The organism is Comamonas odontotermitis, assembly GCF_020080045.1.
Classification (GTDB): Bacteria; Pseudomonadota; Gammaproteobacteria; order Burkholderiales; family Burkholderiaceae_C; genus Comamonas; species Comamonas odontotermitis.
The window spans coordinates 4,093,113-4,149,456 of record NZ_CP083451.1; the positions used below are offsets into that span (position 1 = coordinate 4,093,113).

Genomic DNA, 56,344 nt, shown 5'->3' on the forward strand with positions numbered 1-56,344 from the left:
AGCATGCCGGCCAGAACCATGCCTGCGGGCAGGCCCAGTGCCTGCCACTGTGTGCCCGCCAGGCTGCCCAGCAGCCAGGTAAGCAAGGCATTGGCCAGGTCGCGCTGGCCTGCGGTGAGGGTGACCAGGCTGGTCAGTCCGGTGAGCATGTAGCCCACGGCCACGCCACTCAGGATGAGCCGCGCCGAAGGAATGCGTCCGCCTTGCTGCGCAAGCAGATAGACCAACACGGTGGCCACCAGTGCGCCGATGAATGCACCCGCCGTCACCGCGTAGAGCCCCGCCGCCGCAAACACGCCCCAGGCCAGCACTGACACCGCCCCCACTGAAGCACCGGACGACACGCCCAGCATGTACGGGTCGGCGAGCGGGTTGCGTACCATCGCCTGCATCACCACGCCCACGATGGACAGCCCAGCCCCTACCAGCGCCGCCATCAGCACACGCGGCAGGCGGATCATCCAGACAATCTGGTACTGCTGCAGGCTCCAGCCGGGTTCCGCCGTCTGCATGCCCAGCGCCTGCGCCACCTGGTGCTGCACGATGGACCAGACCTGCCCCATGTCCAGCTGCGCCGAGCCCCAGGTGACGCCCGCCAGCACCGCCAGGGTCAGCAGCACAGGCAGCACCAGCATCCAGGGCAAGGCCGAGGTCTTCATGGCTGAAAGCGCACCGGTGTCACGGTGATTTCCCGCTGTGGGTGCAATGCGGCGGCCAGGCGCTGGGCGGTCTCCACATTGCGCGGGCCTGGGGTGGCTTCGGCATAGGTCATCACGAAAAAGCGCTTGTTGCGGATCGCGTTCACCGTCTGCAGCTCTTTTTTCTGCAGCAGAAAATCCATCTTGCCCTGGGCGCTGGGCTGGCCATAGTCGATGATGACGATCCACTCGGGATCGCGCAGCACCACGTCTTCCCAGTTGCCCTTGGGCCAGTTGCTGGCGATATCGTCGAAGATGTTGCGCGCTCCCGCCGCCTCCAGCATGGCCTGCGGCATGCCATAACGGCCTACAGTGGTGGGGATCTTCTCGCCGCTGTCGAAAACAAAAACCCTGGGCTGCGACGCATTGCCGCGCATCTGCTGGCGCAGCAGCGCCAGATCGTCGCGCAACTGCTGAATGCGTGGCGCGACCTGCCGCTGCACACCAAAAATGCGCGCCACGTTGTCCATATCGACAAAGGTATCTTCCAAGGCCACGTCCGCGCGCTTTTGCACACGGATGCAGGATTCGGTCAACACATAGGATGCAATGCCGTAGCGCGCCAGCAACTGTGGCGTGACGCCGCCCTGCTGAAAACCATAGCTCCAGCCACCAAAGACGAAATCGGCCTGCGCGGCGACGATGTTCTCCAAGTTCATGCCCTGGGGCGACAGATTGGGAACCCTCGCCAATATGGGCACGATCTGCGGGCTGGCATCTTTGCCTGCATACATGCCGGAATATCCCACCAGCCGGTCGGCCAACCCCAGAAACAGAAACATCTCGGTAATGTTCACGTCATGCGTCACGGCACGGCGAGGCACAGAGGCATAGGTCTGGGGCTGGCCGCAGACATTGACAGTTACCGGGGAACGCTTTGCGTCTTGCGCCCATGCAGGCGTGGCACACAGCGCGATCAGTAGCAGCAGGAAGGTTCGTTGCATGGTTCAGAAGCGCATCTGCGCCATCAGCTCCACGCTGCGGCTGGCGCCCACGAGCCATTGGCTGTTGTAGGCGGCTGTGGCGTAGACGCGGTTTGTCAGGTTGCGACCGATCAGGCTGAAGGTGGTCTGAGGGGTCGCATTCCAGCTCACCACGGCGTCCAGCACGGTGTAGCCCGGCAGGCGTTTTCCAGCACTGTTGGCGTTGTCGCCAAAGCGGCTGCCTACGTAGCGCAGGCCGAGCGATGTGCGCCAGCCGCCTTCGCGGTAGTGCCCCCACAGGTTGGCCGTTACCTTGGGCACATTGGCCGGGCGATTGCCGCTGCGGTCGACGCCGCCTGCTTCAATCAGCTCGTCAAACCGTGCCTTGGTATAAGCGGCGTTGGCCTCCAGGCGAAACGCCGGGCTTGCCTGCAATGCGCCAGTCAGCTCCAGCCCGCGCGATGACTGCTTGCCGCCCTGGATCGACAGAGCCGAATTGGCCGGATCACGGGTGATGATGTCGCCCTTGGCGATATGGAACAGCGCTGCCGTCCATTCGCCACGGCCATCAGCCAGTTGCTGCTTGAAGCCGACTTCCTGCTGGCGGCCCTTGCTGAGCGAAAAGCCGGTCTGCGAGGCCGCCAGCGACAGCAGGCTGATGACCGGATCGTGCCCGGTAGTCATCTGTGCATAGACGCTCGACTGCGCGGTCAGCTTGCGCGTGAGCCCCAGGCGCCACGAGGTGCCATTCAGGTCCTTGTCAAAGCCCGTCTTGGCCACGAAGTCCTGCCGCGAGAATTCGTACCAGTCGCGGCGGATGCCGCCCATCAGCAACCACTGCTCGTTGATCTTCCAGGCATCCTCAATGTACAGCGCGTTCTGTCGCAAGGTCGAACCCATGCGCGGCAGGTACGGATCGGGGCTGATCCATGTGCCCGGCACCGGATCGAATGCAGAGACGACGGAGCTACCCGTATATGGAGAATTGCTGGTGTTGCGGAAGTTGGCCTGGGACACATCCCAGCCCACGGCCACCTGGTGTGCACTGCTCTTCCAGTCCAGCGCCAGGCGGTTGCCGTTTTGCTGCAGTGCATGGCCAATCTCGAGGTAATCCGAGCGTGCCACCGTGCCCGCGACCGGGTTGTAGTCATAGGCCTCTATGTTCTTCCAGTGGCGGTCGGCGCCAAAGTGGTAGAGCTCGTTGCGTACAGCCAGCGCGTCGTTGACCTGCCAGGTCGCCTTGGCCTTGAAGCGTTTGTCGCGGTAATGGATGTCACTGTCTTCGGTGTTGTAGCCCGTGCCGATCAGCTCGCGCGCCACACGGCCATTGATGGTCGGCGTGCCGTAGTAGCGCGATGGCGCCTGGCTGCTGATGTCGGCCGTCAGATCAAGCGTGAAATCGCCACGCGGCTGCCAGCGCAGCGCGCTCATCAGCTTGCCGCCCTTGCTGTTGTCGAAGGCTCGGTCGCCGTCGCTGCGCGCGCCGTAGGCGTCCACACGGTAGGACAGCGTATCGCTCAGGGCTCCGGTGCTGCCCAGGCCCATGCGCGCAGTGCCATGGCTGCCGCCCGAGAGCAAGAGTTCGGTGGAGCGTTCTCGGCTGGGCTGCTTGCGGATGGCATTGACTGTGGCGCCCATGGTGCCACTGCCGTACATCAGTGACGCGGGGCCGCGCAATACTTCAAAGCGTTCATAACCCCAGGTGTCCGACGGGTAGCTGATGGTTCCCGAGCCCACGCCCAGCGTGATGCCGTCTTCGGCCACACCTACCGAATTGACGCCATAGAAGCCCCGGCTCGCAAACGCCAGCCCGCCATTGCCCGGCGTGCCAGCAGCCGACAGGCCCACGGTCCGCGTCACCGCTTCAGCGGCACCTCGGTCAGCGTGCTCATCGATCTGCTCGGCCGACACGCCGCTCACGCTGGCGGGCAGATCCAGCGTGGGCACATCAACGTGTGACGCCGTTGCAGAGCGGCGTGCGGTGTCCAGTGTAGGCGCCTCATTGCGGCTGCCAGTGACGACCACCTCGGTCAGGGTCTGCTGCGCCAGAACGGCCGCCGGAGACAGCAGCAGGCCACAGGCCGTGCGCCGCAGGAGAGGGAAAGAAAAATAAAGGCCGTGCATCGCGCCGCACCCAGAACATCCGCTGTCTGAAGCGATGGCCGAACCCACGAACCGAAACTGGTACCGAGAACGCCATCCGCACCCCGCAGACAGTAGAAAGCCAGCGCATGCACCCAAAAGCATGCGCTGTGAACATCGGCGGGCCGGTCTCCGGGCTCGCAGGCGATCCATCTCGGACCCAAACCCCACCTTCCCGGTAGCGTGCAGCGCTCCATGTTGGAGCGCACACGCCGATCCAGTGGCTGCAAGCGCACAGAGCGCTTGCCTGGGGTGTTTTCCTGCATACCGTTGCGGGGGCAGCCAAGGCCTGGGTCGATCGACCGCACCTTGTTCCCGTTTCACTCGCCAAGGCGAGCACCTTCCGAAACGAAACGCCCTGGAGAAATGATTCTCAGGGCGATGCGCAATTCTATCACCGGGCTGAAATGGGCCTTTCGCCTCTACGGCACCCCAAGTGCAGGCCACAGCGATTAGCCCTATACCGTGAAGGCGGTACCCACAGTCAGGTTCTCCCCGGCGGCCTCGCGTCACTGGGCGACAATCAGGCCATGAGCACGACCTTTGCCCCCCTGCACAACGACACCTTTTTGCGCGCCTGCCGCCGCCAGGCCACCGACTACACGCCCCTGTGGCTGATGCGCCAAGCTGGCCGCTATCTGCCCGAGTACAAGGCCACGCGCGCCAAGGCGGGCAGTTTCATGGGCCTGGCCACGAATGTGGACTATGCAACCGAAGTCACCCTGCAGCCGCTGGAGCGTTTTCCGCTCGACGCGGCCATCCTGTTCTCCGACATCCTGACCGTTCCCGATGCCATGGGCCTGGGCCTGTCGTTTGCCGAAGGCGAAGGCCCACGCTTTGCGAGAAATGTGCGCGACGAGGCGGCAGTTGCAGAACTGGCCGTGCCCGACATGGACAAGCTGCGCTATGTATTCGATGCCGTCACCAGCATCCGCCGCGCGCTTGATGGCCGTGTGCCGTTGATCGGTTTTTCCGGCAGCCCCTGGACGCTGGCCTGCTACATGGTCGAGGGCAAGGGCAGCGACGACTACCGCCAGGTCAAATCGCTGATGTATGCGCGCCCCGACCTGATGCACCGCATCCTCGAAATCAACGCCGACAGCGTGGCGGCGTATCTGAATGCGCAGATCGACGCGGGCGCGCAGGCCGTGATGATTTTTGACAGCTGGGGCGGCGTGCTGGCCGACGGCATGTTCCAGCAGTTCAGCCTGGCCTATACCAAACGTGTACTCAGCCAGTTGAAGCGCCACGGCGCCGATGGCCAGGACGTGCCCCGCATCGTCTTCACCAAGGGCGGCGGCATCTGGCTACAGGACATGAACGCACTCGATTGCGAAGTGCTGGGCCTCGACTGGACGGCAAACCTGGGCCATGCGCGCGCTGTCGTTGGTGGCACAGTGGGTGGCCCGGGCAAGGCGTTGCAAGGCAATATCGACCCGAACGTGCTGTTCGCCCCGCCCGAGCGCATTGCGGAGCAGGTGCAGTCCGTGCTCCGCAGCTTTGGCAAGCCGCACACCGACAGCACCACCACCGGCCCCACGCACATCTTCAATCTGGGCCATGGCATCAGCCAGTTCACGCCACCCGAGCATGTGGCGGCACTCGTCGAAGCAGTGCACAGCCAGTCGCGCGCCATGCGCAAGTAAAGCAGCACCTGCTTCAAAGACAAGCCCCGCCATGCGGGGCTTGTCTTTGGCCTTTGATACAGCAGCCGGTTTATGCGGCAGCCAGCTGCGACGGGGATTTGGGCGGTTGCCAGTGCAGCAGAACCTCGGTGCACTGCGCCAGAGTGGCGTGCTGCGCGGCCTGAGCCGATGGGCATTGCGGGTGTGCTGTGGCCGCATCGGCCGGCGCAATCCAGTGCAGGCAGGCGCCCAGGCTGGCAGCCGCCTGCAACAGCTCGGTGCTGCGCGCCACGACGGCAACCTTGCCGGCCTCGGTATTGAACCGCTCCGTGATCTGGCGCAGCAAGGTGGCCTGTGGTGCCCAGCAGTCGCAATGGTCCTCTGGGGCGTGCGGGCAGAAGAAGACGGCATCGACCTTGGCGCCCACCATGGCCAAGTCCTTGTACATCTGGCGGTGGTAGTCGTTGAGTGCAGCGCAATCGTACAGGCCGCGCTCCAAGCCGGGCTGGTTGGCCACCAGCACTACATGCCAGCCCGACAGGTTGAGCCGTGCAATGCCGCTGGCGGCATCGGGCAGTACATGCCAGTCGTGGTGACCAGTGAGCTGGCCCGTGACCGGCTGGCCGACGATGCCGTCGCGCTCGATGATGGCGAGTTTCATAACCGTCCCCTTGTTGTACCGACCTCCGCAAATCCGGATCCGGCAACAGACGGCGCCCATGGCTCGGCCCGTTGCGCATCCTGGCTGGCGTCAGCCCTCATCGTTGTTGCCTGCCGCCGCACGGGCGGCAGCAGGCTTCTGACCCGCTGGGAACCAGTGTACCCAGAGAATCAGGCGGCGACCAGACGGGACAGATCGGCCACGCGGTTCATCGCATCGTGCAGGGTTGCCAGCAAGCCCAGGCGGTTTGCCTTGAGCGCCGGGTCTTCCGCGTTCACCATCACGTGCTCGAAGAAGGCATCGACCGGGGTGCGCAAGGCGGCCAGAGTCTGCAGGCTGGCGGTGTAGTCGCCCGCAGCAAACTGGGCATGGGCCTTGGGGGCCACGGTCTGCAAGGCGGCGTACAGGTCTTTTTCGGCCTGCTCCTGCAGCACGGCTTCGCTGACATTGGGGCTGACGGGGGCGTCCGCCTTTTTCAGGATGTTGCCCACGCGCTTGTTGGCCGCAGCAAGGGCTGGCGCCTCGGGCAAGGCGGCAAAGGCACGCACGGCTTCCAGGCGCTTTTGCACATCGGCCAGGCGCTGCGGACGGTGGGCGAGCACAGCGTCCACTTCCTGCGCACTGAAGCCTTGCTCACGCAGGCTGCCAGCCAGGCGGTCGTAAATGAAGTCGGAGAGCGCTGGCGTTGCGTCTTCGATCTTGTCGCCAAACGCAGGCAGCGTGCTGACCAGCAGGGTGTCCAGGTCCAGCGGCAAGTCCTTCTCCACCAGCATGCGGATCACGCCCAGCGCATGGCGGCGCAGTGCAAATGGGTCGCGGTCGCCGGTGGGCAGGTTGCCGATGCCGAACATGCCAACCAGGGTTTCCAGCTTGTCGGCCAGCGCAACGATCACGCCTACCTCGCCGCGCGGCAGCTCGTCGCCGGCAAAACGGGGCTTGTAGTGGTCTTCGATGGCATCGGCTACGGCCACGTCAAGCTTGTCGTTGAGCGCGTAGTAGCGGCCCATCGTGCCTTGCAGTTCCGGGAACTCGCCCACCATGTCGGTCACCAGATCGGTCTTGGCCAGCAATGCAGCCTGGTCCACCTGCTTGCCCAGTGCCGTGGCGCCCAGTTGCTGGGCAATGCTCTTGGCGATGGCGCGCACGCGCTGCACGCGCTCACCCTGCGTGCCCAGCTTGTTGTGGTACACCACCTTGGCCAGCAGCGGCGCGCGCGATTCCAGCGTTTTCTTGCGATCCTGGTCAAAGAAGAACTTGGCATCGGCCAGGCGCGGGCGCACCACGCGCTCGTTGCCGCCGATCACCGCCGACGCGTCTGCGGGGCTGATGTTGCTGACAACCAGGAACTGGTGGGTCAGCTTGCCAGCAGCGTCCAGCAGCGGGAAGTACTTCTGGTTGGCCTTCATGGTCAGAATCAGGCATTCCTGGGGGACGTCCAGAAATTCCTTCTCGAACTGGCAAACCAGTACGTTGGGGCGCTCGACCAGGGCGGTCACTTCGTCCAGCAATGCTTCGTCTTCAATGGCGCGAACGCCTCCGCCCACACGCTCGGCAGCCTCCTTGAGCTGGCGGGCGATGGTGGCCTTGCGTTCATCGAAACTGGCAATCACGGCACCCTGCTCGGCCAGGGTCTGTGCATAGCTGTCGGCGTTGGCGATCAGCACCGGGTCGGCCAGTGCCTCAAAGCGGTGGCCGTGCGTGGTGTTGCCCGCCTTCAGGCCCAGGGCTTCGATGGATTCCAGCACCTGCGAGCCGTGCAGCGCCACCAGGCCGTGCGCGGGGCGCACGAACTGCACGCTGCTCCAGCCGGGCAGATCGCAGTTGCTTTCAAGCTGGTAGGTCATGACCTTGGGGATGGGCAGCTTGGCAATCGCTTCGGTCAGCGCCTTCTGCAGGCCTTCGGCCAAGGTGGCGCCAGCCACGGTGCTGTCGTAGAACAGTGCCTCGGCCTTGCCGTCCGGCGCGCGCTTGAGTTGAGGCACGGCGGCGGCATCGGCACCCAGTGCGGCCAGTTTCTTGAGCAGCGCGGGCGTGGCCTGGCCGTCGGCTGTCAAGCCCACGGTCACGGGCATCAGTTTTTGCGAAACCTGCTTGTCGGCGGCGCGGGGCAGCACATCGGTGATGTGGGCAGCCAGGCGGCGTGGCGAGGCGTAGGCCGTCAGTTGCGAGGCGTCGCCCGCCAGACCCTGCGCACGCAGTTGCGCGAGCAGCACCTGGGCAAATGCTTCACCCAGCTTTTTGAGCGCCTTGGGGGGCAGCTCTTCAACAAACAGTTCGACCAGAAGATTGGGAGAGGAAGTCATCAGGATTTCCGGGTATGACGCAACGCAAAGATAGACAGGCCGATGGTCAGCAGTGGGAACCATACGCTGTAGAGTTCACTGACCATCACCTGCATGCCGCGCTGCGAGAAAAAGCGGTCCGCCAGGATGGGCGACACGGCAATCGGCCGCCACGGACTGAAAAAACGTTCACTGGTAAAAGGCCACCACAGCGCAATGCCACTGCCGCCGCTGGTCATCATGTCCAGCAGGGGGTGCGACACGGTGCAGGCAAACAGCCACGCAAAGCCAGCAATGCGCGGCACCTTCCACCACCTGGCCAGCAGCAGACCGATGAGGCCCATCAGCGCAGCAAACAGGGCGGTATGGGTGAAGCCGCGGTGGCCCCACATGCCCAGCCCCTGCCAGCCAAACTGGTGGGGGATGCCATCAAAATCCGGCACGATGGCGGCCAGGCACCCTACCAGCAGCATGCTGGGCGGCACACGGCGGCTGCCCAGTGCCAGCGCTGCGGCAACCGGGACGGCAACATGCGTGAAGATGGTGGGCATGGACGCGGCTTACAGATACGGAATCAGGCAGCAGCCTTGGCAGGCATCTGTGCAACCCATTCGCGCGGCGCCATCGGAAAGCCCAGGCGCTCGCGACTGTCGTAGTAACTTTGCGCCACTGCGCGTGCCAGGTTGCGGATGCGGCCAATGTAGGCAGCGCGCTCGGTCACGCTGATCGCGCCACGGGCATCCAGCAGGTTGAAGGTGTGGGCGGCCTTGAGCACCTGCTCATAGGCGGGCAATGCCAGCTGTGCCTCCATCAGGTGCTTGGCCTGCTTTTCGTGCGCGGCAAAGGCGGTGAACAGGAAATCGGCATCGGAGTGTTCGAAGTTGTACGCGGATTGCTCCACCTCGTTCTGGTGGAACACATCGCCATAGCTGAGCTTGCGGCCATCGGCATCCACCGTCCAGACCAGGTCGTACATGTTCTCGACGCCCTGCAGGTACATCGCCAGACGCTCCAGGCCGTAGGTGATTTCGCCGGTTGCGGGCTTGCAGTCGATGCCGCCCACCTGCTGGAAGTAGGTGAACTGCGTCACTTCCATGCCGTTGAGCCAGACTTCCCAGCCCAGGCCCCAGGCGCCCAGGGTGGGATTTTCCCAGTCGTCCTCGACAAAGCGGATGTCGTTCTTCTTCAGGTCAAAGCCCAGGGCTTCGAGCGATCCCAGGTACAGATCCAGAATGTTGGCTGGCGCAGGCTTGAGCACCACCTGGAACTGGTAGTAATGCTGGCCCCGGTTGGGGTTTTCGCCATAGCGGCCGTCCTTGGGGCGGCGGCTGGGCTGCACATACGCAGCCTTCCAGGGCTCGGGGCCAATGGCGCGCAGGAAGGTAGCCGTGTGCGAGGTGCCTGCGCCCACTTCCATGTCGTAGGGTTGCAAGAGCGCGCAGCCCTGGTCGGCCCAGTACTGCTGCAGCTTCAGGATGATTTGTTGGAAGGTCAACATGAGAATCTGGTGGTGATACAGTTCGCCGCCCCACGCCTATGCTCCACGGCACATGGCGGCATGGCCCAGCTGCATGCAAGCACTGCGGCCTTAGAACTCATCCCGATTGCACTCCAACGCGGCTGCGTAGAGATCGTAAACACGTTCTTAGCCCGCAAAGCGGTCAAAACCCTTGATTTTAGTGCTTTCAGGTGGCGCCCGGGTGGCGATAGCCGAGTGGGGGCGTGCCGCGCCGGGCAAGATGTGCAAATTTGGATGATCAATCAGCCGCGCGCGCAATATCTGCGGCATTCATCACTTTGTTTTTGATAGCAAAAGACGATAGGAACAGCGGCGCTCAGGAATCCATGTCCTTGCGCTGCCTGGGCGGCTCCATGGCGTTCTTTCGGCTGTTGCCCGCGCGGCCTGCCTTGCTCCAGTCGTAGGTTTGGCCATCGGGCGTCTGGCCGCCTTCGACTGCAGCCACACCAATCTTGCCCACCATGTCGCGCAGCTCCGACGAGATGACCACATGCGCATTGCGCGCATCGCTGCGCAATGCCTGGCACTGCGCCAGGGCCTCGCTCATCTGCTGATCGGTGTAGGCAATGCAGCGGGGCTGCCAGTTGGCTTCGCCCGCTGTGTCGGGGTTGGTGTTGTGCAGGTAGAAGACGGCGATGCTCATGGTGCGGCGACGATGCAAGGGGTGAGAACAGCAGGAACGCGTTCAAGTGCCTGTTGTACCGCATTACGGCCTGCATTGCAGGTTGGTGCCCAAACGGCCGCCAGTGCCCGCTCAGTATGCGCTGGCACATTGTTTTTGATGGCAATCCGCTTCATCCTTGCCGCCAGGCGCCGCGCGCATCGCCGGCCTGCACCGCCGCCAGCACCGCTTCGGTATGCGCGCCTGCCGCGCACATGGCGTTGGTGGCGTAGGCGGCGCCATCAAAGCGCGGCGCAGGCGCGGCCTGCAGAACGCCCCCTTGCTCGCCATACACACTGCGCGATTGCATGTGGGGGTGTTGCGACGCTTCCAGCGGGCTCAGTACCGCGCCAAAACATACATCGGTGCCTTCGAACACCTGCTGCCAGTGGCTGCGCGGCTGGGTGATGAAGATGGTCTGCAGGCGCGCGCGGCGCCGGGGCCAGGCGGCCTGGTCCCATTGAGGAGTCGCAAAATCAGCATCATCCGCCAGGCCCAAGGTGTGCAGCAGCAAGGTGTAGAACTGCGGCTCGATGCTGCCAATGGTGATGTGGGCGCCGTCAGCGCAGACATAGGTTTCATAAAAAGGCGCGCTGTCGTGGATGCTGGTGCCGCGCGTGTCGGTGACCACGCCCTTTTGCCGGGCACTCAGCGCCAGGTTCAGCATGTGGGCGGCACCATCCACAATCGCGGCGTCCACCACCGTGCCCTGGCCGGTCTGGCGCGCGTTGATGACGCCCGCCAGCAAGCCCGTCATCAGGTAGAGTGCACCGCCGCCGATATCGCCCACCATGGCGAACGACGACACAGGGCGCGCATCTGCCGGGCTGCAGCCCCACAGAGCGCCAGACAGCGCCGCATAGTTGTTGTCGTGCCCGGCCCGGGGGCTGAGCGGGCCGCTCTGGCCCCAGCCCGTCATGCGGCCATACACCAGCCGGCGGTTGATTGCCATGCATTCGGCCGGGCCCAGGCCCAGGCGCTCCATCACGCCCGGGCGCATGCCTTCGATCAGCACGTCAGCGTCTTGCACCAGGGCCAGCACCAGAGCCTTGCCTTCAGGCGTCTTCAGGTCGGCAAATACCGAGCGCTTGCCGCGGTTGAGCAGATTGCCCGTGGGGGCGGCATGTTTTTCCTCGCGCACGACGGAGATCACATCGGCCCCCAGGTCGGCCAGGTGCATGGCGCAGAACGGGCCGGGGCCGAGGCCGCCGATCTCCAGAACCTTGATGCTGTCCAGTACTTTCATGCTGTCTCCATATTCTTATGAAAATGCCTTGTAGCGCTTTTCTGGCGGGCACAATCAATATCAAATCAATAGCACTGCGCCGTCACACCCCTGTACCGCCCAATACTGCTTCGACCGAGCGCACCAGCGTGATGAGGCGTGGGCCAATGTCGGTTTCCATGTGGCCGCTCTTGGGGTTGTACGAAGGCACCGATGCGGCAAATACCCAGTACTCGCCGTCCTGCGGCTTGGAGAGCGGCACGGCAATCGACTGGATCTCTCGGTGCAGATCGCCGTGGCTGCGGCAAAAGCCATGTTCGGCCAAATCGCGCCGGGCATCGTCGAGGCGCGCACGCAATTGCGTGGCGCGCTCTGCATCGCGTGCCGCCAGGTCAGCCAGATAACTTTCGCGCTGCGCCTGCGGCAAGGCCAGCAGATAGGCGCGGCCCGTGGCGGTGCGCGAGAGCGAAATGCCCACGCCGATCTCCGGGGCGAACAGCTTGTCTTCAATGCCCTTGGCCAGCTCCACCAGCACCAGTTCGCGGCCGCTGCCCACGTTCAGCTGGATCTGGCCACCCATGTAGTTGGCCAGTTCCTCCATCTGCGTGCGGGCAAACTGCCGCATCGTCATCCGCGCCAGCACGGGTGAGGCGAGGTTGAGCAGCGCCACACCCGGCACGTATTTGGACAGGCGCTCGGAATAGCGCAACAGGCCCAACTCGCACAGTGTCTCCGTCAGGCGGAACAGGGTAGGTTTGGGCAATCCCGTCAAATCCATCAGCTCTTTGCCGCTGAGTTCCTGGCGCTTGTTGTTGAAGCATTGCAAAATGCTGATACCGCGCACCAGGGCGCTGACCAGCTTTCCATCCGCGTCAGAGTTCATAAATCCGTCAAAAAATTATCAATTACGAGACTTTTGTCTCACAAAATTCTAATCGGAATTTGCGTCCTTCATTCCCATGGCTTGCCCTAGGGAGCCCCTGCAAAATTTCCTGCCCATGAGCCTGAACAACCACGGCCTTCCATCGCGCGTCCCCGTCATCGCAGAGCTGGGGCGCCTGTTTGCCGACCCCGCCGTCCCCGATGCCGACAAGCAGCAGGCACTGGATCTGCTGGTGCAGGACCATGCCGACCTGGACGACGTGGAAGCACAATCGGCGCTGTGGGCCATCAGCCAACTCGGCCGCAGCGAGATGGGATGCCACGCGCTGCTGGCCTGTGCTCCGGCGTGGCTCGCCCTCGCCGACACAGCGCAGCCCTTTCTGGACGCCTACCTGCAGACCTGCGGCTCGCAGGTGACGGTGGCAGCCAGGACCGCTTTTGCACAATTGCATACGCTGGCCCGGCGCGACGCCGATCTGGCCGCGCGCCTTCCAGAATTTGCCGGCCCATGCAACTCCTGACCACCACCGCCCTGTTCGTTCTGACCGCGATTGCCGAAATCGTGGGCTGCTATCTGCCCTACCTGTGGATCAAGGAAAAGGCGCCTGTGTGGGTGTTGCTGCCTACGGCGTTGTCGCTGTGCGCCTTCGTCTGGTTGCTGACCTTGCACCCCACGGCGTCCGGCCGCGTGTATGCAGCCTATGGCGGCGTGTATGTCACCGTGGCCATTGCCTGGTTGTGGCTGGTGGATGGCGTGCGCCCCAGCGCCTGGGATGCCGCAGGCGTGGCGCTGTGCCTGGCGGGCATGGCCGTCATCATGGTGGGCGCTGCCCAGCGCTAACCGCAACAGCAGCGACAGAAGCGATACCAGAGAGAAGAGAAGACGGCATTGTCTTCTCCCTCAGCGCCACAACCCGTCTACATTCAGATCTTCCGGCGTGCGCGCACCGCCTGCGCCAGCTGCTGCAGCACGGGAATCGTCTGTTCCATGCTGATGCAGGCGTCGGTGAGCGACACGCCGTACTGCAGCTCCTGCCCGTCCACAATGTCCTGCCGGCCTTCGTGGATGTGGCTTTCGATCATCACCCCAGTGATACGCTGATCGCCACCAGCCACTTGCTGCGCCACATCAGCGGCCACGTCGATCTGGCGGCGGTGCTGCTTGCTGCTGTTGGCGTGCGACAGGTCGATCATCACCTGCGGGCGCAGGCCCGATTTTTCGAGCAGCTCGCAAGCCGCCTGCACATTAGCTGCGTCGTAGTTGGGCGCCTTGCCACCACGCAGGATGATGTGGCAATCCTGGTTGCCGCGCGTCTCGAAGATGGCGCTCTGGCCCATCTTGGTCATGCCCATGAAGGCGTGCGAGGACTGTGCTGCCAGAATGGCATCGCTTGCCACCTTCACGCCGCCATCGGTGCCGTTCTTGAAGCCCACGGGACACGAGAGGCCACTGGCCAGCTGGCGGTGGCTCTGGCTCTCGGTGGTGCGCGCACCGATGGCGCCCCAGCTGACCAGGTCGCTGATGAACTGCGGCGAGAGCAGATCGAGAAACTCCGTTCCCGCAGGCAGGCCCAGCGCCAGCACATCGAGCAACAGGCGGCGCGCCAGCTCCAGTCCCTCGTTGACGGCAAAGCTGCCATCGCGGTAGGGATCGTTGATGTAGCCCTTCCAGCCCACCGTAGTGCGAGGCTTCTCGAAATACACACGCATGACGATCAGCAGATCGTCCTTCAACGCATCGGCCTGCAGCTTGAGCTGGCGGGCGTAATCCATGGCCAGATCGTGGTCGTGGATGGAGCAAGGCCCCACCACCACGATCAGCCGGTCATCCTGCCCATGCAGAACGCGCGAGATAGCGGCGCGGCTCGATTCCACCAGATGGGATGCCTCATCCGGGATCGGCAGCCACTCCTCCAGCAGCGCAGGCGTGAGCAACGGGCGCACGATCTTGATGCGCGTGTCGTCAATGCGGGTTTTGTCCAAGGTGGTCAGCCGCGACGCATGCTTGCGTTGCGCTGCCATTGCAGAAATAGAGGCGTCGGTCATCCCGCCATTGTCGCAGCCTGCACAATTGCACCAGGTCTGCGTCTGGTTTGCACCTGATGCGCCGCAGAGCCGCGATGCGCCTCACCCATTGGAAATGCTATACAAAAGAGAGCTACAGGCGCTTTATGGGAAAGCGCCCTCTGCCGTTTCAGCTGGAAGATATCTTCATCAGCACCAATCCCGCCACGATCAGCACCGCCGCCGTCATGCGCATGGCCGACAGGGCCTCACCCAGCACCAGCACGCCCACAATGAACGAGCCGACCGCGCCGATGCCCGTCCAGATGGTGTAGGCCGTGCCCAGCGGCAGGCTGCGCATGGCATAGGCGAGAAGCCCGAAGCTGGCAGCCATCGCCACCAGGGTGACGGCGCTGTATTTGAGGTTGGAGAAACCGTGCGACTGCTTCATGGTGTAAGCCCACAGCACTTCCAGAACGCCCGCCACCAGCAAAGCAAACCAAGCCATATTGCACTCCTGTCGTGTGAAATGGCCAGGCCGTCCTGGCGGTAGTGCGCATCGCGACGATGCTGTTACAGGGCCGTCCCTGTGCACGAAAGTGTGTCTATGCTAGCGCCACTTCCGCATTCACACCCTCTGCCGCCCCAAAACCGGCTATGGCCTGGGTGGTTGCAGCGCAACAGCGGCATGCTGCAAAAATTTATGCACGCCAGAGAAGTCAGAGCGGATGTGTATGCCGCACCGCCTGCCATGCTGCGCAATGCAATGGTCACGCCGGGGCGGGCACTGGCTCCAGTTGCACGATATTGCCCACCGTCGCTCCGTAATAGGTCGCCACCCGCTTGCGCTGCTTGAGCACGGCCTTGTCCTTGCTGACGAGAAGTGCCTGGTGCTGGCTGGCCAGATCCAGAAAGTGCTGGTCGTCCGGGTCGGTGCAGGTAAAGCGGATCTTGGGCGCTTCTGCCACGTATTGCACCGCAGCATCGAAGGCTGCCATCACGCCTTCGGGGGTCTTGCCATAGAAGCTGACGCGCGGCGCGATCTGGCTGTAATGCAGCACGCGCTCCAGCTCGGTGCGCTGGGCCTGGTCGGCAATCCAACGCAGATGCCCCTGGGCCACGAGTTCACGGATGGGCGGAATATGCGGGTCGTCAAAGATCAGCATGTCCAGCACCACGTTGGTGTCTAGCACCACGGGGCGTGGCAGCGGGCCTGCATAGCCATCGTTGCAGGCGGGCCACTTGAGCACGATTTTCATGCGCCAGAGCCTTCCGGGGCGCCTTGATCACTCTCATTCTTGCGCGGTTTGACGGTACCCTTGACCATGTCGAAGCGGAACAGACGGCACTCGATGGGGCCGTTCCACATCGGCGTGCGGCGCGATTCCTTGAGCCGCATCTTGCCGGGCAGCTTGAGGTCGGGCGTGAGCATCCAGGCGCTCCAGCCGCTGTAGTTCTTCTTCCAGTGGCTGGCCAACTGGCTGAAAAACTCCCCGCCGTCCTCGGTCTGCGCGGTTTCTCGGCCCACCTGCGCCACCTGACCCATGCGCTCCTGCGCATTGCGGCCAGCGCTGCCGGCGGCAGCAATGCGCTCGCCATAGGGAGGGTTCAGCAGCATCATGCCGGGCTGATCGCTCGGGGGCATGCGCTGCAGTGCATCGCCGCCGCGCAGTTGGATGGAGCCAGCCACACCTGCACGCTCGGCATTACGCTGGGCAAAGTCGACCATGCGGAAAGCAATGTCCGATCCGTAGATGCCTACCGGACTTTCGGGCAGGATGGCTGCCTCCGCTTCATCCAGCATGGCTTCCCAGACATGGCGCTGAAACGGCACGAGCTTCTCAAATGCAAAGCGGCGCAGAATGCCGGCGGGAATGCGCCGTGCGATCTGTGCGGCCTCGATCACCACGGTACCGCTGCCGCAGCAGGGGTCGTACAGCGGCTGGGGATCATCGCCGTGCGGGTCCCAGCCGCTGGCGGCAATCATGGCTGCAGCCAGCGTTTCCTTGAGCGGCGCGTCGCCCTTGTCTTCGCGCCAGCCGCGCTTGAACAGCGCCTCGCCCGAGGTGTCGATGTAGATGGTGGCGCCATCCGTGGTCAGGTGCAGGTGCACGCGCACATCGGGGTGGTGCGTTTCCACGCTGGGGCGCACGCCATTGCGTTTGGTGCGGAAGCGGTCAGCGATCGCGTCTTTCACGCGCAGCGCAGCGAAGTTCAGGCTGGTCAGCGGGCTGTGCTGGGCCGTCACTTCGATCTTGAACGTCTCCTTGGGGGAGAACCAGATCTCCCAGGCCACTTCGCTGGCGGCGCGGTACAGGTCATTCTCGTTGCGGTACATGCTGTGCGACAGCTCGACCAGCACACGCTGCGCGAGGCGGCTGTGCAGATTGAGCAGCATGGCATCGCGCCACATGCCGCGCAGCATCACGCCGCCCCGGCTTACCAGCAGGTCTTGCCCCGTAGCGCCGGTGATGGCGTGGACTTCGTCGGCCAAAAAGCCCTCGACGCCGGCGGCGCAGGGCAAAAACAAGTGCAATTGGTTCATAGAGAACCGCCAAGGATACGCGGTTGCTCCGCAATCCGTGCGGTCTGACGGGAATGGCGGACTGCGCGGGCCGTGCTTTGACAGCCTGAATGCGCCGGAAAATTCACCAGAAACATCGAAATTGATAGCAATCTTCGATAGATGGCATTGCGCAAAAGCGCTATTTCTCAGCAATCCCGTTGATCACACCCCGGATTACAGCCACGGCCAGCCAGTCGGCAGACAATGGCTGCCATGCACACCCACCATTTTGATGATGACACCCAACCTGCCGCCCTGGACACGGCTGCGGCCACCGGCGCTGGCCAGGCGCTCCATGCCTACGCTGCACTCACGCCCGATGTGGTGCTGGATGCGCTGGCAGATGTGGGCCTGATGGGCGACGGCCGGATGAACCCGCTGGCCTCGTATGAAAACCGCGTCTACCAGGTGTGGCTGGACGATGGCCGCAAGGTGGTCGCCAAGTTCTACCGCCCCGGCCGCTGGAGCGACGACCAGATTGCCGAGGAGCATGCCTTCTCGCAGCAACTGGTCGATGCCGAAGTACCGGTGGTAGCGCCCCTCGTCCTGAACGGGACCAGCCTGCACCATCACGCAGGCTTCAGCTTTTCGGTATCGCCCTGGCGCGGCGGGCGTCAACCCGATCTGGATGACTGGGACGTGCTGGAGTGGACAGGCCGGTTCCTGGCCCGCATCCATACCGTGGGCGCAGCCCAGCCCTTTGTTTCGCGCCCGGCCATCAATGTGCACGATTTCGGTCTGGAACCCCACGACTGGCTGATGCGCCACCAGGCCATTGCCCCTTCACAGCGCAACGCATGGAGCGATGCCTGCCTGCGCGCCATCGGAAAGATCCGCCACATCATGGACCCCGGCAATGCCACCGGCCACTTTGCCGCAGGTCCTTGCCAGACCCTGCGCCTGCACGGTGATTGCCACCCTGGCAACGTGCTGTGGGTGCCCCCCGATGAGGCGGGCGGCGGCCCGCATTTTGTGGATCTGGACGACGCACGCACCGGACCGGCGGTGCAGGACATGTGGATGCTGCTGTCAGGCAACCGGGCTCAGCAGGCAGCCCAGCTCTCCACCCTGGTTGAAGGTTACGAGCAGTTCCGGCCCTTTGACCGGCGCGAGCTGGTGTTGATCGAGCCGCTGCGCACCCTGCGCCTCATCCACTACAGCGCGTGGCTCGCCCGCCGCTTTGATGACCCGATCTTTCCCATCCACTTTCCCTGGTTCGGCAGCGATGCCTACTGGCAGGAACAAACCCAGTTGCTGCATGCGCAGGTGGAGGCAATGGACGAAGCGCCACTGTACGTGTGATACCGCTGGATGGCTTCAATGCACTTGGGTATATTGGGATATAAATGACAGTTGGCGCCCGTACATCAAGCGCCAACCGCTATCAATAACAAAGCAAATGTGCTTCAGACCCTGCGGCCGCTGCGCAGTTGGCGGCGGGCCAGCAGCGCCCCCAATCCGCCGAGCCCTGCAGAAGCCAGCAACAAAGCGCCCCATCCGAGCGTCGGCACGGGCGCTGGCGCCACCGGGACGGGTTCAGGCGGCACCGCCGCAGCAGCGATCGGCCCCAGCGCAGGCGAGCATGCTTGCCCTCCCGTCAAAGTGCCTTGGGTTGCCACTGGCGTGACACAGTACGACAGGTACTGGTGCTCATCGGCAGCCACCAGGGTGTATGCCAAGGAAGCGCCCGCTGTCGCGCCCGATTGCACCACGGTACCCTGCGACGAAGCCGTCAGCCCTGGCGTGGCGCTGCGCACCCATACGTATTGCGTGCCTGTGGCAGAGACGTTCTCTGGGTCCGATTCGGTATCGGCATAGCTGTAGCTGCCCGTCAGCACCTGGCCCACCGTTGCCGTCCCGCTCAGTGCAGCGACTGCGCTGGGGGCATTGTTGGGCGGCGCAGGCACTGCGGTGATGCTGATGCTGCCGTTTTCGCCAGAGGGGTTGGCTACGCCCTTGACATTGGCGGCAATGGAAGGATTGCCCAGCGAAGTGCTGGCCCCGGTGATCTTGTAGCTGCCAGCATCCAGAACGCAGGAATCGCCGCTGCCGCCCGGCGCGCCATTCACATCAACGCTACCATCCACCCCATGCACGCCGCCTGCGCCAGCATGGCCGGTATAACTGCCACCGCCACCGCTGCCACCAGCGCCGTCCACATTCCCGCCGTTCTCGCCATTGCCGCCCACGGCTGCTGTGGCGCATTGCGCATCCTGCGCATTCAATACCAGATTGTTGACCGCAGGCGAGCCGGGCACATTCCAGTTGCCGCTGGTGCCGCGAATACGTGAATTGGAGCCGCCAGCACCACCGCCGCCCGCTGTAATGGCCGCGCCAGCCACCACCAGTTGCGAAGCACCGCCACCGCCGGCCCCGCCCGGACTGATATTGAGCGTGCCCTGGTTTCCACCACGGCCCCCTGCCCCCGGCAAGGCAGAAGTGACAGAACCTGCATCCTGGCGCGTGCCGTCGCCCCCACCGGCTGCACCAACCCCATAGGATGCCTTTGGCGTTCCCAGCGCTCCTTCGCCCCCCTCACCAACGAGCAGGCTCACCGTTTCACCACCCTGCACGGCAATGGTGGCGGTGACCACTGTGCCGCCCACGCCATTGCCGCCCATCGCGTCATCCCATCCGCCAGCGCCGCCCGCTGCCCCCTTGACGATGACCTGCAGACTGCCGGTACCCGCAGGCACGGCATAGGTATGCACACCCGGCGTGGCAAATACTTGCGGCGCTGGCGTCTGCGCCCCTGCGGACAAGGCAGAGGCCGCCAGCATTCCTGCCATGGAAAGACGGAGACGGCGGTGCCGTGACAGGCGAGAGAAAACGTATAGATTCATAAATTTCTCCTATTTATGAATCATTTTAAATATCAATATGTAATTATTGTTTTTAAAAACCTGTTAAAAATTATCTCCTGCACGATCGCGATTCGAGACAAGTATCAGCATCGGCGGTAGCCGCCTTCTGTCAGCACACACTGCGGAATTTGCAGTCCGGCACCGTCTGGCCATCGGCACCACGCCATTGCAGCGCACCACCCTCAGCGCCCACTGGCGCAGCCTGCGAGGGTTGGGCACCAGGTACCACCCGCCCCGCCTCCGGCACAGAAGGCTCGGGCGAACGCCCCCCATCCGGCGAAGATGCAGCCGGATCGTAGAGCACTGTGCCAGTACCCACACCCACGCCGACATTCGCGCCGCCCACCGAAGTGCCCACCCCCACACCCGCATTGCCGGTGACCTGGCCACTCTGGTTGACACCCACGCCGACTCCGACAGGACCCACGCCCGTGCCCACGCCAGCGCTGACACCGCCACTGCCCACGCCGACACCCACCGAAAACGGGCCGACAGGAATGCCAACGCCGACGTAAGGAGAGCAGGCGGAGAGAGACAACGCAGCCACCGCGCCCATGGCTGCAACTCGCCACACGGAAATCTGTTTTTGCATAGAAAGGTATTGTTCCACCACTCCAGCCATCACCCGGTCAACGGGATATCGGCTGCCGAGGTGCCGGAAACCGTCGGGCCGTGCTGCCGGGGGCACAATCAAAATCAATAGCTGCCAGCGCCTTCCAGCCTGCGCTGAATGCCCGTTTCACTGCTCATTGCGCGGAGGCAATGTGATGCTGATGCTGTGCGAGATCTCGGCCCCCGTTTCGGCAGGGCGGATCACCTGCTCCGGTGGAGGGGGAGGCGGCGCTTTCACGACCATGGGCTTGGGAGCGATCCGGGGCTGGATATTCTTCTTCCAGGCCTCTACCAGAACATCGTTGACGAACTGGCGGTCCATCCACAGCCACAGCAAAAATGGCACCAGGGTTGGAAGCACAAGGCTGCCTAACTGGTAGCCATAGGCCAAGCCTTCGAGCTGGCCCTGCGATATCTTCAACAGGCGCAGATCAAGATTGGTGGCGAGCACCACCTGCATCAGCAGGCTGGTGCAGATGCTGAATGCCTGAAATGGCAGCAGCACGATATAGCCAACAATGGCACGCCAGACCCGCCCTTTGCGCCAGGCCGCCAGCAACAGTGCCAGAAAGATGGGAAAACCATAGGCATAGCGGCCCGGGTCCGCGTCCACCGAAATCTCCACCCACCGCCCGCCCGTCTGCGCGTTCGCAATGCCGACGTTGGTGTCCACCTCCATCTTGCCTGGGGAAATCTGCACCTGCTTGACCCAGCCTGCAGCCAAGTCCTCAAGCCCTTCCTTGGAGATGACGGCCACCGGATAGCTGATCCATGGCGACAGCTTGGTCCACACCGTGGTCAGCACGATGATGCCGACAAAAGCCAGCACGGCAAATCGCTGAATCGGGTTTAAGCGCTTCATCCCTCTTCTCTCCGGTTCCTGCTACATGCGCAGGAGTGTCATTGTTCGGGTCCAACAAGGCCAGTAGTACGATGCTGCTGGCTCACATCACATTCAGGCCGCCACCGGCTCATTCTGCCCGGCGATGCTGCCCGAAGGTGGCGGGCTGTCCGAACCATCCTCGGCCCGCTTGGCCCGCTGGCCCGCACGCACCCACACCAGCCACACCACCAGCACGTCCAGCATGATGAGCGCCTGCCACAGGTATTCATGGGCAAAGTTGAAGGCCGTCATGTTCCACTGGCCCAGGTAGAACAGGCTGATCACCCGCACGATATTGATGGCCTGCACCGCTACAAAGCCCAGCACCATGCCGATGAGCTTGTGGCGCCATGTGGAAGGAAACGCAAGAATGGCGGCAAACAGAACAATGCAGGCTTCGATGCCATTGCATCCTGCCTCGATCGACACGCCAAAATTGGAGGCATGGTTCCACAGCACCTTGCCTTCGGCAACGGCGGACTTGTCGAACCAGGTCACCAGGAAAGCACAGATCTTGGCCAGCAGTGCCGTCCACGGCTCCACCAGATGCTTTTGCACCCAGTTGAGCATGTTCAGACCAAACAGGGTGAGCTGGATGCCCAGAAAAACAAAAAAGAATCGAACCATGGTGATCGCTTGCCTTCACTCGAACGGTGGACGTCTTCCATCCATTGCCGCATCGCGTTTATCGTTGTGCCCCGGCGAGATCGTGGTGCCAGGAAAGTGCCTAGTCACTGCGGCGGTCTCCGCGCCGTTCACCTGCGCTTTTCAGCCAGACAGTTCAGGCCCGCACCTGCCATTTGCGCCGCCTGGAGCATTCATGGAGGTAAATATAGCCCCGAAAGGGGCCAATCGCGCCAATACACCTGTTAACAACTCATGCTAAGGCGCCGCGCCGCAACACATCCGGCGTCGCAACACCTGCAGCGCGCAGCGTTGCTGCGCCGCTTTTGCAGAAGGCTGTCAAAAAGCAAAGAAAGAAGACAAAAAAGAAAGCCCTGGCCCTTGATGGAGCCGGGGCTGTTTCTCTGACGGATTCAGCGCGGAAAATCAGGCCAGCAGCGCGTTCACCCGCTTGACGTAGGCAGCCGGGTCTTCCGGCAGACCGCCTTCGGCCAGCACCGCCTGGTCGAACACGATTTGAGCCAGATCATGGAAATGGACACTACCGTCCAGCTTCTTGATCAGCGGATGCTCGGGGTTGACCTCCAACACCGGCTTGGACTCCGGTGCGGCCTGGCCGGCTTGCTTGAGCATGCGGGCCAGTTGCAGGCTCATGCCACCGTCCTGCACCACCAGGCACGCTGGCGAATCGACCAGGCGGCTGGTGGCGCGCACGTCCTCTGCCTTGTCCTTGAGCGCATCCTTCAGCTTGGCAAGCACAGGCTTGAAGGCCTCTGCCGCTTCCTCGGCTGCCTTCTTTTCGGCTTCGTCCTGCAACTTGCCCAGATCGACCGCGCCCTTGGCGACGGACTGCAGCGGCGTGCCGTCGAACTCGTGCACAAAATTCAGTGCCCATTCGTCCACGCGGTCGGTCATCAGCAGCACCTCGATGCCTTTTTTCTTGAAGACTTCGAGCTGCGGGCTGTTCTTGGCTGCGGCCAGGGTATCGGCGGTGATGTAGTAGATCGCGTCCTGGCCTTCCTTCATGCGGGTCTTGTAATCGGCAAACGAGGTCACGACACCGTCCTGGGTGGTCGAGGCAAAACGCAGCAGCTTGGCGATGCGGTCGCGGTTGGCCATGTCTTCGCCCAGGCCTTCCTTCAGCACAGCGCCAAATTCGGCGTAGAACTGGCTGTATTTGCCCTCCTTGGCCTTGTCTTCCTCGCTCACCACGTCGGTCACTTCGGCATCCGTGCCTGCTTCGTGCCTGTCGTGCTTGGCCAGGTCTTCCAGCATGGAGAGTACGCGCTTGACCGAACCATCACGGATCAGCTTCACATCGCGGCTTTCTTGCAGCAACTCGCGGCTCACATTGAGCGGCAGGTCTGCCGAATCGATCACACCCTTCACAAACCGCAGGTACTGGGGCATCAGCGCCTCAGCATCGTCCATGATGAAAACGCGCTTGACGTACAGCTTGATGCCGGCGTGCTTGTCACGCTGGTACAGGTCGAACGGCGCCTTGGCGGGGATGTACAGCAGCTGTGTGTACTCGGTGTTGCCTTCAACGCGGTTGTGGCTCCAGGTCAGCGGATCTTCAAAATCATGGCTGATGGCCTTGTAGAAGTCCTTGTACTGCTCGTCGCTGATGTCCTTCTTGGCGCGGGTCCACAAGGCGCTCGCCTTGTTGACGGTCTCCCACTCGCCGGTCTTGACCATTTCACCGGGCTGGTCGTTCTCGCCGTCCTTCCACTCCTCCTTCTCCATCAGGATCGGCAGGCTGATGTGGTCCGAGTACTTGGCGATGATCTGCTTGAGCTTGTAGCCATTGAGAAACTCATGAGCCTCGGGCCGCAGATGCAGGGTGATGCTGGTGCCGCGCTCTTCGCGGGTGATCTGCTCCACCTCGAAATCACCCGAGCCGCCGCTCACCCAGCGCACGCCGTCGGATGCAGGCACTCCGGCGCGGCGTGATTCCACCGAAATCCGGTCGGCGACGATGAACCCGGAATAGAAGCCCACACCGAACTGGCCGATCAACTGCGAATCGGCCTTCTGGTCGCCGCTGAGCTTTTCCATGAAGGCCTTGGTACCACTCTTGGCAATCGTGCCCAGGTTGTCGATGGCCTCCTGCTCCGTCATGCCGATACCGGTGTCGGTGATCGTCAGGGTCTTGGCGGCCTGGTCGAAGGACACACGCACTTCCAGCTTGGGCTGATCACCGTAGAGGCTGGCATCGCCCAGTGCTTCAAAGCGCAATTTGTCGCATGCGTCTGACGCATTGGAGATCAGTTCCCGGAGAAAAATCTCCTGGTTTGAGTACAGCGAGTGGGTGACGAGATGCAGAAGCTGCGCTACTTCCGCCTGAAAGGAGTGGGTTTGTTTTGTCATGAGGATGGCTCGTGTCAACAGAAATCAATCCGTCATATGGGCGCCATGGTGGGCGATTCAAGAGCCGAATATTCATCGGCATGGTTCATACGAAAAATCTATTTCAAAGAACTTTTTTGTAACTATTATTTAGATTTTAAATGACTTGATTGCAATAACAAGCTTTAATCTTCTTTACACAATCACACATATCCATCAGTCATCCTTTCTGACAAACTAATCGTTACGTATTGAATTGGACTGATCGATTGAAAAATTGGAATGTAAATGGTTTCAAGCGTAATCACTGAATATTACAAATGAAAGCATTTCATTTACAAATTGCTATCGCCTGCCCCAAGCCCCTTCCATACAGGGTCCAGGCGGTCTATTTACTGACATTCATTGCCAGCGTCTCTACTGCCATGGCCCAGCCCGCCACATCCTCCAGCGCCACTGCAGGCAATGCGCCCGGCATTGAGGCCATGACGCCCGCAGAAGCCGAACAGGCGCGGCTGCGCAAGCTGATCGACGCAGCCCCTCCCGCCTATGAGGACAGGTTCATGAGCGCCGACGAGGTCAGCTCCCTGCGCTTCGGCGAGGCCGCCAGCGCAGAAGAGGCCCTGTCTCAACCAGAGGGCCTGCGCAGCTGGTCCGTGGAAGGTCGCATCGGCGCCGCCCAATCCAACAGCTCCGGCGCAGGAAAGCGCCAGGCCACCGAATTCGGCCAGCGCATCGAGTACCGCCAGCAAACTCTGAACTATGGTGAATGGGTTCTGCAAGCCGATGGACGCTCGCAGCACGGCGACCAGGATGCCGGCAACGGCATTGGCGCCCTGGGTTATGCCCGCGAGGCCAGCAGCCAGCGCATCACCCTGCGCAATCTCGGCATGCCCCTCACGCCGGGCGTGCTGGCCGACACCACCTTGGGCGATGCCTACAGCGAACTGACCACCGGCCTCAGCCGCAACTACCGCCTCACGCTGGGCACCAGCACCGTGCGTGGGCTCTCGACCCGCATCTACGGCAGCGATTTCGATCTGCGCGCAGGCATGGGCGAGCGTGGCGACTTGCTGGGCGGCCCGTATCCAGGCTTCGAGAAAAGCCAGGGTAGCATCGCTTGGCTAGGCGCCACCCGCCGCCTCGGCGATTCCTGGTATGCCGCCGGACAGATCGAGCAGGCGCGCAGCATTCCGGCCAGCTACTACAACTTCCTCACCGGTAACGGCTCGGGCAGCAAAAGCGTATCAAGCTGGGCCGCAGCGGTGGGCTATGGGGGAGAGCTGCGGCAGGACGGCGACCTACGCGCCCGCCTGACAGTCCTGGGCAGCAGCACTTCCAGCACCACGCCGGGCACGACAACGGGGGGCGCCCAGGGCCTGTACCTGGAGGCGGGAGCAAAGCTGGGGCGCTTTCGCCATGAATTCGGTGCCTATGTCTCCCGGCCCAATCTGTATTTTGGCGATTACCTGCTGCCTTCGGGCACACAAGGCGCGTACTGGCGGATGGACCACAGCGCCAGCCGCCTGAGCTGGGGCGGGGGGCTTGATTTCGAGCGTGTGCGCAGCAGCTCCCAGGCAATGCAGACCGGTTCGTCCCGCCTGGGCGCCAGCGGCAATATGCAGTATTTCATCAACCGCGACAGCTCCATTGGCGGCAACCTCAATCTGTACCAGACGCGTTACGACGCTGGCGCCAGCGGCCAGACGGCACTGGGCACGCAGCGCAGCATCTACGCCTACGGCTTCTACCAGACCCGCTTTTTCGATCTGCCACGCACACGCCTGAGCCTGACCGCCAGGCGCAACGAGCAGATCGTACTGGGCGACGGCAACGCCACGGGCCGTGAAGTGCAGTGGGAGCAGGACTGGATCACGGTTCGGCGCGAAACCATGCGCCCCGAACTCACCACCACGCTGGGCTGGGCGGACGACCGCAGCGGCGGCACCGCGCGCCAGTACCCAACCGCCGGCGTGCAGGTGCGTTACTGGGCCAGCAGCTCGCTGAGCTTCTCTGGCAACCTGCGCTACACCTCGCAGACCGGCGGCCTGTACACCAGCCGAGGCCTGTCGGGCACGCTCTCGGCCGAGCAGGATCTGGGCAGCGGCTGGCGCCTGGGCTTCTCTGCGCTCATCAACCAGGCACGCGCCTCCACGGTACCCCTGCCGAACTGGACCGGCCCTCAGGTCTATCGCAGCAACGACAAGACCGCCTACGTCTATCTGCGCTGGGACGGCAGTACTGGACGCCCCTTCGCCGTGGCCGGTGGAGCGCCCGGCACAGGTGCGGGCAGTGTCTCGGGCAACGTGTTCTACGACGCCAACCGCGATGGCCAGCGGCAGATCGGTGAAAGCGGCGTCAATGGCGTCGAAGTGGTGCTGGATGGCCGCTACCGCACCGTCACCGACCGCGAAGGCCGTTTCTCATTTCCGATGGTGGGCCAAGGCCAGCATCGAATCACTGTCACGCTCGACAGCGTGCCGCTGCCCTGGGGCGCAGCGGACGAGGCCGGCGTGAGCGTCAATGTTCCGCTGCGTGGCGATGCCAACGCCGAGATTCCCGTCATCAAGGTGGGGGAGTAGCCATGCAGCAGACCACAGGCTGGGCAATGTGTAAACGGCAGTAAACCCCTGAACTGCCGAGCACGTTGAAGACCAGCCTCCACCAGCGCACCCGCGCTTTTGCCACCCCCCTTTGACACAAAGGACTGTGAAAATGATCAACAAACTTCTGAATCCGATTGCACTGGGCACTGTCTTGATGCTCGCATCCGCAGGCCATGCACTGGCCGACAGCCAGTACGGCTACTCCACCAGCGGCAGCAATGTCACGGCGCAGGCCAACGTCAAGCTGTCGGTGGCGGTGCCCAAGCTGATCCTGCTGCGCGTGGGCTCAACCAACGGCACGATCGATACCCTCAGCTGGACTGCGAGCTTCAGCATCCCTGCCGTACCGACAGCACCTGTGGTCGGCAACAACACCAGTGTGGACTGGAGTGGTGCAGCGCCCACCTCGACGCTCAACACACCGGCTGCACTGACCGTCTATGCCTGGACCAATGCAGGCACCGGCACCCTCACCTGCGCCGCCCCGACCTGGACCCCTGCCACAGGAGGCCCCGCCAATACGGACTTCACCGTCACCGTTACCGGCACGCTGCCACACCCGGGAACCAACCTGGCCTGCGGCGCTGCAAGCGCGACCATTCCGTCGAACTCGGTAGCCACCGGCACCTGGGCCTACAGCCTGGCAAGCGCAGCAGCAGCCTCCTGGAAAGCAGGCTCGTATACTGCCCAGGTGACCTACACCGCCACTGGCGTCTGATGCCCATGCGTGCCGCAGCTCTCCTGACCACAGCCCCGGGGCGATTCCGCGCTCCGCTGGCTGCGGGACTGGCGCTGCTCGCATGCGGCAGCACAGTCCCCGCCAACGCGGTGATCACCACCGTGACCGACACTGGCAGCACCTATGCCATTTCGCTACAGGTAGGCTCGTCCTCGGCCATCGATACTGTTCAAATCAACGTCACAGGCAACAATGTGGGTCTCACGCCTGCACCGGTAACAGGAACACCTGCGATCGACATCTCCGTGGTTCCCATACGGCCAGCAAACTCCGACAGCACCGCGCGCCCGGTCACCCTGCAGGTGGACTCATCCACAGGCCTCACCTGCCAGAGCTCCAGCTGTGGCACCACCATCATCCCGTTTAGCAAGATCAGCTGGACGGTAAGCAATTCCAGCGGCGGTGGCGCAGGCGACATCCAGAACGGAGTATTCAACGGCACCGCCAACCAGCAAATCGCCAGCTTCAATGCCAATGCCACCTATTGCTCTGGGATCATCAATATCATCGGCTTCTGTATTTTGGGCAGTTGGTTCTACCAATCCAACACCATGAACGCCACACGGCTGACGTTCACCTATGCCAACGACGTCATCTACCCCGCTGGCGCCTACAAGGGTACGGTGTACTTCACCGCATCGATGCAGTGAGGATGCATATGCCGCGATTGCACTCCGCCCATCTGCCCCCTCTGCGCCGTTTGCCGAGTTTCCAGCGTTTTCCAGCCATGCTTGGGCTGGCTGCCTGCGTGATGGCATCAGCGGCCCACGCACAGATTGCACGGCTGGACGATTCAGCCTCGCCGCGCGCGCACGTGCAGGCCGACTTTCGCCAGGCACAGATGATCGATGCCCAGACCCTGCTGCTGCCCTTTGGCCGGGTCGAATACCGGCTTGCCACCGCGCCCTATGTGGGTCGGCGGGCACGTATTTACTATGTCATTCCGCTTGCCGTTGCAGGGCTGCGCTCGCCGTCCGCGCTGCAGGTGCAGTGGCGCGGCGCCCTGTTTCAAAGCGGCATGGGCCGCCCGGGCGACCGCGTACTGGTCTGGAGCGGCGACGTCCGCACCCCGTGGATCACCGACACCTTTGACCTGCAACTGCGCATCGACCCACGCCAGTTGCAACTGGGCCGGGGCGCAAGCCTCAGCTTCGAATCCTATTTCGAGATCGAGATACAGCCATGAGTCGTTTTGTTCCCTCCATCGTCCGCAATGCCTCCGCACTGGGTCTGGCCTTGCTTGCCGCCTGCGTGCAGGCTGCGCCTTTCGAGATTGCAGTTGCGCCATCGCGCTTTGAACTGACCGCCAAGGGCGGCGAGCGGCTGGGCCAATCGATCGACATCCACAACCTGGGAAACGCTCCCACAGCCGTCTCGATCCGCACGCTGGACTGGACCTACTCGCCTGAAGGCCAGATCACCTACCACGACGAACTGCTACCCGGCAGCTGCCGCCCCTGGGTGGTACTGGAGCGGCGCACACTGACGGTGCCTGCACAAACCAAGAACAGCTTCCGCTTTCAGGTCTCCCCTCCGGCCGATACACCGCGCAGCGAATGCCGGTTCATGATCACCATCGAAGGCGTGGAACCTGCACAGCAAAGCATCATCCGCAGCGGCAGCGCAAGCCTCAGCCTGCCCGTCACCGGCCGCATTGCAGTGGCGGTGTACGTGATGCTGGGCGGCGCCGAGCCCAAACTCGAAATGCACCAGCTCGCCATGCGCGAGGTAGCCGGCAAGCGCACACCTACCGTGAGCGTGAGCAATACCGGCGACGCCCATGGCCGCCTTGAAGGCACGCTGGACGCCAAGGATGCGAAGGGCCGCACCTTCAGCCTCGTCGTCGAAGGCACCCCCATCATGCCAGGCCAGACGCGAACACTGGCGCTGATGCCCAAGGGTGACGACGGCCAGAGCGCACCGCAGCCCAGCTACCCCGTGCAGGCAAGCGGCCTGCTGGACTGGGACAAGGGCAGCTTCAAAATCAATACGGAACTGAAGTGAAAACCCGCCACGCCCGCCTGCACTACGCCACCTGCGGGTTGGCGCTGGGGCTGGCTTTGGCTGCCGGCAACACAGTGCATGCCGCCAGCGCCTCGTCGGGCAATGGCAGCCTGCCGCGTACCACCCCGCGCGTGGCGCTCAACTTTGCCATCCAGATCGACAAGTTCCTCTTCTTCCGGATTGGTGACGGCGCCTGGCCCACACCTGGCGGCACGGCTTCGCAGGTGGCCTTCACGCTGACACCATCGATCCCGGCGGTGCCGACCACACCCGCAGTTGGCAACAACACATCGGTCAACTGGAATGGCGCCGCCCCTGGCTTCGTGGTGGCCGCAAGCGGTAACGTCTTGCCGGTGGAAGTACGCAGCAATGGCGGGCAGGTGAGCCTGTACGCCACCGTCACGACACCTCTCACCAGCGGCTCCAACACCATTCCGATGAGCGAGATCGTGGTCACCAGCAGCGACAGCGCCAACCTGCCCGCGCCCCCCATTCCCAACAGCGGCAACGGCACCACGGTGAATGTGAATGGCGGCGGCTCGGGCGCGGTGAACAGCCTGGTCACCATCCGCAATGCCAACTGGACGTTCTCCTACGCCAACAGCGCAAGCCGCACAGCAGGCTCCTACAACGGACAACTGCGCTTTACCGCCACGACGCCATAGGCACAGCATCCGCAGGAACGCAGGGCATTTTTTGGGTACGATGGCGCAGGTACCAATGCCCGCTTACCTTGCCATGCCCACATCCACCCAACGCCTTGATCACACCCTGCACGCGCTCAAAGCGCTGGGCGATGAGGGCCATCGCATCTTCACCCAGCTCTACGCCGATGCTGCCCGGGAGGCCGCGCAGGCCGCCGACGCGCGGGCTGCGCGCGGCCTGTCTCTGGGGCCGCTTGATGGCAAGCTCGTCTCGCTGAAGGACCTTCTGGATGTAGCGGGCGAGGTGACCACCGCAGGCGCTGCCATGCGGCGCAGCAGCGCCCCCGCCACGCGCGATGCCCCGGTGGTGCAGCGGTTGCGTGCAGCAGGCGCCGTCATCGTCGGCAAGACCAACATGACAGAGTTCGCGTTTTCCGGCGTGGGCATCAACCCGCACTTTGGTACGCCGGGTAACGCGCAGGATGCCACGCGCATTCCAGGCGGGTCGTCATCGGGCGCAGGGGTCAGCGTGGGGCGCGGTCTGGTCGATATCGCCATTGGTTCGGACACGGGCGGTTCGGTACGCATTCCGGCGGCCTTCAACGGCACGGTGGGCTTCAAGCCCACCCAGGCGCGGGTATCGCGCGAGGGCGCATTTCCGCTGTCCTTCACACTCGATAGCCTGGGGCCGCTGGCGCGCAGCGTGGCCGATTGCGCTGTTGCCGATGCCGTGATGGCGGGCGATGCGCCCACCCCCTTGCCCACGCGCAGCGTGCGCGGCCTGCGCATTGGCCTGCCCCAAGGCCTGCCATGGGAGCAGTGCAGCGCCGAGGTTCTACAAAAAACAGAGCAGGCTATCGAATCACTGCAGGCGCAAGGGGCCGTTTTCACCAAGCTGCCCTGGCAAGCCATGATGGCGGCTCCCGGACAGTTGCAGAGCGAGGGCACCCTCATCGCCGCCGAGGCGGCGGCCATCCACCACGATGCGCTCATCCATCAGCGCGAAGCCTTTGACCCGCGCGTGCTCTCGCGCATGGACAAGGGCCGCAGCCTGATAGCACCGTACTACGTGAATCTGCTGCAGCAGCGCCTACGACTGCAGGCACAGATGGATGCCGCCATGCAGGATGTGGACTTGCTCCTGCTGCCCACCATCGCCATCACCGCGCCACGCATCGCCGACCTGCTGGAAGACGACGACGCGTTCTTTGCCGCCAATGGCCTGATTCTGCGCAACACCTCAATCTTCAATTTCTACGACCTGCCCGCCCTCTCGCTGCCCGCACCGCGTGCGGCTACCGAGCTGCCCGTGGGCATCATGCTTGTGGGCCAGCGCATGCAGGACCGCCAGTTGCTTGCCATGGCTGCCGCCATTGAGCAATCGCTGCAAAAATAAGAGCATCTGGCGCTTTATCTGCATACCTTCAACCACATTTTTCCGAAAATTCCATGGGCCGCGCAAGCATAGAGTGGACTGCCGAGATGATCGCCCAACTGGGCACCGACAAGGACGCGGTACTGGCCGAGCGCTGGGGCACCACGGCAAAGACCGTCAACCTCAAGCGCAACAGCCTGGGCATTGCCGCCTTTGGCCACGTGGCGTGGACGCAGGCCATGCTGGACGCGTTGGGCCGCAGCACCGATGCCGAGCTGGCCGCGCGCTGGGGCATCAGCAAGGCCAGCGTGGTGGCCAAACGCGGGGCACTGGGCATTGCCCCGCTGGATGCCAGCCGGGGCAAGGAGACGCAGCAGCCCTGGACCGACGCCGAGATCGTGCAGCTGGGTACGGTCCCCGATGCGCAACTGGCCATGCAACTAGGGCGCTCGCCTGCCGCCGTGCGCAACGCGCGCATGGCACGCGGCATTGCAGCCAGCCGCCCGGGCAAACCACCCATCGAAAAGCGCTGAAAAGCGTCTGGCAACCCCGTGCTTTTGCGCACGCAGGCTTGACGGAAAGCAAAAATTCGTCATGCCGACGCCTGAAGCGCCATGCATATTGCACCGGGATTCAGACGCTTTGACTATCAAATTTCATAGCAAATTGCGCGCACAGCCATTGCGCAAACAACCAATTTGGCTTGAAGTCATGCAGCACCTTTGGCCTGAAGCCCGGCCAAAAACTTCGGAAAAACAAGGGTTTACCTTAGGAAAATCCGTCCTCCGGTGTCGTTAGGATGGCACTCTTTTATCGCCAAGCTGACCCAGGACAAGGCCAGCTCCCGCATCAGCAGCAGGGGCCGCCATCACCAATAACAGGGGACATGAAAGGCTTCACCTTTTATACAGAGAAAGACAAGAGACTATGAAAACCATGGCGCAATGGAGTGTGGTGGCGCTGGCCGCCTTTGCGGCAGCAGGCGCACATGCCGATGCTTCCTACCCCAACAAACCCGTCACCATCGTGGTGCCGTTCACGGCAGGCGGCCCGACCGACCGCGTGGCGCGCGATCTGGCAGAGTCACTGCGCAAGCCCCTGGGCAACAACGTCACCATCGTGATCGACAATGCCGACGGCGCAGGCTCGACCATCGGCATGGCCAAGGCAGCACGCGCCAAGCCTGACGGCTACACCCTGCTGCTCAACCACATCGGCGTTGCCACGGCCCCCATCCTGTACCGCAAGCTGTCGTTCGATGTGATGAAGGATTTTGAATACCTGGGCATCATCAACGACGTGCCGATGACCCTGATCGGCAAGCCCACCCTGGCGCCCAACAACTACAAGGAACTGGCTGCCTTCATCAACAAGGAAAAGGACAAGGTCAACCTCGCCAATGCAGGTATTGGTTCGGCATCGCACCTGTGCGGCCTGCTGCTGCAAAGCACCTTGAAGGTGCCGATGACGCCCGTGCCGTACAAGGGCGCTGCTCCGGCGATTGCCGACCTGATGGGCAACCAGGTGGATGTGCTGTGCGACCAGACCACCAACACCACCGGCCAGATCGAGGGCAAGAAGGTCAAGGCCTATGCCGTGACCACCAGCAAGCGCCTCACCACCCCATCGCTCAAGGACCTGCCCACGCTGCAGGAAGAAGGCCTCAAGGGTTTTGAAGTGACCATCTGGCACGGCCTGTACGCCCCCAAGGGCACGCCCGCCGACATCCTGAAGAAAGTCAACGACGCCCTGCAGGTGGCCCTGAAGGACCCTGAGTTCATCAAGAAGTCAGAAGGCCTGAGCGCCGTGGTCGCCAATGACAACCGCGTCACGCCTGAGGGTCACAAGGCCTTCGTACAGGCCGAAATCGCCAAGTGGACGCCCGTCATCAAGGCGGCAGGCACCTTTGCCGAGTAACTTGGCAAATGCTCATGCATTGACAGCTGAACGCGCTTGCCATGCAGGCGCCACCAGCACTTTCAGCCAAAAGAAAAGACTGCTGCTGCAGTCTTTTTTTGTTGCCGCAAGGCACGGCTCTTGCACGTGCAGCCGCCCTCCCCGTGTGCCCCGCACCTGAGGCATCCGATTTTCCCCACTGCATCCATCAACCGATAACGACTTCCAGGAGATGCCCATGACCTTGCCCTCCCTCACCCGCCGCCAATGGTTGGCCGCCAGCGGTGCGCTGGCCCTGCCCGGCCTGCCCGCGTTTGCCCATGCAGCCGACTGGCCGAGCAGGCCGATCCGCTTTGTGGTGCCGTTCGCTCCGGGCGGCAGCTCCGAGATCGTGGCCCGCTCCACGGCGGCAGAGCTCGCCAAGACCATGGGCCAGAACGTGTTCGTGGAAAACAAGCCAGGGGCTGCAGGCAATATCGCCATGCAGGAAGTGGCGCGCTCCGACGACCAGCACACCGTCATCCTGGGCCACATCGGCACCCTGGCCGTCAATCCCTATATCTTCGACAAGCTGCCCTACGACCCGAACAAGGACTTCCGGCCCGTGAGTCTGCTTGCCAAGGTGCCCAGCCTGTACGTCGTGCACCCCGACCTGCCGGTCAAGAACCTGCAGGACCTGATCAAACTCGCCAAGAGCAAGCCGGGCAAGCTGAGCTACGGCTCGGCTGGCAATGGCAGCGCCGGGCACCTGGCGTTCGAGTACCTGAAGATGACGGCCGGCATCTTCATGCTGCACGTGCCCTACAAAGGCACGGGCCCCATGATGACCGACCTGCTCTCCGGCCGGCTCGATGCCGCATCGGTGGGCGCGGCGGCGCTGCTGCCGTTCATCAAATCGGGCAAGGTGCGCTGCATCGCCACCGGCTCGACCCAGCGCCTGCCTCAGTTGCCCAATGTGCCCACCGTGGCCGAACAGGGGTTTCCCGGCTTCGAGATGACGCAGTGGTACGGCATGCTGGCCCCGGCATCGATGGCCAAAGCCCACGTGGACACCCTGGCCGCCGAATGCGCCAAGGCCGTCAAGGCGCCCGACTCGGTCAAGCGGCTGCAGGGCGACGCGGCGGAACCCATTGGCGACACGCCCCAGCAGTTTGCCCAGTTCATCGCCAAGGAGCAGACGCGCTGGCAAAAGGTGCTCAAGCACGCGCAGGTCAAGCCCGATTGAGGGCCTGGGGCCATGAAAAAAGCGACTGCCATGCAGTCGCTTTTTGTGGAGGCGTTGATGACAGGCCTAGTGACCCCAGACCACATCGGCGCCTTCGGCCTCGCTGCGCTGCAGCATGACGATGAAGGGCACGGCGCGCTGCTTGAGGCCCACGGTGGCCTTCACATTGTCGCCGTCCTCGTCTTCCGCATTCTTGTCCACCGGCTCGGCGGGCTGCTTGCTGCGCTCGTCTTCGGCGGCAACAGCCGCCTGCAAGGCCCCAATGGCAGCGGGAATCTGCGCCGCGGTGATGATGCCTGCGGGCGATGCGTCCTTGCCGATGATCTTCAGGATTTTTTGCGCATCCGCTTCGAGCATGATCATGTCGGCCGTGGCACGCGATACAAATTTATAGACCAAATTCTTCTCCTTCGAACGTGTTCACGATCTTTCGCGAGGGTGTGTGCAGACCGCCAGGGTCCGCGTCCACACGCCGCGAGGAGATCGTAAACACGTTGTTAACGGTACATGTAGTCCCGGGTGAATGGGTAATGCGATTGTGCACCACGGATGCTACCAGTGGTCATGGAGCCGTCCGGCACGGTGGCCAGCATCTGGTGCAAGGCCGTCCAGCAGCGCTCGAAACCGGTGGCACAACCCGCCAGATAGAGGCGGTAGGCGCGCAACGTCTTGGCCGCCTGTTCGGGATTGCTCTTTTGCGAGAGCACTCGCAGCGCAGTCTCCAGCTGCACCTCCAACGCATCGGACCAGGCCCACAGCGTCTTGGCATAGTGCGGGCGGAGGTTGTCGGTGTCCACCATCTCCCAGCCGGCATTGGCCATTTCATGCTGCACCACACTCACATGCAGCAGCTCGCCACCAGGGAAGATGTATTTCTCGATGAATTCGCCCATGCCCGCGCCCAGCTGTTCATTGTCGGTGCCACCGGCGGTGATGCCGTGGTTCATCAGCAGGCCGCCGGGTTTGATCAGGCTCTTGAGGGTGGCAAAGTATTCATGCATATGGGCCCGGCCCACATGCTCGAACATGCCCACCGAGGCAATCTTGTCAAAGGGTTCGACAGTCTTGAGCTGGCGGTAATCCATCAGCAGCATCTGCACACGGTCCTGCAGACCCTTCTGGGCAATCAACTGCTGGACATAGGCATGCTGGTTCTTGGAAAGGGTGATGCCCGTGCCCTGAATGCCGTAGTGCTCTGCCGCCCACAGCAGCAGGCCGCCCCAGCCCGCGCCCACATCCAGAAAGCGCTCGCCCGCCTGCAGGCGCAGCTTGCGGCAGATCAGATCGAGCTTGGCCTCCTGGGCCTGCGCCACGTTGAAATCAGGCTGCGCGTAATACGCACACGAGTAGACACGGCGCGGATCCAGCCACAGCGCATAGAACTCGTCGGAGACGTCGTAATGGAACTGGATCTGCTCCGAATCCTTCGTCAGCGTGTGCAAGGCGGCCGAGCGCGAGCGCGCCAGCAGGCGGCTCCACCATGTGGAGCGTGCCGCGACCGGGTCCGTCGGCATCAGTGCCACTGCTGCCGCCATGGCATCGCGCATGCTGCCGTCGATCTCGACGTCGCCTTCGACGATATAGGAGCCTACGATCCCGATATCGCCAGACGCCAGCGCCGCGAGCGATTTGGCACTGCGGCAGTGCAGGCGCAACTGGGCATCATGGGGGTTGGCGATCCATTCGCCTGAAGGAAGAGCAATGGCGACTGCCACGGGAAGGCCCGACAGCTTCGCCTCCAATTGGGACTGCAGCATGTTCATGGCACCCCATTTTGGTGAGCATACATGTCCCGTCAATGGCATTTGTCTGACATTGCCGCGCTACATTGCAGCCATGGCCTCATCCACACCCCCATCCAACGATCTGCTGGCGCTTTGCATGGCGCAATGGCCCGGGCGCGACTGGGCCTGGCTGGACATCGGCAGCGATCAAAGCACCGTTGCGCGCCAGCAAAGTGCCGCCCCCCTTGTCCATGCATTGTTCATCGGCAGCACCAGCCTGGCGGGGCGCTGCCTGCGCCACAACCCGCCCGATGATGCCGATGTGGAAGCGGCGATTGCCACTGTGGAAGATACGGTGATGCCCCTGGTACGCATGTGGCCCGCACCATCGGCGCAGACCAGCCTGCTGTGTACCGCGCCTGAGATGGCGTCACTGCTCCAGCAACTGGCCGTGCCCTCCGATGTCACCGAGGCAACAGCAGTGTTGCTTTTGTACCCCACTGACGCGGTGGAGGACTGGTTTAACCGTTACGCAGATACGGTCATGGGAGGGCCGCTGCGCGGCCTGGCGCTGAGCCAGGGGCAGATTGCCGTGCTCATCATGGTGCGCGAATGCCTGCACCACTGGGGCATGCAGACCCTGGCGGTGCTGCGTGGCCCCCACCACGGTTGAAGGCCCCCGATCAGGCCGCCAGTTGGTCAGGCAATCAGGCAGACAGGCCGTCCACCGCCTGGAACATCGCCTGCCGTGCCTGGCTCACGATCTGGCCCATCCAGCCATCGCGCTCGTCATAGAACGCCGCCCGCATCTGCTGGTGAATGGCAGCGCGTTGCGCGCTCGGTGCATCAGGGTGGTTATGCACCCAGTGGTCGGCGCGGATGGCGCCCGTGGTCTCCAGCACTGGCACGGTGCCGTATTCCAGCGCAATGCCGGTGAACTCGGCCTGCGGGCATTCCTGCACCGCACTGTTCCACAGCAGGCCCGTGAGAGGCGGCGAGGAGGAACTGCCATCGTCCAGCGACGTGACGGGCGTGGCGCCGCCCCCATCCCACCAGCGGCGTGCCCGCGCCAGCATCTGCGCATCGTTCGGCCCGGTGAAGATGCGCTCGCCATAGCCATTGGGGCCCAGGCCGGTGTGGATGTCGATCCAGGCCAGCCGGCGTACCTGGCCGCCATGCTTGCGCAGCACCTGGCGGATGGTGCGGTTGCTCCAGGTGGGGGCCTGGCCACCAAAGAAGACGCCTGTGGGATGCTGGTACTGGCCCTGGCCGACAGCACCTTGCCAGGCACGCTGGCCGCGCTCGGCAATATAGCGGTCAATCGCCTGCTGCACATCGGGCGTCGGCGGCCATTGCGCGGGCAGGATCAGGTCCTGCACCTCGTCATAGGCAGGGTTGGTGGGCAAGGGCTGGTTGAAGTCGATGAAGTTGCGGTTCAGGTCGACGTTCTCATGCGTCACCCGGCGGCCGTACGAGAAGCCGTGCGGATTGAGTGCATGCACATAAAGCACAGCTACACCGGCATTGCGCGCCTTTTGCAGCCATTCCTCGTCGTGCAATGCATGCACCTGCACGCCACTGCCGCAATAGCCTTCAATGCCATGGCAGGCGCTGCTGACGATGAGCAGCCTGTCGGCATCCAGCGCGCCGTCGCGTGCCACATCCATGGCCAGGGCTTCGTCTTCGGCGCCGTCTTCAGGGTGATTGTGCGATTCGACCTGCAGCCCCGCCAGCACGGCGGCCTCCAGAAACTTGACGCGCGCCTTCGCGTAGCTGGTTGAAAACGCGTCGCGGATTCCGATCATGTCTGTCCCCTGTTGGTTGTGGTTTGGAAAATGGCGTCCAGCGCTCTTCAGTGGGCTCCGAAACGCCTGGTGCCCGAGATGCATCCCTGTTGCTCGGCCAGTTCCAAAAAAGAGAGCATTTGGCGCCTGTTGGTATTGAATCTCAATGCTGTTTTTTATCAAAAATCAATGCCAACGCGCGCAATCAGCTATGATTTTTGAATCCAATGGCTCCTTGGCGGGCTGCCTCAAGCAGCAGACAGACGCTCCACCTGCACCGCGCAGTCATAGAAGGATGGCGCGCGCCCCATGTCGGTGAGCTGCTGGTGCGTCAGCTCGTTCACGTTGGTGCCATTGGCTCCGTCCTTGCGCCACCAGACGCCCAAGCCCACCACCACACCCGGCCGCGCCCGGCCGTTGATGCTGGCATGGCACACATGGGTGCCGCGCGCATTGAACACACGCACCGCATCGCCATCGGCAATCTGGCGCGCGGCGGCATCCTGGGCATGCATCTCCAGCGTGGGGCGGCCTTCGGCCTGGCGCAGCTTCTGCACATTCACGAAGGTCGAATTCATGAAGTTGCGTGCTGGTGGCGAGATCATGGCCAGGGGGTGCGCTGCGGTCGGTGGTTCGTAGTTGGGCACATAGTCAGGGAGCGGGCTGGCACCCAGCTTTTCCAGCGCACTGCTGAAGAATTCGCACTTGCCCGATGCGGTGGCATAGCCGCCATTGGCAAAAGGGGCATCGGGCAGGTTCTGCACGGCAAAGCCCTGCGCCAGCAAGGTGTCGAAATCCACACAGTTGGCATCCATGGCCGCGCGGCACAGTTCTTCGTCGCTGGTGCGAAAGTGCTCGGCAGCAAACGCCGCGTCGTGCTGCGCCATGTGCGCAGCCAGATCGCGGAAGATCTGCGCATTGCTGCGCGCCTGCCCCAGCGGCGCAATGGCTGGCCGGTTCAGCAGCACATCGGTATGGCCATAGGTGGTGTGGATATCCCAGTGCTCCAGCTGCGTGGTGGCGGGCAGCACATAGTCGGCATGGTCTGCGGTGTCGGTCATGAAGTGCTCCAGCACCACGGTGAACAGATCCTCGCGCGCAAAGCCTTTTGCCACCTTGGCCGATTCGGGTGCGACGGCCACCGGGTTGCTGTTGTAGCAGACGAGCGCCTCCACCCGGGGGCCAAAACCGGCTCCGCCTGGGTGCAAAAGCGCATCGCCAATCGTGCTCATGTTGATGGTGCGCGGGCGGCGCGCGCCCAGCAATTGCGGCATCTGCAGATCGGCGCGGCGCGCGGGCGAGGTGGACGATGTGGACAGCAGCAGACCGCCCGCCCGGTGGCGCCATGCCCCCACCAGCGCTGGCAGGCAGGCCACGGCACGCACGGCATTGCCGCCACCGTGCGCGCGCTGCATGCCATAGTTCAGGCGGATGGCGGCTGGCTTGGTGGTGGCGTAATCGCGCGCCAGATTGCGAATCTCTTCCACCGTGATGCCGCACACCGCAGCGGCACGCTCGGGCGGCCATTCCAGCGCCCGGGCCTTGAGCGCATCCCAGCCCAGGGTGTGCTGGGCGATGTAGTCGTGGTCCAGCCAGTCGTGCACGATCACCTCATGCATCAGAGCGAGCGCCAGCGCCGCGTCGGTTCCGGGCAGGATCTGGATGTGCTCGTGGCATTTCTCGGCGGTTTCCGATTTGCGCGGGTCGATGCAGATGAGCTTGGCACCGTTGCGCTTGGCCTCCTGCGCATAGCGCCAGAAATGCAGGTTGCTGGTGATGCTGTTGCTGCCCCAGATCAGGATCAGCTGGCTCTCGGCGAAAAACTGCACGCGCATGCCCAGCTTGCCGCCATAAGTGTGCAGCAGCGCTTCGCTGCCCGCACTCGCGCAGATGGTGCGGTCCAGCAGGCTGGCTCCCAGCTGGTGGAAAAAGCGCCGGTCCATGCTTTCGGCCTGCACAAAGCCCATGGTGCCCGCGTAGCTGTACGGCAGAATGGCCTGCGGGTCGCGCGCGGCAATCGCGTGCAGTCGGGCCGCAATGTCCGAAAGCGCCTCGTCCCAGCCCACCGGCTCGAACCGGCCACTCCCCTTGGGCCCCACGCGCTTGAGCGGCTGCAGCACACGGCCCTCGTGGTAAGTGCGCTCGGTGTACTTGCTCACCTTGGCGCACAGCACGCCGCCGGTCTGCGGGTGCTGCGGATTGCCGTTGACCTTGGTGGCCACGCCATCCACCACCGTGGTGATCAGCGAGCAGGTGTCGGGACAATCATGCGGACAGGCGCCGATGACGGATGAAGAGGCAGGAGGCGTGTTCATGGTGGCGGGCTTGTATTCGTGATGGATCGGCAGGCGATCTGCCCGCACATCGTAGCGCGGGATCGGCGCGCATGTGCCACCGCTGCTGCAAAGGCGACATTCCATTGCCCCATCATCTGCGCACGACGAGCGAAGCCGCCAGGGTAATCGGGTGATCCAGAAATGGAAGCAGAAGTGCCAAAGGTGACACCTGGAGCCCCTCTCAAGGGTTATTCCCAGGCCATTTGGCACCAGCAGTCATCCGCTTTGCTGCACCATAGAAGGCTTGGCGCTCCAGCGTCAGTTTTGCTATCAAAATTCAAGTGACTATTGGCGACAGACGCGCGCCAGCGCTTGTTCTACCAGGACATACCCGCTATGAAGCTGATTGACTCCATCGTGGCCGAAGCGGCCAGCATTGCCCAGATCCGCAAAGACATCCACGCCCACCCCGAGCTGTGCTTTGAAGAAGTACGCACCGCTGATCTGGTAGCCGCCAAGCTCACCGAGTGGGGTATTCCCATTGACCGCGGCATGGGGACGACCGGCGTGGTCGGCATCGTGCACGGCAAGGATGGCGGCAAGAGCGGCTATGCCGTGGGCTTGCGTGCGGACATGGACGCACTGCCCATGCAGGAGAACAACACCTTTGACCATGCCAGCCGGCACCAGGGCAAGATGCACGCCTGCGGCCACGACGGCCACACCGCGATGCTGCTGGCTGCTGCCAAGCATTTCGCCAAGCACCGCGATTTCGAAGGCACCGTGTACCTGATCTTCCAGCCTGCCGAAGAAGGCGGCGGTGGCGCGCGCGAGATGATCAAGGACGGCCTGTTCGAGAAATTCCCCATGCAGGCCGTGTTCGGCATGCACAACTGGCCCGGCATGGCCGCCGGCCAGATGGCCGTGAGCCCGGGCCCGGTCATGGCGTCGAGCAATGACTTCAAGATCACCATCACCGGCAAGGGTGGCCACGGCGCCATGCCACACATGGGCAACGACCCCGTTCCCATCGCCTGCCAGATCGTCACCGCGTTCCAGAACATCATCACCCGCAACAAGAAGCCGCTGGACACCGGCGTGATCTCGGTCACCATGATCCATGGCGGCGAAGCCAACAACGTGATCCCCAACAGCGTGGAGCTGCAGGGTACCGTGCGCGCCTTCACCGTGGAGGTGCTGGACCTGATCGAATCGCGCATGCGCCAGATTGCCGAAGGCTGCTGCGCAATGAACAACGCCAAGTGCGATTTCTACTTCAACCGCAACTACCCGGCCACCGTCAACACCCCGGACGAAGCCGCATTTGCCCGCCAGGTGATGGTGGACATCATCGGTGAAGACCGCGTGAATGTGCAGGAGCCCACCATGGGCGCGGAGGATTTCTCCTTCATGCTGCAGGCCAAGCCCGGTGCCTACTGCTTCATCGCCAATGGCGAGGGTGACCACCGCGCCATCGGCCACGGCGGCGGCCCCTGCACCCTGCACAACCCCAGCTACGATTTCAACGACGACCTGATTCCGCTGGGCGCCACCTACTGGGTGCAACTGGCCACCAAATGGCTGGCACAGGGCAAGAAGTAAGCCGCTCCCGCATCACAACCACAGCGCCTGCGGGCGGTGTTTTTGCATCTTCGGGTGCAGTGCGGCGCGGTGAGGCCCAGGGCCCCACCCCTTCTCAGCAGCCCAGGCGATCTGCCAGATCGAGAAAGTCGCGGCAATGGTAGGTATTGCCGGGCCTGGGCGAGACGTCCTTGGGGCGCGCCGCCCCAAACTCCAGCGGGCGCTCGATATAGGCCGTCTGCAGGCCGCAGGCGCGCGCACCGGCCAGATCGCTGTGGTGGGCGGCCACCAGCATCACCGCCTCGGGCGGCAGCTCAAACACATCGGCCACGCCAAGATAGGCGCCAGGATCAGGCTTGTAGGCCTTGAAGACCTCGGCCGACAGCACGCAATCCCAGGGAAGACCGGCATTCTTGGCCATGTGGGTGAGCAGCGCGATATTGCCGTTGGACAGTGGCGTGATGACAAAGCGTTTCTTGAGCCGCTGCAGGCCCGCCACGGCATCCGGCCAGGGCGAGAGACGGTGCCAGACACGGTTGAGCGCCACGCGCTCGGCCTCGGGCATATGACCCAGGCCAAACTCCGGCAGGATGCTGTCCAGAATGCGGCGGTGCAGTGCGTCAATGCGCATCCAGCCCAGGGTGCCGTTGCGCACCTGCTCCATTGCAGGTCTGTAGCCTTCGCGCCACGCCAAGGCAAAGGCATTGCCATCGACCTGTGGATAACGCTGCGCCATCTCGCGCAGGATGGAGCCGTGCCAATCGACGACCGTGCCGAACACATCGAACGCCAGCACCTGGGGAGTTGGGAGAACTGCAGCTTCCATCGCCATTCCTTGCAAAAGAATCGATGGATACAGCATGCAGCAAAAGGAAACACCGTCCTATCGCCCTGGTGTCTGGACGCCTTCGAACGTTTATTGCGCACAAAAAAAGCGCGATGTCTATGACATCGCGCTTGGTGACTCAACTTTTTCAACCAATGGAATGGTTAACCTACTGGCGAATCTATTTTATCGCATTTGTTCACTTTTTACTCAATCGAGTTGAATATTGTTGCTTTTGATCACAGGCCCAAGCTTGGCGCGCTCTGCGGCAAGGAATTTGTCCATGTCGACGCTGTTTGAAGGCGTCACCTCCAAGCCCATCTCTTCCAGTCGCTTGGTCACGGCAGGCTCCTTCAAGGTGGCTTGTAGTTGCTTACTCAACAGTTCAGTACGGTCTGCAGGTGTCGCCTTGGGGACAACCACTCCCTGCCAGGCATAGGCTTCATAGCCCTTGACGCCCTGCTCGTCCAGCGTCGGAATGTCGGGAAAGACCTTGGAGCGCTTGGGCGTGGCAATGCCAATGGCCCGCAGCTTGCCCGCCTGAATGTTCTGGTACCCGGTGACCGAATCGACAAACATGAACGGCACCTGGCCACCCATCACGTCCTGCACGGCCGGTGCCGCACCCTTGTAGGGCACATGCACCAGGTTCAGGTGGGCGCGCTCGCGGAAGATTTCGGTCGCCAGATGGTGAGGCGAACCCGCGCCGGGCGTGGCGTAGCTCACGCCGCCGCTCTGCGCCTTGGCCCAGGCCTCGAACTCCTGCAGGTTCTTGACTGGCAGCTTGGGGTTGACAACCAGGATCATCGGAAAGCGCACCAGCAGGCCGACCGAGGAGAAATCCTTCTCGGCGCTGTAGCTGAGCTTCTTGTACAGGTACGGGTTGGCCGCCAGGGTGCCGGTGTCGCCCGTCAGCACGGTGTAGCCATCGGGCTTGGCGCGCGCGGCGTAGTCGGCACCGATGTTGGTGGCAGCCCCGGGCTTGTTGATGATGATGATGGACTGGCCCAGGGCCTTGGCCATGGGCTCTGCCACCACGCGGGCCACCACATCCGAGCCGCCACCGGCGGCATAGGGCACCACCCATTCAATCGGGTGGTCAGGATAGGCGGCAAAGCTGACGGCAGGCAACGCAACGGCAGCCACAGCTACGGCGTGGCGCAGAGAAAAACGCAAGGACATGAGGTGTCTCCTTATTGTGATGAAAACAGGCTGAAGCGCCCACTACTCAGGCGCCATTAGCTATTATTTAGATAGTACGTGCGGGCAGCAAGGTGCCTTCGCACTCGCCAAAGCCGATGCGTGCGGCGCCCGGCTTTTCGCACCAGCCGCGCAGCACGATGGAGTCGCCGTCTTCCAGCCAGGTGCGGGTCTCGCCATTGGGCAGGCTGATGGGGTTCTTGCCGCCGGTGGTCAGCTCGATCAGGGCGGCCGCCTGGTCCAGCGAGGGGCCGGAGAGGGTGCCGGTGCCCAGCAGGTCGCCGGGTTGCAGGTTGCAGCCGCCCACCGTATGGTGCGCCACCATCTGCGCCACGGTCCAGTAGGCGTGGCGGTAGTTGGTGCTGGTGATCTGCACGGGCTTGTCGCCCGCCGCGCGCATCTGGCCAGTCTGCAGATCGACGGCCAGGTGGATGTCGAGCGCCCCCGCCTCGCGGTTGTGCGCGCTGTTAAGGTAGGGCAGCGGCTGCGGATCGCCTTCGGGGCGGACAAAGGCCGTGCGGTAAGGCGCCAGCGCCTCCATCGTCACGATCCAGGGCGAGATGTGCGAAGCAAAGTTCTTGGCCAGGAACGGGCCCAGCGGCTGGTATTCCCAGGGCTGGATGTCGCGCGCCGACCAGTCGTTGAGCAGGCACAGGCCGAACACATGGTCTTCGGCTTCAGTGATGGTCACCGGATCGCCCAGTGCATTGCTGGTGCCGATGAACACGCCCAGCTCCAGCTCAATGTCCATGCGTGCGCTGGCCTTGACGGTGGGTTGCGCCGCATCGGGGGCCTTGGTCTGGCCGACCGGGCGCTTGAAGGGCTGGCCCGAGACCACGATGCTCGACGAGCGGCCATGGTAGCCAATCGGAATCCACTGGTAGTTGGGCAGCAGCGGGTTGTCCGGGCGGAACTGTTTGCCGATGTTGGTGGCGTGGTGGATGGAGGTGTAGAAGTCGGTGTAGTCGCCAATGCGCGCGGGCAGGCCGAATTCGGCCTCTGCCTGCGGCACCAGGCACGCCTGCCACACGCCTTGCTGGGCGGCGCCTGTGCGCAGGCCGCGCGAGAGCGCCAGGCGCAGTGCGCTCCAGACCTGCGGGCCCAGACCCATCAGCGTATTCAACTGCGTTTGGGCGCCTGCCTCAGCGGCCCGCTGGGCCTCGCCTTGCAGGGCGCCAAGGGCTGCCAGCGCCTTCAGGTCCAGTATCTGGTCGCCAATCGCCACGCCGCAGCGCAGGGCTTCGCTGCTGCCTTTGCGCTTGAAGCTGGCAAACGGCAGGTTCTGGATCGGGAAATCACAGCCTGCCACATTGGCGCTGGCCACCCAGCTTTGCAGGGCGGGGTCGTGGGTTTCGTTCAGCATGCTCATGCTTTGTCTCTTTCAGATAAAAACAACTGCCAGCGCTCTTTCATCAAGCGCCGGCAGCTATCAATTTTGATTGATGATTGCCACAATTCCAACGCAGACAAGGCGTTTTGTCAGGCCAGGAGCCTGTTGTACACCGTTGTCTGCGCGAGTGCTGTGATTATTTGCCTTGCGGCTGGAAGTGCTTTTTCAGGCCCTGCCAGCAGCGGTAGTACTCGTGCTGGAGTTGCACGGTGTCCAGCGCGTACCGGGTCGGCTGGATGACAGCAGGCGTCTCGAACATGAAGGCCATGGTATCGGTGATGTAGTGCGCCTTGGTGGTATCGGCACGGCTGGCTTTTTCAAACGTGTCGGCATCGGGCCCGTGGCCGCTCATGCAGTTGTGCAGCGACGCGCCACCGGGCACAAAGCCTTCGGCCTTGGCATCGTAGGCGCCTTCGATCAAGCCCATGAATTCGCTCGCAAAATTGCGGTGAAACCAGGGTGGACGGAAGGTGTCCTGCATGGCCAGCACGCGCGGTGGGAAGATGACGAAATCGAGCGAATCGACACCGGCCAGCGCCGTGGGCGACTGCAGCACCAGGAAGATCGACGGATCGGGATGGTCGTAGCTGATGGAGCCGATGGTGTTGAAGCGGCGCAGATCGTACTTGTAGGGTGCGTAGTTGCCATGCCAGGCGACCACGTCGAGGGGCGAGTGGCCGATGCGCGCCGTCCAGAAGTGTCCGCGCAGCTTGGCCACCAGCTCGAAATCGCCCCCCTTGTCTTCATAGGCGGCCACCGGCGTCTGGAAGTCGCGCGGGTTGGCGAGCCCATTGGAGCCGATCACGCCCAGGTCGGGGAGCTTGAGCAGCTCGCCATAGTTCTCGCACACGTAACCGCGCGCCGTGCCGTCGGGCAGGTGCACGGCAAAGCGCACGCCGCGCGGCACCACGCAGATTTCCTGCGGCTCGACATTCAGCACGCCCAGCTCGGTGGCGAAGGTGAGGCGCCCCTGCTGGGGCACGATCAGCAGTTCGCCGTCGGCGTTGTAGAAGTAGCGCCCTTCCATGCTGCGGTTGGCCGCGTACAGGTGGATGCCACAGGCCGCATTGCCCGCCATGCTGACCATGCCTTCGATGAAGTCGCGCGGCTCGGCGGGCATGGGCAGCGGATCCCAGCGCAGCTGGTTCGGCGGCGTCGGCACTTCGTCGAAACCGCCATTGACATGGCTTTTCCACAGCGGCAACTGCATGGCGGCAAACGGCTCATGCATGGCGCCGGGGCGGATGCGGTAGAGCCAGCTGCGGCGATTGCTGTGGCGCGGCGCGGTAAAGGCCGTGCCCGACAGCTGCTCGGCATACAGACCCAAAGGCGCCACCTGCGGCGAGTTGCGCCCCACGGGCAGGGCACCGGCAATCGCTTCGGTGGCCCATTCGTTGGCAAAGCCGGTCATGTAATGACGGGTATCGTGCGGCTGGGCAGCGCCGCTGGCCTGTGGGTCGGTCATGGTGATGTCTCCTTGGGTGAAAAAAGCGCTATGCGGCCTGCGCAGGCGCCATGTCCTCGGCCGCCTGCGCAATCAGCGTCTGCACCGCAGCGGCGTCGCCGATACGGTGCATCGCCAACAGCGCAAAGCGGGCCATGAATAAAGGGGCTTGGGCCTCACCCAGCGCCGTCATCTGGCGGCAGAACTGGGTGTAGGCGGCGTCGAGTTCGGTGTCGGTCAAACGGGGGGCGGTGGTGTTCATGCTGCAGTCCTTGGCTGTTGTGTGGGCGGGCGATCAGGCCAGTGCCTTGTCGATGGCGTGGCGCACGGCGGCGGCCACATCGGCCGGCGCGTGCCGGCCGCCTTGCCAGCGGCCCAGCACATGGCCATCGGGTCGCAGCATGTACACCGCGCCGGGCTGCGCGTCATACATGGCAGCGAGCTGCCCCTTCGCGTCAACCACCGCAGCTGCGCCGCCGGGCGCTTCATCCACCGCGCCCACCACTGGCAGCACTGCTGAGGGAATGTCCTTGGCAAGCAGCGCATCGGCCTGCAGCTGCAGGGCCTGCAGCAGTGCGGGCTGCGGTGCAAACGCCAGCAGGGTGAAGCGGTTTCGCACCACATCGGTCACATGGCCTGCCCGCATTTGCGGCCCATCTGCAGACGTGGACGGCTCCACCAGCTGCACCGGGCATTCGAGCAGCGGCGCCCCCGCGACGGGTCCTGCCCCAAACAGCGCACCATCATCCTGCGCGTTCAGCGGCGAGCGCAGGTAGGTGATGGCCGATGTCTGGCGCGGGTTGATGAGGCTGGCGAGCTGCGGGTGGGCCACCGCCAGGCTCAGCACGGCGCGGCGCATCAAATCAAAGGCAAACGACGGCGGCGCCATGAACTCGGTGCTCTTGGTGCCGTAGCTCAGGTTCTCGTGCGTGGCGTAGACGCGCTCGTCGCTGTAGCTGTCCAGCAGGCCTTCGCCTGCCCTGCCCTGGATGACATAGGCCAGCTTCCAGGCGAGGTTGTCGGCATCGTCGATGCCGGAATTGGCGCCGCGCACGCCGAAGATGGGCACCAGGTGCGCCGCATCACCCGCCAGCAGCACGCGTTGGTGGCGGTAGCGGTCAAGCGTAAGCGCATTGGCCTTGTAGATGCCGGTCCAGATCGGGTTCCAGGGCGCGGTTTCGCCCATCATGGCCAGCAGGCTCTGCACGCGCGGCAGCACGTTCTCGGGCAGGATGGCGGCTTCCGGGTCTTCGCCGTCCTGCAGCTGGTAATCGATGCGCCAGACGTTGCCCGGCTGCTTGTGCACCAGCACGGTGGAGCCGCGGTTGCAGTCCGGGTCGAAATAGGCCAAGCGCTCGGTGGGCCGACTGCTTTCCATCTGGATGTCGACGATGACGTAGCGCCCTTCGTAGCTGTTGCCCTGGAGCTTGAGGCCCAGCGCATCGCGCACAAAGCTGCGGCCACCATCGGCTGCCACCACCCAGTCGGCGTCCATGGCGTAGTCGCCTCTGGGCGTGCTCACCTGCAGGCGTGCGCCGTCATCGCGGCTGTCGATGCCGGCAAGCCGACTCTGCCAGCGGATCTCGATCAGATCGGAGCGCTTTTCGCAAGCATCCAGCAGGAACTGCTCGATGCTGTACTGCGCCAGGTTCACCATGGGCGGCAGCTTCTGGTTGGCATCCTGCGGCATCCGGAAATGCAGCACCTCCTGATCACGGTAGTAGCTGCGACCGCCGGTCCACGGCAGGCCTTCGGCCAGAAAGCCGGGCAGCGCGCCCAGGCGCTCCACGATCTCCAGGCTGCGGCGCGAAATGCAGATGGCGCGGCTGCCGAAGCACACCGAATCATCGGCCTCCAGCACGACCACGGGCACCCCGTGGTTGGCCAGGCCCAGCGCCGTACAGTAGCCGACCGGGCCGCCGCCCACCACCACTATCGGGCGGCGTTGCGGATCGCGGCCATCGTGCAGCGGCGGCAGGCTCGCGCCGTAGGTGCGCGCGGCGAAAGGATAAGGAACAAATTCGTAAGCAGCAGACATCACAACCTCGTGCAAAAGCTGGTGCTGCTGAAAAAAGGTCCGCACTGCGGCCACGCTGCACCAGGTCCATAAGACGGTGCGTGCAGCGCTGGGGATGGATAATTTGTTGCACGCGCAACAATTATCAAAGATGACGCAAATCCATCGCCATGGGTTTTCCCTAGGCTAGGGAAAGCACTAGATGCGGGCGCAACATTGACCCTTCCGAAAAGCGGGCGGGCGTGACATAGTCGCGATACTTGTTTTTCTCCCCGGCTTTTATTGCCACCGGAACGGGTAACTGCCGCCCCGCGTGCGCAAGCTGGGGATACTTTTTGACCAAAGGAATTGTGGTGAACACGCCGCTGGATCGTACCTACACCCATCGCCTGCACGCGCTGGCCAAGATCACCGACCGCGCCACGCAACAGGCGTACGAGGAAGATGTCGGCATTCCCATCAGCGAAGGCCGATGTCTGGCGGCCATTGGTGCGTTCCATCCGCTGTCGGTCAACGACCTGGCGATGCGTGCCAATCTGAACAAGGCGCAGGCCAGCCGCTCCACACAGGCCCTGGTGGACCAGGGCATGGTGCTCAAGCAGGCCAGCGAGGTGGATGGCCGGGGTGTGGTGCTGACGCTGACGCCCAAGGGCCAGGAGCAGTGGGTCAAGGTGATGGAGGTGGTGGCGCGCCGTAACCAGGAGATTCTGGCCGGGCTCACAACCGACGAGCAGGCACAGCTCGATGTGCTGCTCGACCGCCTGCTGCAACACGCCCGCAAGACCAGCCTGCCCGAATAAGGGATGTGCCGGGCCGCCAGCCATGGGCGGCATGGGTGCACCCGCTTCCACGCGCCGAAGAAGATTTGGGCCCCTCTGGCCACAAGCGCTCATCTGGCAAGCGCCAGAAGCTATAATTTCAATAGCAAACTTCAAGCCAATCGCTGCATGCTCCGGGCCTTGCGTGCAACTGGCACGCAAACGTCCATGGGCCGCATGCAGCGCAGGCATCAGGCGGCCTCTCCGGTATCTTCGGAGGACTGCACCGCCGCTGCTTCGGCCTCGCGCTGGGCATCTTCGCGGGCTTCGTGCAGTGCAGCCACGGTCTGGTCAATGGCGCCAAACACGCTGTGGCCGTCCTTGCCCTTCATGTCGATGCGTACGCTGTCGCCAAACTGCATGAACTCGGTGGTCGATTTCCCGTTCTGGATCATTTCCATGCTGCGCTTTTCGGCAATGCAGCCATAGCCCTTGGGCCAGTCCATGCGGCCATGCTTTTCCACGCCCGGGTTGCTGATGGTGCCACTGCCCACCACCGTGCCCGCCCGCAGATTGCGCGTCTTGGCAACATGGGCCATCAGCTGGCCAAAGTGGAAGCTCATGTCCGGCCCCGCCTCGCACATGCCAACCTTGCGGCCATTCCAGCTGGTCTGCAAAGTCAGGTGAACCCGGCCGCCGCGCCATGCATCGCCCAGTTCGTCGGGGGTGACCGCCACCGGGCTGAACGCGGTAGCGGGCTTGCTCTGCACAAAGCCAAAGCCCTTGGAGAGTTCCGCAGGAATGAGGTTGCGCAGGCTCACATCGTTGGCCAGCATCAACAGGCGCACCTCATCGAGTGCATCCTCGGGGCTGGTGCCCATGGCCACATCACCGGTGATGACGGCGATCTCTGCCTCGAAATCGATGCCCATGGCTTCGCTGGCCACCACGATATCGTCGCAGGGGCCGAGAAAATCGTCGCTGCCGCCCTGGTAGATCAGCGGATCGGTCTTGAACGAGGCGGGCACCTCCGCGCCACGCGCCTGGCGTACCAGTTCCACATGGTTGAGGTAGGCCGAGCCATCGAGCCACTGGTAGGCGCGGGGCAGCGGCGCCATGCACTGCGCAGGGTTGAAATCGAATGGATGGCGCCCGCGGTCGGCATTGAGCGCGTCATACAGATCCTGCAGCTGCGGCGCGTAGAAGGCCCAGTCGTCCAGCACCTGCTGCAGGCGGTGGGCAATGCCGGTGGCGTAATGGGCGGTGCGCAGGTCGCGCGACACCACGACCAATTGGCCATCGCGCGATCCATCTTTGTAGGTTGCAAGCTTCATGCTGGGTTTCCGCAGTCAAACATGCCTCTATCGTGCCAGACCTTGTCAGCCTGACCACAGAGCCTGTGCCACACCATTGAATTACGATTAGTGAAATTGATTCCTTTATTTAGAATACCGTAAACTGCCGCAATGGACAACCCTCTGGACAAAGACCGCGCTGGTATCCAATCAGTGGAGGTCGGCTTTGCGCTGCTGCAGGCGCTCATCGATGCGCCCGGCCCGTTGGCTCTCAAGGACCTGGCTGCCGCAGCCGGCATGCCCGCTGCCAAGGCGCACCGCTACCTTGTCAGCTACCAGCGCAGCGGTCTGGTCCGGCAGGATGCGGCCACCAGCCGCTACGACCTGGGCCCGATGGCCTTGCAGCTGGGCCTGGCTGCGCTGCGCCGCACCGACGCGGTGCGCCTGGCGCGCGAGCGCATGCCCGACTGGATCGACGCACTGGGCCATACCGTGGCCCTGGCCGTGTGGGGCAACCATGGCGCGACCGTGGTGCATTGGGAAGAGCCCCCGCATGGCACCACCGGCCACCTGCGCCTGGGTGATGTGATGCCGCTGCTCTCATCTGCAACAGGGCGCTGCTTTGGAGCCTGGCTGCCCGCCGGGCGCATTGCGCAGCAGTTGCAGCTGGAGCTGGAACAGGCCCGCAACGCCCGACGCCAGGACCTGCCGCATACCGCAGACGCAGCCGCCCAGCTGTTTGCCGATGTACGCGCCCACGGTGTTGCACGCGTGGTCGACACCCTGCTGCCCAGTGTGGTTGCACTGTGCGCCCCGGTGTTTGATGCGCGCGGCCAGTTGGTGCTCGCCGTCACCACCCTGGGCACCGTTGCCACCTTCGACCCCAGCTTTGGCGGCGCGATGGACCAGCGCCTGCAGGCGATCGCGCAGCAGCTGTCGCACGACCTGGGCCACCGCGTGGCTGGCGACGCCACAGGCTTTACCCCCGGTTGACCGCACGGCCCATCGCCAGCGCTACACTGGCAGTCTTCCCGATCCGCCATGCGCCAACGCCCGTTGATTCTGCTGACTGCCGCCGTTCTGGCCGCCCATGTGGCGCTGCTGGCAGGCCCGGGCATGCAGGAAATATGGCGCACCGCGCGCATCACCGGCAGCAGCCCGCAAGAGCTGCGGTTTGAAACCCGCCAGATCGCGCCAGAGCCCCCGGCCCCGCCAGCGCCCGAGACACCGCGCACCACTGCTGCGCCCGCCGCCCCCAAGCCCGCCAAACCCAAGCCCCCGCCACCGAAGGCGCTGCCTCAGAAGGCACCGCCGGAGCAGGCGCCCGACAGTCTTGCCGTCCTCGGCCCCACCCCACAGGCCCCCAAGCCCCGAACCACGGCACTGGATGGCCTGCTGTCCGGCGACGGGCCCGGCGATTCTGCCGCCGGCGCGCAGGGCGATACCGCCACCACCGCATCCGATGCACAAAGCTCATCTGACGCGGGCCAGCCTGCGGCTTCGGCAGGTGGAGAAAGCAGCAGCACTGGCGATGGAGAAGCTCCCGCCAGTGCCAAAAGCAGCGATGAGCCGCCAGCCCCCGTCGGCATAGGCAGCCCCGGCTACAGCGGCCCGATGCCGCCGGTGCGTGTACCGCCCTCGGCCCATCTGGAATTCGAGGCCAAGGGCTCGGCCAAGGGCTTTCAGTATTCGGCCAAGGCGCAGCTCAGCTTCAAGACCGATGGCCTCACCTACCAGGCCAGGCAAGAGGTATCGGCCTTTCTGGTGGGCAGCCGCTCGCAGACCAGCACAGGCCGCATCACGCCGCATGGCCTCTCGCCGCAGCGCTTTGGCGACAAGGCCCGCAGCGAACGGGCTGCACACGTCGATGTGGACAAAGGCCAGATCACCTACAGCGGCAACGACGAGCCCCAGGCCGCCAGCGCCGGCGTGCAGGACCGGCTCTCCATCTTTCTGCAACTGTCCAGCATGATCGCGGCGGGCCCCGAGCGCTACCCGCCGGGCACCCTCATCCACATCAATGTGACCAGCGCACGCACCACCGACGTCTGGACCTTCGCCGTCGACGGCCCCGAAACGCTGGAGCTGCCCGCCGGCAGCCGCCAGACCATCCGCCTCACCCGCCAACCGCGCAAGCGCTACGACCAGGTGGCCCACCTGTGGATCGACCCGGCCATGCAGTACCTGCCCGTGCGCATCCGCATCTCGCAGGCCAATGGCGACTTTGCCGATCTGCAGCTGCAGTCGGCCACGGTTGAGAAGGCATCGCCTTAGCACGTGTTGATACGAGAGGAAAAGGCGCTCGGGGACGTAAAGCTGCGGAAAAGTCCCGCATGTTTGTCCCCCGTTTGCTACGTTTCTTGCCCAAAACCGCCGTTGTTTGCATTGACTGCCATCAAAACCTGCTACAACGGTGCTGTGGACGCAGGCTTGCAAACCGGCGGTCTGCCACCACCTACGGTTCACAAGGAGGAACATCATGCAAATGATTTACGACTCGGACTCTTTCGTGGTGTTGCACCTGACACCAGAATTGCCCCTGTCCACCGACGGAGCAACCGTAAGCACACCCTCCGTTACCGAGCCCCTTCGCCATTTGCAGCGCCAAGGCTTTGAAATCGTGGACAAGCGCAGCGGCAAGGAACTGTACCTGGACGGTGCCTGGGCCGAAATGTTTCACCAGCAGATCCAGGCCTGGCAGGCCAATGCCCCCACCGAAGAAGAAGTGGAAGCCACGCTTGACCGTTACACCGGCCTGGCCCAGCAACCCGTGATCGTGCATTAAGCCACGCAGAGCCACTCAGGCGTCAAAAATACCGAAAGCTGCTTGCGTTTGCGCGCAAGCAGCTTTTTTGCATCTCAGCGGTAAAAGCCGGTCGGCGTCTGGCCGAACTGGCGCTTGAACATGGTGGCAAATGCCCCGGGGCTGTCATATCCCAGAGCCAGCGCCACATCGATCACCTTTTCGCCATGCGCCAACAGCTCCAGCGCCTTGAGCAGGCGCGCCTGCTGCCGCCAGCGGGCAAAGCCCATGCCGGTATCGCGCGCAAACAGGCGCTGCAGGGTTTTGGGGTCCACACCCAGGTGCTCTGCCCAGTCGGACAAGGTGGCATTGTCGTCTGGCCGCTGCTGGATGTGGTTGCAGATGCGCTGCAGGCGCGGATCGGCAGGCCGGGGCAGGTGCATGGGCAGCACCGGCAAGGCATGCAGTTCGTCCAGCAAAAAGCGCATCAGACGGCCGTCGCGCGAATCCTCCTGGTAGGGCAGATCCACCTCCATGGCGGCGCGGATCAGCTCACGCAGCAGCGGTGAGATGCCGACAACCTGGGCCTGCGTTGCCAGCCCGGGAGCGGCATGGGGGCGCACGAACAGGCTGCGCATCTGCACATCGCCAATATGGCGCACCTGGTGCACGGTGCCCGCGGGCATCCAGATGCCGCGCGTGGGCGGCACGATCCATTGGCCTGCATCGGCCACTACCACCATCACGCCATGCAGGGCGTGGATGAGCTGGTGGTGAAACGCGTGCCGGTGCTGGCCGGTGGTGCTGCCCGCAGGGTAGTCGGTGGCGTGGCATGCCACCGGCACCGGGCTGCGCTCCATGTCCTCCAGGGTTGGAAAGTGGTGAGGCATGCAATGTCCTTTTTGCAAAGACTCTAACCCAAAATGCGCAAGACAGGCACGCACGCCATACGTAGCATGGCCAGCATTCAGACTATTTGCGCCACGCCACCATGAACCCCTCGCTTGCTTCGTCCCCTCCCGTCAGCGCCCCGCAGGCCGCCGCGCCGCGTGCGGCCTTCGGCATACTGGGCGCCATCAGCTTCTCCCACATGATCAACGACATGATGCAGTCGCTGATCCTGGCCATGTACCCGGTGCTGCAAGGCAATTTCCAGCTGAGCTTCGGGCAGATCGGCCTGATCACCCTGGTCTACCAGCTGACCGCCTCGCTCTTTCAGCCACTGGTGGGCCTGTACACCGACAGGCGCAGCACGCCGTACTCGCTGCCCATAGGCATGTGCTTTACCCTGTGCGGCCTGCTGCTGCTCGCGTTTGCGCCCAGCTTCACCACCGTGCTGGCAGCAGCCGCGCTGATCGGCACCGGCTCGTCGATCTTCCACCCCGAATCCTCGCGGGTGGCACGCATGGCCTCGGGCGGCCAGCATGGCATGGCGCAATCGCTGTTCCAGGTGGGCGGCAATACCGGCAGCGCGCTGGGCCCGCTGCTGGCAGCTGCCGTGATTGTGCCGTTTGGCCAGCACAGCGCCGCCTGGTTCGGTCTTGCGGCCGTGGTGGGCATCGTGCTGCTCTCGCATGTGAGCCGCTGGTATGCGCAGCAGCACCGCACGACCAAGGCGGCGCCCGCGCGGGTCAGCAACGGGCTCTCGCGCCGGCAGGTGCTGGGCGCGGTGGCCGTGCTGCTGGTGCTGATCTTTTCCAAGTACTTCTATGTCGCAGGGCTGTCGAGCTACTACACCTTCTACCTGATGCAGCGCTTTGACGTGGGTGTGCAGAACGCACAACTGCTGCTGTTCGTGTTTCTGTTCGCGTCGGCGGTCGGCACCCTGGCCGGCGGCCCGATGGGCGACCGCATTGGCCGCAAGCCGGTGATCTGGGCATCGATCCTCGGCGTCGCGCCATTTGCGCTGATCCTGCCGCACGCCAACCTGTTCTGGACCGTGATGCTCACCATCATCATCGGCCTGGTGCTCTCGTCCGCGTTCTCGGCCATCCTGGTATATGCACAGGAATTGATCCCCGGCAAGATCGGCATGGTGTCCGGCCTGTTCTTCGGCTTTGCCTTCGGCATGGGAGGCCTGGGCGCAGCCGTGCTGGGCGTGCTGGCCGACCGCACCAGCATCGCCTATGTGTACCAGGTCATCGCCTACCTGCCGCTTCTGGGCATGGTGGCGGTGCTGCTGCCCAAGGTGAGTCGCAAGTCATAGTAAGAAAATGGCTGCGATCATCCACGACAAGGGTGTCCGCAACTGTCTTCAAAATATTCACTCCTTACAGCTTATGTGTTGCCATGTCGCT

At 63.4% G+C, this 56,344-nt stretch carries 52 protein-coding genes and 1 riboswitch (1 of these 53 running past the window's edge); of the genes, 21 read left to right on the forward strand and 31 right to left on the reverse strand.

Annotated features, from left to right (window positions below):
- The 3 genes in view from LAD35_RS18770 to LAD35_RS18780 are tightly spaced (at most 3 nt apart) and all read right to left on the reverse strand, a layout consistent with a single transcriptional unit that may run on beyond the window.
- Positions 1-659: the 5' portion of a FecCD family ABC transporter permease gene (locus LAD35_RS18770; RefSeq protein ID WP_224150455.1), read on the reverse strand. The gene continues 388 nt to the left of window position 1, outside the view; 659 of the gene's 1,047 nt are visible here — the first part of the coding sequence; its start codon is at positions 657-659; its stop codon lies off the left edge, out of view.
- Entirely contained in the window at positions 656-1,642 is a 987-nt protein-coding gene (locus tag LAD35_RS18775; RefSeq protein ID WP_224150456.1) for an ABC transporter substrate-binding protein, read from the reverse strand. The genes LAD35_RS18770 and LAD35_RS18775 overlap by 4 nt, the downstream gene beginning before the upstream one ends.
- Positions 1,643-1,645: 3 nt before the next feature.
- Positions 1,646-3,745: a TonB-dependent receptor gene (locus tag LAD35_RS18780; RefSeq protein WP_224150457.1), complete on the reverse strand. Its 2,100-nt coding sequence runs from the start codon at positions 3,743-3,745 to the stop codon at positions 1,646-1,648.
- A 124-nt stretch (positions 3,746-3,869) separates the two neighbouring features.
- Positions 3,870-4,122: riboswitch (cobalamin riboswitch) on the reverse strand.
- 171 nt (positions 4,123-4,293) lie between these two features.
- Here LAD35_RS18780 and hemE point away from each other — a divergent pair.
- Positions 4,294-5,409, forward strand: a complete 1,116-nt coding sequence (hemE, locus tag LAD35_RS18785) for a uroporphyrinogen decarboxylase (protein WP_224150458.1) — start codon at positions 4,294-4,296, stop codon at positions 5,407-5,409.
- 70 nt (positions 5,410-5,479) lie between these two features.
- On the opposite strand, the gene LAD35_RS18790 is transcribed toward hemE, so the two are convergent.
- From LAD35_RS18790 to LAD35_RS18820, 7 genes are all read right to left on the reverse strand, one after another.
- Complete coding sequence (locus LAD35_RS18790) at positions 5,480-6,049, reverse strand: histidinol phosphate phosphatase (RefSeq protein WP_224150459.1); 570 nt, start codon at positions 6,047-6,049, stop codon at positions 5,480-5,482.
- A gap of 170 nt (positions 6,050-6,219) precedes the next feature.
- Entirely contained in the window at positions 6,220-8,352 is a 2,133-nt protein-coding gene (gene glyS, locus LAD35_RS18795) for a glycine--tRNA ligase subunit beta (protein ID WP_224150460.1), read from the reverse strand.
- Positions 8,352-8,882, reverse strand: a complete 531-nt coding sequence (locus tag LAD35_RS18800) for a metal-dependent hydrolase (RefSeq protein ID WP_224150461.1) — start codon at positions 8,880-8,882, stop codon at positions 8,352-8,354. Before LAD35_RS18800 ends, glyS begins: the two co-directional genes overlap by 1 nt.
- A 23-nt stretch (positions 8,883-8,905) precedes the next feature.
- Positions 8,906-9,829, reverse strand: coding sequence for a glycine--tRNA ligase subunit alpha (glyQ, locus tag LAD35_RS18805; RefSeq protein WP_224150462.1), 924 nt, complete (start codon positions 9,827-9,829; stop codon positions 8,906-8,908).
- A 337-nt stretch (positions 9,830-10,166) separates the two neighbouring features.
- Complete coding sequence (locus LAD35_RS18810) at positions 10,167-10,493, reverse strand: hypothetical protein (RefSeq protein ID WP_224150463.1); 327 nt, start codon at positions 10,491-10,493, stop codon at positions 10,167-10,169.
- A 151-nt stretch (positions 10,494-10,644) separates the two neighbouring features.
- Positions 10,645-11,757, reverse strand: coding sequence for a CaiB/BaiF CoA transferase family protein (locus LAD35_RS18815; protein WP_224150464.1), 1,113 nt, complete (start codon positions 11,755-11,757; stop codon positions 10,645-10,647).
- An 82-nt stretch (positions 11,758-11,839) separates the two neighbouring features.
- Entirely contained in the window at positions 11,840-12,619 is a 780-nt protein-coding gene (locus LAD35_RS18820) for an IclR family transcriptional regulator (RefSeq protein ID WP_224150465.1), read from the reverse strand.
- A 115-nt stretch (positions 12,620-12,734) separates the two neighbouring features.
- On the opposite strand from LAD35_RS18820, the gene LAD35_RS18825 reads away from it, so the two are divergent.
- A complete protein-coding gene (locus LAD35_RS18825; RefSeq protein ID WP_224150466.1) occupies positions 12,735-13,139 on the forward strand; it encodes a hypothetical protein in 405 nt (134 codons plus the stop codon).
- On the forward strand, positions 13,127-13,459 hold the full coding sequence (locus LAD35_RS18830) for a YnfA family protein (protein WP_224150467.1): 333 nt from the start codon (positions 13,127-13,129) through the stop codon (positions 13,457-13,459). Before LAD35_RS18825 ends, LAD35_RS18830 begins: the two co-directional genes overlap by 13 nt.
- A gap of 83 nt (positions 13,460-13,542) precedes the next feature.
- On the opposite strand, the gene LAD35_RS18835 is transcribed toward LAD35_RS18830, so the two are convergent.
- From LAD35_RS18835 to LAD35_RS18850, 4 genes are all read right to left on the reverse strand, one after another.
- Positions 13,543-14,664 carry a 3-deoxy-7-phosphoheptulonate synthase gene (locus LAD35_RS18835; protein ID WP_317986718.1) on the reverse strand — a complete coding sequence of 374 codons (1,122 nt, stop codon included), beginning with the start codon at positions 14,662-14,664 and terminating at the stop codon, positions 13,543-13,545.
- Between the two features lie 148 nt (positions 14,665-14,812).
- Entirely contained in the window at positions 14,813-15,130 is a 318-nt protein-coding gene (locus LAD35_RS18840; protein WP_184704138.1) for a DMT family transporter, read from the reverse strand.
- A 262-nt stretch (positions 15,131-15,392) separates the two neighbouring features.
- On the reverse strand, positions 15,393-15,881 hold the full coding sequence (locus LAD35_RS18845) for a putative toxin-antitoxin system toxin component, PIN family (protein ID WP_224150468.1): 489 nt from the start codon (positions 15,879-15,881) through the stop codon (positions 15,393-15,395).
- Entirely contained in the window at positions 15,878-17,167 is a 1,290-nt protein-coding gene (locus LAD35_RS18850) for a THUMP domain-containing class I SAM-dependent RNA methyltransferase (RefSeq protein WP_224150469.1), read from the reverse strand. The genes LAD35_RS18845 and LAD35_RS18850 overlap by 4 nt, the downstream gene beginning before the upstream one ends.
- 234 nt (positions 17,168-17,401) lie before the next feature.
- On the opposite strand from LAD35_RS18850, the gene LAD35_RS18855 reads away from it, so the two are divergent.
- Positions 17,402-18,490, forward strand: coding sequence for a serine/threonine protein kinase (locus LAD35_RS18855; RefSeq protein ID WP_224150470.1), 1,089 nt, complete (start codon positions 17,402-17,404; stop codon positions 18,488-18,490).
- A 104-nt stretch (positions 18,491-18,594) separates the two neighbouring features.
- On the opposite strand, the gene LAD35_RS18860 is transcribed toward LAD35_RS18855, so the two are convergent.
- The 5 genes from LAD35_RS18860 to htpG all read right to left on the reverse strand — a co-directional run bounded on the left by LAD35_RS18860 (position 18,595) and on the right by htpG (position 24,541).
- Positions 18,595-20,031, reverse strand: coding sequence for a hypothetical protein (locus LAD35_RS18860; protein ID WP_224152869.1), 1,437 nt, complete (start codon positions 20,029-20,031; stop codon positions 18,595-18,597).
- Positions 20,032-20,161: 130 nt separating this feature from the next.
- Complete coding sequence (locus LAD35_RS18865) at positions 20,162-20,644, reverse strand: hypothetical protein (RefSeq protein WP_377780557.1); 483 nt, start codon at positions 20,642-20,644, stop codon at positions 20,162-20,164.
- 147 nt (positions 20,645-20,791) lie between these two features.
- Complete coding sequence (locus tag LAD35_RS18870) at positions 20,792-21,526, reverse strand: exosortase H-associated membrane protein (RefSeq protein ID WP_224150471.1); 735 nt, start codon at positions 21,524-21,526, stop codon at positions 20,792-20,794.
- A 93-nt stretch (positions 21,527-21,619) separates the two neighbouring features.
- Complete coding sequence (gene xrtH, locus LAD35_RS18875; protein WP_224150472.1) at positions 21,620-22,174, reverse strand: exosortase H; 555 nt, start codon at positions 22,172-22,174, stop codon at positions 21,620-21,622.
- A 423-nt stretch (positions 22,175-22,597) separates the two neighbouring features.
- The gene (gene htpG / locus LAD35_RS18880; RefSeq protein WP_224150473.1) at positions 22,598-24,541 is read right to left on the reverse strand and encodes a molecular chaperone HtpG; all 1,944 of its coding nucleotides are present in this window, start codon (positions 24,539-24,541) and stop codon (positions 22,598-22,600) included.
- 404 nt (positions 24,542-24,945) lie between these two features.
- Between htpG and LAD35_RS18885 the strand changes: the two genes are divergently transcribed.
- The 10 genes from LAD35_RS18885 to LAD35_RS18930 all read left to right on the forward strand — a co-directional run bounded on the left by LAD35_RS18885 (position 24,946) and on the right by LAD35_RS18930 (position 35,009).
- Positions 24,946-27,102, forward strand: a complete 2,157-nt coding sequence (locus LAD35_RS18885) for an SdrD B-like domain-containing protein (protein WP_224150474.1) — start codon at positions 24,946-24,948, stop codon at positions 27,100-27,102.
- Positions 27,103-27,235: 133 nt separating this feature from the next.
- A complete protein-coding gene (locus tag LAD35_RS18890; protein WP_224150475.1) occupies positions 27,236-27,844 on the forward strand; it encodes a hypothetical protein in 609 nt (202 codons plus the stop codon).
- Positions 27,845-27,849: 5 nt separating this feature from the next.
- A complete protein-coding gene (locus LAD35_RS18895) occupies positions 27,850-28,515 on the forward strand; it encodes a hypothetical protein (protein ID WP_224150476.1) in 666 nt (221 codons plus the stop codon).
- A 77-nt stretch (positions 28,516-28,592) separates the two neighbouring features.
- The gene (locus tag LAD35_RS18900) at positions 28,593-29,051 is read left to right on the forward strand and encodes a hypothetical protein (protein ID WP_224150477.1); all 459 of its coding nucleotides are present in this window, start codon (positions 28,593-28,595) and stop codon (positions 29,049-29,051) included.
- On the forward strand, positions 29,048-29,869 hold the full coding sequence (locus tag LAD35_RS18905) for a COG1470 family protein (protein WP_224150478.1): 822 nt from the start codon (positions 29,048-29,050) through the stop codon (positions 29,867-29,869). Before LAD35_RS18900 ends, LAD35_RS18905 begins: the two co-directional genes overlap by 4 nt.
- Complete coding sequence (locus LAD35_RS18910; protein ID WP_224150479.1) at positions 29,866-30,534, forward strand: hypothetical protein; 669 nt, start codon at positions 29,866-29,868, stop codon at positions 30,532-30,534. The genes LAD35_RS18905 and LAD35_RS18910 overlap by 4 nt, the downstream gene beginning before the upstream one ends.
- A gap of 55 nt (positions 30,535-30,589) precedes the next feature.
- Positions 30,590-31,909 carry an amidase gene (locus LAD35_RS18915; RefSeq protein WP_224150480.1) on the forward strand — a complete coding sequence of 440 codons (1,320 nt, stop codon included), beginning with the start codon at positions 30,590-30,592 and terminating at the stop codon, positions 31,907-31,909.
- Positions 31,910-31,962: 53 nt separating this feature from the next.
- A complete protein-coding gene (locus tag LAD35_RS18920; RefSeq protein WP_224150481.1) occupies positions 31,963-32,421 on the forward strand; it encodes a peptidoglycan recognition protein family protein in 459 nt (152 codons plus the stop codon).
- A gap of 394 nt (positions 32,422-32,815) precedes the next feature.
- A complete protein-coding gene (locus LAD35_RS18925; protein ID WP_224150482.1) occupies positions 32,816-33,805 on the forward strand; it encodes a tripartite tricarboxylate transporter substrate-binding protein in 990 nt (329 codons plus the stop codon).
- 211 nt (positions 33,806-34,016) lie between these two features.
- On the forward strand, positions 34,017-35,009 hold the full coding sequence (locus LAD35_RS18930) for a Bug family tripartite tricarboxylate transporter substrate binding protein (RefSeq protein ID WP_377779226.1): 993 nt from the start codon (positions 34,017-34,019) through the stop codon (positions 35,007-35,009).
- A gap of 66 nt (positions 35,010-35,075) precedes the next feature.
- On the opposite strand, the gene LAD35_RS18935 is transcribed toward LAD35_RS18930, so the two are convergent.
- Positions 35,076-35,408, reverse strand: coding sequence for a DUF1840 domain-containing protein (locus tag LAD35_RS18935; protein WP_224150484.1), 333 nt, complete (start codon positions 35,406-35,408; stop codon positions 35,076-35,078).
- A 98-nt stretch (positions 35,409-35,506) separates the two neighbouring features.
- A complete protein-coding gene (locus LAD35_RS18940) occupies positions 35,507-36,772 on the reverse strand; it encodes a class I SAM-dependent methyltransferase (protein ID WP_224150485.1) in 1,266 nt (421 codons plus the stop codon).
- 73 nt (positions 36,773-36,845) lie between these two features.
- Between LAD35_RS18940 and LAD35_RS18945 the strand changes: the two genes are divergently transcribed.
- Positions 36,846-37,406 carry a hypothetical protein gene (locus tag LAD35_RS18945; RefSeq protein ID WP_224150486.1) on the forward strand — a complete coding sequence of 187 codons (561 nt, stop codon included), beginning with the start codon at positions 36,846-36,848 and terminating at the stop codon, positions 37,404-37,406.
- 34 nt (positions 37,407-37,440) lie between these two features.
- Here the strand turns inward: LAD35_RS18945 and LAD35_RS18950 are convergent, their stop codons facing one another.
- Positions 37,441-38,538, reverse strand: a complete 1,098-nt coding sequence (locus LAD35_RS18950; RefSeq protein ID WP_224150487.1) for a M14 family metallopeptidase — start codon at positions 38,536-38,538, stop codon at positions 37,441-37,443.
- Between the two features lie 227 nt (positions 38,539-38,765).
- Positions 38,766-40,832, reverse strand: a complete 2,067-nt coding sequence (locus tag LAD35_RS18955; protein WP_224152814.1) for a molybdopterin-containing oxidoreductase family protein — start codon at positions 40,830-40,832, stop codon at positions 38,766-38,768.
- Positions 40,833-41,189: 357 nt separating this feature from the next.
- On the opposite strand from LAD35_RS18955, the gene LAD35_RS18960 reads away from it, so the two are divergent.
- The gene (locus LAD35_RS18960; RefSeq protein WP_224150488.1) at positions 41,190-42,395 is read left to right on the forward strand and encodes a M20 aminoacylase family protein; all 1,206 of its coding nucleotides are present in this window, start codon (positions 41,190-41,192) and stop codon (positions 42,393-42,395) included.
- 94 nt (positions 42,396-42,489) lie between these two features.
- On the opposite strand, the gene LAD35_RS18965 is transcribed toward LAD35_RS18960, so the two are convergent.
- The 6 genes from LAD35_RS18965 to LAD35_RS18990 all read right to left on the reverse strand — a co-directional run bounded on the left by LAD35_RS18965 (position 42,490) and on the right by LAD35_RS18990 (position 49,272).
- Positions 42,490-43,200 (reverse strand): haloacid dehalogenase type II, encoded by a 711-nt coding sequence (locus LAD35_RS18965; protein ID WP_396022763.1) that lies wholly within the window; start codon positions 43,198-43,200, stop codon positions 42,490-42,492.
- Between the two features lie 210 nt (positions 43,201-43,410).
- Complete coding sequence (locus LAD35_RS18970; protein ID WP_224150489.1) at positions 43,411-44,382, reverse strand: Bug family tripartite tricarboxylate transporter substrate binding protein; 972 nt, start codon at positions 44,380-44,382, stop codon at positions 43,411-43,413.
- A gap of 67 nt (positions 44,383-44,449) precedes the next feature.
- Positions 44,450-45,769 carry a fumarylacetoacetase gene (gene fahA / locus LAD35_RS18975; protein ID WP_224150490.1) on the reverse strand — a complete coding sequence of 440 codons (1,320 nt, stop codon included), beginning with the start codon at positions 45,767-45,769 and terminating at the stop codon, positions 44,450-44,452.
- A gap of 157 nt (positions 45,770-45,926) precedes the next feature.
- Positions 45,927-47,255: a homogentisate 1,2-dioxygenase gene (hmgA, locus tag LAD35_RS18980; RefSeq protein ID WP_224150491.1), complete on the reverse strand. Its 1,329-nt coding sequence runs from the start codon at positions 47,253-47,255 to the stop codon at positions 45,927-45,929.
- A 28-nt stretch (positions 47,256-47,283) separates the two neighbouring features.
- Positions 47,284-47,496: a DUF2783 domain-containing protein gene (locus LAD35_RS18985; RefSeq protein ID WP_224150492.1), complete on the reverse strand. Its 213-nt coding sequence runs from the start codon at positions 47,494-47,496 to the stop codon at positions 47,284-47,286.
- Positions 47,497-47,529: 33 nt separating this feature from the next.
- Positions 47,530-49,272: an FAD-dependent monooxygenase gene (locus tag LAD35_RS18990; protein WP_224150493.1), complete on the reverse strand. Its 1,743-nt coding sequence runs from the start codon at positions 49,270-49,272 to the stop codon at positions 47,530-47,532.
- 314 nt (positions 49,273-49,586) lie between these two features.
- Here LAD35_RS18990 and LAD35_RS18995 point away from each other — a divergent pair, with 314 nt between their 5' ends.
- Positions 49,587-50,051, forward strand: a complete 465-nt coding sequence (locus LAD35_RS18995) for a MarR family winged helix-turn-helix transcriptional regulator (protein WP_224150494.1) — start codon at positions 49,587-49,589, stop codon at positions 50,049-50,051.
- Positions 50,052-50,260: 209 nt separating this feature from the next.
- On the opposite strand, the gene LAD35_RS19000 is transcribed toward LAD35_RS18995, so the two are convergent.
- Positions 50,261-51,343, reverse strand: coding sequence for a fumarylacetoacetate hydrolase family protein (locus LAD35_RS19000; protein WP_224150495.1), 1,083 nt, complete (start codon positions 51,341-51,343; stop codon positions 50,261-50,263).
- A gap of 144 nt (positions 51,344-51,487) precedes the next feature.
- Here LAD35_RS19000 and LAD35_RS19005 point away from each other — a divergent pair, with 144 nt between their 5' ends.
- The 3 genes from LAD35_RS19005 to LAD35_RS19015 all read left to right on the forward strand — a co-directional run bounded on the left by LAD35_RS19005 (position 51,488) and on the right by LAD35_RS19015 (position 54,089).
- Positions 51,488-52,297, forward strand: coding sequence for an IclR family transcriptional regulator (locus LAD35_RS19005; RefSeq protein WP_224152818.1), 810 nt, complete (start codon positions 51,488-51,490; stop codon positions 52,295-52,297).
- A 48-nt stretch (positions 52,298-52,345) separates the two neighbouring features.
- Positions 52,346-53,578, forward strand: a complete 1,233-nt coding sequence (locus LAD35_RS19010; RefSeq protein WP_224150496.1) for a DUF3108 domain-containing protein — start codon at positions 52,346-52,348, stop codon at positions 53,576-53,578.
- Between the two features lie 205 nt (positions 53,579-53,783).
- The gene (locus tag LAD35_RS19015; RefSeq protein ID WP_224150497.1) at positions 53,784-54,089 is read left to right on the forward strand and encodes a BTH_I0359 family protein; all 306 of its coding nucleotides are present in this window, start codon (positions 53,784-53,786) and stop codon (positions 54,087-54,089) included.
- Positions 54,090-54,163: 74 nt separating this feature from the next.
- On the opposite strand, the gene LAD35_RS19020 is transcribed toward LAD35_RS19015, so the two are convergent.
- A complete protein-coding gene (locus LAD35_RS19020; protein ID WP_224150498.1) occupies positions 54,164-54,937 on the reverse strand; it encodes an AraC family transcriptional regulator in 774 nt (257 codons plus the stop codon).
- 101 nt (positions 54,938-55,038) lie between these two features.
- On the opposite strand from LAD35_RS19020, the gene LAD35_RS19025 reads away from it, so the two are divergent.
- The gene (locus LAD35_RS19025; RefSeq protein WP_224150499.1) at positions 55,039-56,253 is read left to right on the forward strand and encodes an MFS transporter; all 1,215 of its coding nucleotides are present in this window, start codon (positions 55,039-55,041) and stop codon (positions 56,251-56,253) included.
- The last annotated feature ends 91 nt before the right edge of the window (positions 56,254-56,344 follow it).

Coding starts and splice junctions, on each gene's coding strand:
- LAD35_RS18775 (WP_224150456.1), bottom strand. CDS start 1,642: ATGCAACGAACCTTCCTGCTGCTACTGATCGCGCTGTGTGCCACGCCT.
- LAD35_RS18780 (WP_224150457.1), bottom strand. CDS start 3,745: ATGCACGGCCTTTATTTTTCTTTCCCTCTCCTGCGGCGCACGGCCTGT.
- hemE (WP_224150458.1), top strand. CDS start 4,294: ATGAGCACGACCTTTGCCCCCCTGCACAACGACACCTTTTTGCGCGCC.
- LAD35_RS18790 (WP_224150459.1), bottom strand. CDS start 6,049: ATGAAACTCGCCATCATCGAGCGCGACGGCATCGTCGGCCAGCCGGTC.
- glyS (WP_224150460.1), bottom strand. CDS start 8,352: ATGACTTCCTCTCCCAATCTTCTGGTCGAACTGTTTGTTGAAGAGCTG.
- LAD35_RS18800 (WP_224150461.1), bottom strand. CDS start 8,882: ATGCCCACCATCTTCACGCATGTTGCCGTCCCGGTTGCCGCAGCGCTG.
- glyQ (WP_224150462.1), bottom strand. CDS start 9,829: ATGTTGACCTTCCAACAAATCATCCTGAAGCTGCAGCAGTACTGGGCC.
- LAD35_RS18810 (WP_224150463.1), bottom strand. CDS start 10,493: ATGAGCATCGCCGTCTTCTACCTGCACAACACCAACCCCGACACAGCG.
- LAD35_RS18815 (WP_224150464.1), bottom strand. CDS start 11,757: ATGAAAGTACTGGACAGCATCAAGGTTCTGGAGATCGGCGGCCTCGGC.
- LAD35_RS18820 (WP_224150465.1), bottom strand. CDS start 12,619: ATGAACTCTGACGCGGATGGAAAGCTGGTCAGCGCCCTGGTGCGCGGT.
- LAD35_RS18825 (WP_224150466.1), top strand. CDS start 12,735: ATGAGCCTGAACAACCACGGCCTTCCATCGCGCGTCCCCGTCATCGCA.
- LAD35_RS18830 (WP_224150467.1), top strand. CDS start 13,127: ATGCAACTCCTGACCACCACCGCCCTGTTCGTTCTGACCGCGATTGCC.
- LAD35_RS18835 (WP_317986718.1), bottom strand. CDS start 14,664: ATGACCGACGCCTCTATTTCTGCAATGGCAGCGCAACGCAAGCATGCG.
- LAD35_RS18840 (WP_184704138.1), bottom strand. CDS start 15,130: ATGGCTTGGTTTGCTTTGCTGGTGGCGGGCGTTCTGGAAGTGCTGTGG.
- LAD35_RS18845 (WP_224150468.1), bottom strand. CDS start 15,881: ATGAAAATCGTGCTCAAGTGGCCCGCCTGCAACGATGGCTATGCAGGC.
- LAD35_RS18850 (WP_224150469.1), bottom strand. CDS start 17,167: ATGAACCAATTGCACTTGTTTTTGCCCTGCGCCGCCGGCGTCGAGGGC.
- LAD35_RS18855 (WP_224150470.1), top strand. CDS start 17,402: ATGCACACCCACCATTTTGATGATGACACCCAACCTGCCGCCCTGGAC.
- LAD35_RS18860 (WP_224152869.1), bottom strand. CDS start 20,031: ATGAATCTATACGTTTTCTCTCGCCTGTCACGGCACCGCCGTCTCCGT.
- LAD35_RS18865 (WP_377780557.1), bottom strand. CDS start 20,644: ATGCAAAAACAGATTTCCGTGTGGCGAGTTGCAGCCATGGGCGCGGTG.
- LAD35_RS18870 (WP_224150471.1), bottom strand. CDS start 21,526: ATGAAGCGCTTAAACCCGATTCAGCGATTTGCCGTGCTGGCTTTTGTC.
- xrtH (WP_224150472.1), bottom strand. CDS start 22,174: ATGGTTCGATTCTTTTTTGTTTTTCTGGGCATCCAGCTCACCCTGTTT.
- htpG (WP_224150473.1), bottom strand. CDS start 24,541: ATGACAAAACAAACCCACTCCTTTCAGGCGGAAGTAGCGCAGCTTCTG.
- LAD35_RS18885 (WP_224150474.1), top strand. CDS start 24,946: ATGGCCCAGCCCGCCACATCCTCCAGCGCCACTGCAGGCAATGCGCCC.
- LAD35_RS18890 (WP_224150475.1), top strand. CDS start 27,236: ATGATCAACAAACTTCTGAATCCGATTGCACTGGGCACTGTCTTGATG.
- LAD35_RS18895 (WP_224150476.1), top strand. CDS start 27,850: ATGCGTGCCGCAGCTCTCCTGACCACAGCCCCGGGGCGATTCCGCGCT.
- LAD35_RS18900 (WP_224150477.1), top strand. CDS start 28,593: ATGCTTGGGCTGGCTGCCTGCGTGATGGCATCAGCGGCCCACGCACAG.
- LAD35_RS18905 (WP_224150478.1), top strand. CDS start 29,048: ATGAGTCGTTTTGTTCCCTCCATCGTCCGCAATGCCTCCGCACTGGGT.
- LAD35_RS18915 (WP_224150480.1), top strand. CDS start 30,590: ATGCCCGCTTACCTTGCCATGCCCACATCCACCCAACGCCTTGATCAC.
- LAD35_RS18920 (WP_224150481.1), top strand. CDS start 31,963: ATGGGCCGCGCAAGCATAGAGTGGACTGCCGAGATGATCGCCCAACTG.
- LAD35_RS18925 (WP_224150482.1), top strand. CDS start 32,816: ATGAAAACCATGGCGCAATGGAGTGTGGTGGCGCTGGCCGCCTTTGCG.
- LAD35_RS18930 (WP_377779226.1), top strand. CDS start 34,017: ATGCCCATGACCTTGCCCTCCCTCACCCGCCGCCAATGGTTGGCCGCC.
- LAD35_RS18940 (WP_224150485.1), bottom strand. CDS start 36,772: ATGAACATGCTGCAGTCCCAATTGGAGGCGAAGCTGTCGGGCCTTCCC.
- LAD35_RS18945 (WP_224150486.1), top strand. CDS start 36,846: ATGGCCTCATCCACACCCCCATCCAACGATCTGCTGGCGCTTTGCATG.
- LAD35_RS18950 (WP_224150487.1), bottom strand. CDS start 38,538: ATGATCGGAATCCGCGACGCGTTTTCAACCAGCTACGCGAAGGCGCGC.
- LAD35_RS18955 (WP_224152814.1), bottom strand. CDS start 40,832: ATGAACACGCCTCCTGCCTCTTCATCCGTCATCGGCGCCTGTCCGCAT.
- LAD35_RS18960 (WP_224150488.1), top strand. CDS start 41,190: ATGAAGCTGATTGACTCCATCGTGGCCGAAGCGGCCAGCATTGCCCAG.
- LAD35_RS18965 (WP_396022763.1), bottom strand. CDS start 43,200: ATGGAAGCTGCAGTTCTCCCAACTCCCCAGGTGCTGGCGTTCGATGTG.
- LAD35_RS18970 (WP_224150489.1), bottom strand. CDS start 44,382: ATGTCCTTGCGTTTTTCTCTGCGCCACGCCGTAGCTGTGGCTGCCGTT.
- fahA (WP_224150490.1), bottom strand. CDS start 45,769: ATGAGCATGCTGAACGAAACCCACGACCCCGCCCTGCAAAGCTGGGTG.
- hmgA (WP_224150491.1), bottom strand. CDS start 47,255: ATGACCGACCCACAGGCCAGCGGCGCTGCCCAGCCGCACGATACCCGT.
- LAD35_RS18985 (WP_224150492.1), bottom strand. CDS start 47,496: ATGAACACCACCGCCCCCCGTTTGACCGACACCGAACTCGACGCCGCC.
- LAD35_RS18990 (WP_224150493.1), bottom strand. CDS start 49,272: ATGTCTGCTGCTTACGAATTTGTTCCTTATCCTTTCGCCGCGCGCACC.
- LAD35_RS19000 (WP_224150495.1), bottom strand. CDS start 51,343: ATGAAGCTTGCAACCTACAAAGATGGATCGCGCGATGGCCAATTGGTC.
- LAD35_RS19010 (WP_224150496.1), top strand. CDS start 52,346: ATGCGCCAACGCCCGTTGATTCTGCTGACTGCCGCCGTTCTGGCCGCC.
- LAD35_RS19015 (WP_224150497.1), top strand. CDS start 53,784: ATGCAAATGATTTACGACTCGGACTCTTTCGTGGTGTTGCACCTGACA.
- LAD35_RS19020 (WP_224150498.1), bottom strand. CDS start 54,937: ATGCCTCACCACTTTCCAACCCTGGAGGACATGGAGCGCAGCCCGGTG.
- LAD35_RS19025 (WP_224150499.1), top strand. CDS start 55,039: ATGAACCCCTCGCTTGCTTCGTCCCCTCCCGTCAGCGCCCCGCAGGCC.